At 69.3% G+C, this 55,435-nt stretch carries 56 protein-coding genes (1 of these 56 running past the window's edge); 37 read left to right on the top strand and 19 right to left on the bottom strand.

Annotated elements, in window-relative coordinates; all coding sequences use genetic code 11:
• The first annotated feature begins 299 nt into the window (after window positions 1–299).
• From BLT25_RS11220 to BLT25_RS11265, 10 genes are read left to right on the top strand one after another with little or no spacing between them, the layout of a single operon-like run.
• Window positions 300–1,049: an MlaE family ABC transporter permease gene (locus BLT25_RS11220; RefSeq protein WP_091046262.1), complete on the top strand. Its 750-nt coding sequence runs from the start codon at window positions 300–302 to the stop codon at window positions 1,047–1,049.
• Between the two features lies 1 nt (window position 1,050).
• Window positions 1,051–1,893, top strand: coding sequence for an MlaE family ABC transporter permease (locus tag BLT25_RS11225; RefSeq protein ID WP_091045581.1), 843 nt, complete (start codon window positions 1,051–1,053; stop codon window positions 1,891–1,893).
• Window positions 1,890–3,182 carry an MCE family protein gene (locus BLT25_RS11230; protein ID WP_091045584.1) on the top strand — a complete coding sequence of 431 codons (1,293 nt, stop codon included), beginning with the start codon at window positions 1,890–1,892 and terminating at the stop codon, window positions 3,180–3,182. Before BLT25_RS11225 ends, BLT25_RS11230 begins: the two co-directional genes overlap by 4 nt.
• Window positions 3,179–4,210 carry an MCE family protein gene (locus BLT25_RS11235; protein WP_091045587.1) on the top strand — a complete coding sequence of 344 codons (1,032 nt, stop codon included), beginning with the start codon at window positions 3,179–3,181 and terminating at the stop codon, window positions 4,208–4,210. The genes BLT25_RS11230 and BLT25_RS11235 overlap by 4 nt, the downstream gene beginning before the upstream one ends.
• The gene (locus BLT25_RS11240) at window positions 4,210–5,223 is read left to right on the top strand and encodes an MCE family protein (protein WP_256328550.1); all 1,014 of its coding nucleotides are present in this window, start codon (window positions 4,210–4,212) and stop codon (window positions 5,221–5,223) included. Before BLT25_RS11235 ends, BLT25_RS11240 begins: the two co-directional genes overlap by 1 nt.
• Complete coding sequence (locus BLT25_RS11245; protein ID WP_091045592.1) at window positions 5,220–6,248, top strand: MCE family protein; 1,029 nt, start codon at window positions 5,220–5,222, stop codon at window positions 6,246–6,248. The genes BLT25_RS11240 and BLT25_RS11245 overlap by 4 nt, the downstream gene beginning before the upstream one ends.
• On the top strand, window positions 6,248–7,618 hold the full coding sequence (locus BLT25_RS11250) for an MCE family protein (protein WP_218131305.1): 1,371 nt from the start codon (window positions 6,248–6,250) through the stop codon (window positions 7,616–7,618). The genes BLT25_RS11245 and BLT25_RS11250 overlap by 1 nt, the downstream gene beginning before the upstream one ends.
• Window positions 7,618–8,763: an MlaD family protein gene (locus BLT25_RS11255; protein WP_091045597.1), complete on the top strand. Its 1,146-nt coding sequence runs from the start codon at window positions 7,618–7,620 to the stop codon at window positions 8,761–8,763. The genes BLT25_RS11250 and BLT25_RS11255 overlap by 1 nt, the downstream gene beginning before the upstream one ends.
• A complete protein-coding gene (locus BLT25_RS11260) occupies window positions 8,760–9,344 on the top strand; it encodes a hypothetical protein (protein WP_143033718.1) in 585 nt (194 codons plus the stop codon). The genes BLT25_RS11255 and BLT25_RS11260 overlap by 4 nt, the downstream gene beginning before the upstream one ends.
• Window positions 9,341–9,847, top strand: a complete 507-nt coding sequence (locus BLT25_RS11265; RefSeq protein ID WP_091045601.1) for a hypothetical protein — start codon at window positions 9,341–9,343, stop codon at window positions 9,845–9,847. Before BLT25_RS11260 ends, BLT25_RS11265 begins: the two co-directional genes overlap by 4 nt.
• A gap of 308 nt (window positions 9,848–10,155) precedes the next feature.
• Here the strand turns inward: BLT25_RS11265 and BLT25_RS11270 are convergent, their stop codons facing one another.
• A complete protein-coding gene (locus tag BLT25_RS11270) occupies window positions 10,156–10,590 on the bottom strand; it encodes an SCO6045 C-terminal-like domain-containing protein (RefSeq protein WP_091045603.1) in 435 nt (144 codons plus the stop codon).
• Window positions 10,591–10,745: 155 nt separating this feature from the next.
• Between BLT25_RS11270 and clpB the strand changes: the two genes are divergently transcribed.
• The 5 genes from clpB (at window position 10,746) to BLT25_RS11295 (ending at window position 16,561) form a co-directional block, all read left to right on the top strand.
• Window positions 10,746–13,331: an ATP-dependent chaperone ClpB gene (gene clpB / locus BLT25_RS11275; protein WP_091045606.1), complete on the top strand. Its 2,586-nt coding sequence runs from the start codon at window positions 10,746–10,748 to the stop codon at window positions 13,329–13,331.
• A 195-nt stretch (window positions 13,332–13,526) separates the two neighbouring features.
• Complete coding sequence (locus tag BLT25_RS11280) at window positions 13,527–14,114, top strand: hypothetical protein (RefSeq protein ID WP_143033719.1); 588 nt, start codon at window positions 13,527–13,529, stop codon at window positions 14,112–14,114.
• Between the two features lie 9 nt (window positions 14,115–14,123).
• A complete protein-coding gene (locus BLT25_RS11285) occupies window positions 14,124–14,669 on the top strand; it encodes a chloramphenicol phosphotransferase CPT family protein (protein WP_091045610.1) in 546 nt (181 codons plus the stop codon).
• Window positions 14,670–14,800: 131 nt separating this feature from the next.
• Window positions 14,801–15,850, top strand: a complete 1,050-nt coding sequence (locus BLT25_RS11290; RefSeq protein ID WP_091045613.1) for a hypothetical protein — start codon at window positions 14,801–14,803, stop codon at window positions 15,848–15,850.
• A gap of 42 nt (window positions 15,851–15,892) precedes the next feature.
• Window positions 15,893–16,561, top strand: a complete 669-nt coding sequence (locus BLT25_RS11295) for a hypothetical protein (RefSeq protein ID WP_091045615.1) — start codon at window positions 15,893–15,895, stop codon at window positions 16,559–16,561.
• Here BLT25_RS11295 and BLT25_RS11300 read toward each other — a convergent pair.
• Window positions 16,558–17,232, bottom strand: a complete 675-nt coding sequence (locus BLT25_RS11300) for a DedA family protein (protein ID WP_091045617.1) — start codon at window positions 17,230–17,232, stop codon at window positions 16,558–16,560. The genes BLT25_RS11295 and BLT25_RS11300 overlap by 4 nt on opposite strands.
• A gap of 64 nt (window positions 17,233–17,296) precedes the next feature.
• On the bottom strand, window positions 17,297–17,833 hold the full coding sequence (gene pyrE, locus BLT25_RS11305) for an orotate phosphoribosyltransferase (protein WP_091046265.1): 537 nt from the start codon (window positions 17,831–17,833) through the stop codon (window positions 17,297–17,299).
• Between the two features lie 19 nt (window positions 17,834–17,852).
• Here pyrE and BLT25_RS11310 point away from each other — a divergent pair, with 19 nt between their 5' ends.
• Window positions 17,853–19,019 (top strand): aminotransferase class I/II-fold pyridoxal phosphate-dependent enzyme, encoded by a 1,167-nt coding sequence (locus tag BLT25_RS11310; RefSeq protein WP_091045619.1) that lies wholly within the window; start codon window positions 17,853–17,855, stop codon window positions 19,017–19,019.
• Here the strand turns inward: BLT25_RS11310 and BLT25_RS11315 are convergent.
• The gene (locus BLT25_RS11315) at window positions 19,016–19,759 is read right to left on the bottom strand and encodes a DedA family protein (protein WP_256328551.1); all 744 of its coding nucleotides are present in this window, start codon (window positions 19,757–19,759) and stop codon (window positions 19,016–19,018) included. The genes BLT25_RS11310 and BLT25_RS11315 overlap by 4 nt on opposite strands.
• 104 nt (window positions 19,760–19,863) lie before the next feature.
• On the opposite strand from BLT25_RS11315, the gene BLT25_RS11320 reads away from it, so the two are divergent.
• Complete coding sequence (locus BLT25_RS11320) at window positions 19,864–20,553, top strand: TrmH family RNA methyltransferase (RefSeq protein WP_218131306.1); 690 nt, start codon at window positions 19,864–19,866, stop codon at window positions 20,551–20,553.
• A 74-nt stretch (window positions 20,554–20,627) separates the two neighbouring features.
• Here BLT25_RS11320 and BLT25_RS11325 read toward each other — a convergent pair whose 3' ends face one another.
• From BLT25_RS11325 to BLT25_RS11340, 4 genes are all read right to left on the bottom strand, one after another.
• Window positions 20,628–21,404, bottom strand: a complete 777-nt coding sequence (locus tag BLT25_RS11325; RefSeq protein WP_176883800.1) for a septum formation family protein — start codon at window positions 21,402–21,404, stop codon at window positions 20,628–20,630.
• Window positions 21,405–21,613: 209 nt separating this feature from the next.
• Window positions 21,614–22,177 (bottom strand): dihydrofolate reductase family protein, encoded by a 564-nt coding sequence (locus BLT25_RS11330; RefSeq protein ID WP_091045625.1) that lies wholly within the window; start codon window positions 22,175–22,177, stop codon window positions 21,614–21,616.
• Between the two features lie 58 nt (window positions 22,178–22,235).
• Window positions 22,236–22,727 carry a SigE family RNA polymerase sigma factor gene (locus tag BLT25_RS11335; RefSeq protein ID WP_091045628.1) on the bottom strand — a complete coding sequence of 164 codons (492 nt, stop codon included), beginning with the start codon at window positions 22,725–22,727 and terminating at the stop codon, window positions 22,236–22,238.
• Window positions 22,724–23,887, bottom strand: a complete 1,164-nt coding sequence (locus tag BLT25_RS11340; protein WP_091045631.1) for a hypothetical protein — start codon at window positions 23,885–23,887, stop codon at window positions 22,724–22,726. The genes BLT25_RS11335 and BLT25_RS11340 overlap by 4 nt, the downstream gene beginning before the upstream one ends.
• 173 nt (window positions 23,888–24,060) lie before the next feature.
• Here BLT25_RS11340 and fbaA point away from each other — a divergent pair, with 173 nt between their 5' ends.
• From fbaA to BLT25_RS11360, 4 genes are all read left to right on the top strand, one after another.
• Entirely contained in the window at window positions 24,061–25,083 is a 1,023-nt protein-coding gene (gene fbaA, locus BLT25_RS11345) for a class II fructose-bisphosphate aldolase (protein ID WP_091045632.1), read from the top strand.
• Between the two features lie 279 nt (window positions 25,084–25,362).
• Complete coding sequence (locus BLT25_RS11350; protein WP_091045635.1) at window positions 25,363–27,036, top strand: fibronectin type III domain-containing protein; 1,674 nt, start codon at window positions 25,363–25,365, stop codon at window positions 27,034–27,036.
• Between the two features lie 436 nt (window positions 27,037–27,472).
• Window positions 27,473–28,195 (top strand): FadR/GntR family transcriptional regulator, encoded by a 723-nt coding sequence (locus BLT25_RS11355; RefSeq protein ID WP_256328571.1) that lies wholly within the window; start codon window positions 27,473–27,475, stop codon window positions 28,193–28,195.
• Window positions 28,192–28,851, top strand: coding sequence for a cache domain-containing protein (locus tag BLT25_RS11360; RefSeq protein ID WP_091045637.1), 660 nt, complete (start codon window positions 28,192–28,194; stop codon window positions 28,849–28,851). Before BLT25_RS11355 ends, BLT25_RS11360 begins: the two co-directional genes overlap by 4 nt.
• On the opposite strand, the gene BLT25_RS11365 is transcribed toward BLT25_RS11360, so the two are convergent.
• The gene (locus tag BLT25_RS11365; protein WP_091045639.1) at window positions 28,848–30,317 is read right to left on the bottom strand and encodes a DHA2 family efflux MFS transporter permease subunit; all 1,470 of its coding nucleotides are present in this window, start codon (window positions 30,315–30,317) and stop codon (window positions 28,848–28,850) included. The genes BLT25_RS11360 and BLT25_RS11365 overlap by 4 nt on opposite strands.
• A gap of 61 nt (window positions 30,318–30,378) precedes the next feature.
• Here BLT25_RS11365 and BLT25_RS11370 point away from each other — a divergent pair, with 61 nt between their 5' ends.
• From BLT25_RS11370 to BLT25_RS11390, 5 genes are all read left to right on the top strand, one after another.
• Complete coding sequence (locus BLT25_RS11370; protein ID WP_091045641.1) at window positions 30,379–30,792, top strand: DUF3151 domain-containing protein; 414 nt, start codon at window positions 30,379–30,381, stop codon at window positions 30,790–30,792.
• Between the two features lie 45 nt (window positions 30,793–30,837).
• Window positions 30,838–32,340, top strand: a complete 1,503-nt coding sequence (gene lysS, locus BLT25_RS11375; protein ID WP_091045643.1) for a lysine--tRNA ligase — start codon at window positions 30,838–30,840, stop codon at window positions 32,338–32,340.
• A gap of 73 nt (window positions 32,341–32,413) precedes the next feature.
• Complete coding sequence (locus BLT25_RS11380) at window positions 32,414–33,394, top strand: helix-turn-helix transcriptional regulator (protein ID WP_091045645.1); 981 nt, start codon at window positions 32,414–32,416, stop codon at window positions 33,392–33,394.
• Between the two features lie 146 nt (window positions 33,395–33,540).
• A complete protein-coding gene (locus tag BLT25_RS11385; protein WP_091045647.1) occupies window positions 33,541–34,839 on the top strand; it encodes an adenylosuccinate synthase in 1,299 nt (432 codons plus the stop codon).
• Window positions 34,840–35,005: 166 nt separating this feature from the next.
• Entirely contained in the window at window positions 35,006–35,866 is an 861-nt protein-coding gene (locus BLT25_RS11390; RefSeq protein ID WP_091045649.1) for a PDDEXK family nuclease, read from the top strand.
• 3 nt (window positions 35,867–35,869) lie between these two features.
• On the opposite strand, the gene BLT25_RS11395 is transcribed toward BLT25_RS11390, so the two are convergent.
• The 3 genes from BLT25_RS11395 to BLT25_RS11405 are packed head-to-tail and all read right to left on the bottom strand — an operon-like array spanning window position 35,870 to window position 38,708.
• A complete protein-coding gene (locus BLT25_RS11395) occupies window positions 35,870–36,154 on the bottom strand; it encodes a hypothetical protein (RefSeq protein ID WP_091045651.1) in 285 nt (94 codons plus the stop codon).
• A gap of 22 nt (window positions 36,155–36,176) precedes the next feature.
• Window positions 36,177–37,463, bottom strand: a complete 1,287-nt coding sequence (purD, locus tag BLT25_RS11400) for a phosphoribosylamine--glycine ligase (protein ID WP_091045654.1) — start codon at window positions 37,461–37,463, stop codon at window positions 36,177–36,179.
• A gap of 30 nt (window positions 37,464–37,493) precedes the next feature.
• Window positions 37,494–38,708, bottom strand: coding sequence for a DUF4032 domain-containing protein (locus BLT25_RS11405; RefSeq protein ID WP_091045656.1), 1,215 nt, complete (start codon window positions 38,706–38,708; stop codon window positions 37,494–37,496).
• Window positions 38,709–38,747: 39 nt separating this feature from the next.
• On the opposite strand from BLT25_RS11405, the gene purB reads away from it, so the two are divergent.
• Both purB and BLT25_RS11415 read left to right on the top strand, forming a co-directional pair.
• Window positions 38,748–40,190, top strand: a complete 1,443-nt coding sequence (gene purB / locus BLT25_RS11410) for an adenylosuccinate lyase (RefSeq protein WP_218131324.1) — start codon at window positions 38,748–38,750, stop codon at window positions 40,188–40,190.
• A gap of 5 nt (window positions 40,191–40,195) precedes the next feature.
• A complete protein-coding gene (locus tag BLT25_RS11415; protein WP_218131307.1) occupies window positions 40,196–40,588 on the top strand; it encodes an NUDIX hydrolase in 393 nt (130 codons plus the stop codon).
• Window positions 40,589–40,621: 33 nt separating this feature from the next.
• Here BLT25_RS11415 and BLT25_RS11420 read toward each other — a convergent pair whose 3' ends face one another.
• Complete coding sequence (locus tag BLT25_RS11420; RefSeq protein WP_091045659.1) at window positions 40,622–40,939, bottom strand: antibiotic biosynthesis monooxygenase family protein; 318 nt, start codon at window positions 40,937–40,939, stop codon at window positions 40,622–40,624.
• A gap of 58 nt (window positions 40,940–40,997) precedes the next feature.
• On the opposite strand from BLT25_RS11420, the gene BLT25_RS30170 reads away from it, so the two are divergent.
• The gene (locus tag BLT25_RS30170) at window positions 40,998–41,384 is read left to right on the top strand and encodes an antibiotic biosynthesis monooxygenase (protein ID WP_218131308.1); all 387 of its coding nucleotides are present in this window, start codon (window positions 40,998–41,000) and stop codon (window positions 41,382–41,384) included.
• A complete protein-coding gene (locus BLT25_RS30175; RefSeq protein WP_218131309.1) occupies window positions 41,384–41,575 on the top strand; it encodes a putative antibiotic biosynthesis monooxygenase in 192 nt (63 codons plus the stop codon). Before BLT25_RS30170 ends, BLT25_RS30175 begins: the two co-directional genes overlap by 1 nt.
• Here the strand turns inward: BLT25_RS30175 and BLT25_RS11430 are convergent.
• Window positions 41,572–41,904: an ArsR/SmtB family transcription factor gene (locus BLT25_RS11430; RefSeq protein ID WP_091045661.1), complete on the bottom strand. Its 333-nt coding sequence runs from the start codon at window positions 41,902–41,904 to the stop codon at window positions 41,572–41,574. The two genes, BLT25_RS30175 and BLT25_RS11430, sit on opposite strands and share 4 nt — an antisense overlap.
• 84 nt (window positions 41,905–41,988) lie before the next feature.
• Here BLT25_RS11430 and BLT25_RS11435 point away from each other — a divergent pair, with 84 nt between their 5' ends.
• A complete protein-coding gene (locus tag BLT25_RS11435) occupies window positions 41,989–43,197 on the top strand; it encodes an MFS transporter (RefSeq protein WP_256328552.1) in 1,209 nt (402 codons plus the stop codon).
• A gap of 8 nt (window positions 43,198–43,205) precedes the next feature.
• Here BLT25_RS11435 and BLT25_RS11440 read toward each other — a convergent pair whose 3' ends face one another.
• Together BLT25_RS11440 and BLT25_RS11445 are read right to left on the bottom strand one after the other, a co-directional pair.
• Window positions 43,206–43,805 carry a nucleoside deaminase gene (locus BLT25_RS11440; protein WP_091045667.1) on the bottom strand — a complete coding sequence of 200 codons (600 nt, stop codon included), beginning with the start codon at window positions 43,803–43,805 and terminating at the stop codon, window positions 43,206–43,208.
• Window positions 43,805–44,401 carry a hypothetical protein gene (locus tag BLT25_RS11445; protein WP_091045670.1) on the bottom strand — a complete coding sequence of 199 codons (597 nt, stop codon included), beginning with the start codon at window positions 44,399–44,401 and terminating at the stop codon, window positions 43,805–43,807. Before BLT25_RS11445 ends, BLT25_RS11440 begins: the two co-directional genes overlap by 1 nt.
• 161 nt (window positions 44,402–44,562) lie before the next feature.
• Here BLT25_RS11445 and BLT25_RS11450 point away from each other — a divergent pair, with 161 nt between their 5' ends.
• Window positions 44,563–45,462 (top strand): hypothetical protein, encoded by a 900-nt coding sequence (locus BLT25_RS11450; protein WP_091045673.1) that lies wholly within the window; start codon window positions 44,563–44,565, stop codon window positions 45,460–45,462.
• Here the strand turns inward: BLT25_RS11450 and BLT25_RS11455 are convergent.
• On the bottom strand, window positions 45,446–46,432 hold the full coding sequence (locus BLT25_RS11455; RefSeq protein WP_091045675.1) for a sulfotransferase family protein: 987 nt from the start codon (window positions 46,430–46,432) through the stop codon (window positions 45,446–45,448). The two genes, BLT25_RS11450 and BLT25_RS11455, sit on opposite strands and share 17 nt — an antisense overlap.
• Window positions 46,433–46,516: 84 nt before the next feature.
• On the opposite strand from BLT25_RS11455, the gene BLT25_RS11460 reads away from it, so the two are divergent.
• Both BLT25_RS11460 and BLT25_RS11465 read left to right on the top strand, forming a co-directional pair.
• Complete coding sequence (locus tag BLT25_RS11460; RefSeq protein ID WP_091045677.1) at window positions 46,517–47,425, top strand: phosphoribosylaminoimidazolesuccinocarboxamide synthase; 909 nt, start codon at window positions 46,517–46,519, stop codon at window positions 47,423–47,425.
• A 94-nt stretch (window positions 47,426–47,519) separates the two neighbouring features.
• Window positions 47,520–49,082: a long-chain-fatty-acid--CoA ligase gene (locus BLT25_RS11465; protein WP_091045679.1), complete on the top strand. Its 1,563-nt coding sequence runs from the start codon at window positions 47,520–47,522 to the stop codon at window positions 49,080–49,082.
• A gap of 43 nt (window positions 49,083–49,125) precedes the next feature.
• Here the strand turns inward: BLT25_RS11465 and BLT25_RS11470 are convergent, their stop codons facing one another.
• Window positions 49,126–50,376 (bottom strand): MFS transporter, encoded by a 1,251-nt coding sequence (locus BLT25_RS11470; RefSeq protein WP_091045682.1) that lies wholly within the window; start codon window positions 50,374–50,376, stop codon window positions 49,126–49,128.
• 80 nt (window positions 50,377–50,456) lie between these two features.
• Here BLT25_RS11470 and purS point away from each other — a divergent pair, with 80 nt between their 5' ends.
• A complete protein-coding gene (purS, locus tag BLT25_RS11475; protein WP_091045685.1) occupies window positions 50,457–50,699 on the top strand; it encodes a phosphoribosylformylglycinamidine synthase subunit PurS in 243 nt (80 codons plus the stop codon).
• The gene (gene purQ, locus BLT25_RS11480) at window positions 50,696–51,367 is read left to right on the top strand and encodes a phosphoribosylformylglycinamidine synthase subunit PurQ (RefSeq protein WP_091045687.1); all 672 of its coding nucleotides are present in this window, start codon (window positions 50,696–50,698) and stop codon (window positions 51,365–51,367) included. The genes purS and purQ overlap by 4 nt, the downstream gene beginning before the upstream one ends.
• On the opposite strand, the gene BLT25_RS11485 is transcribed toward purQ, so the two are convergent.
• Entirely contained in the window at window positions 51,333–52,604 is a 1,272-nt protein-coding gene (locus BLT25_RS11485) for an ROK family protein (protein ID WP_091045690.1), read from the bottom strand. The two genes, purQ and BLT25_RS11485, sit on opposite strands and share 35 nt — an antisense overlap.
• A gap of 224 nt (window positions 52,605–52,828) precedes the next feature.
• On the opposite strand from BLT25_RS11485, the gene BLT25_RS11490 reads away from it, so the two are divergent.
• Window positions 52,829–55,435, top strand: the 5' portion of a protein-coding gene (locus BLT25_RS11490; RefSeq protein WP_176883803.1) for an alpha-N-acetylglucosaminidase TIM-barrel domain-containing protein. Its footprint extends 786 nt past the window's final position; only the first 2,607 of its 3,393 coding nucleotides appear in the window; it begins with the start codon at window positions 52,829–52,831; its stop codon lies beyond the right edge, outside the window.

Below are 55,435 nucleotides of genomic sequence, written 5' to 3' on the forward strand. Positions count from 1 at the left end.
TGAGCGGCGACCCGATCGGGCCGATCGGGATGAGCGAGGAGACCGACCACGGCGTCAACGACGACTACGTCGAGGGCGAGGCCTACTACCCGTCCGGGGGAGTCGCGACCGTACGCGCCGGGGCCCGCGCCATCGAGGTGCTGCCGCGCCAGCTCGCCCCCGCCAACGGCGCCCCGCGGGCCGCGGTCGAGCGGCACAGCGCCCGGGTCGCGAGCGGCGCCGCCACGCTCTACACCGCCGATGACGACGACGTTGACCGAGCACCGCGAGCGAAGGTCAAGGACCCGGTCAGCCGGGGTCTGGACCAGGTCGGGGCGCTCTTCGCGCTGGGCCTGGACACCTTCCGGGCGGCGTTCCGCAGGCCCTTCGCGGCCCGCGAGCTGCTCGACCAGTTCTGGTTCGTCACCTCGGTCTCCTGGATCCCGGCGATGCTGGTCGCGATCCCGTTCGGAGCGGTGATCGCGCTGCAGCTCGGCACCCTGACGGTGCAGATCGGGGCGCAGTCGTTCACCGGCGCCGCCTCGGTGCTCGCCGTCGTGCAGCAGGCGGCCCCGATCGTGACCTCGCTGGTGATCGCGGGAGCCGGCGGAGCGGCGATCTGCGCCGACCTGGGGTCCCGGACGATCCGCGACGAGATCGACGCCATGCGGGTGATCGCGGTCGATCCCATCCAGGCGCTCGTGGTGCCACGAGTGCTCGCCTGCGTGCTCGCGGCGGTGCTGCTCAACGGCCTGGTCTCGGTGGTCGGTGTGCTCGGCGGCTACTTCTTCAACGTGATCATCCAGGGCGGGACGCCGGGGGCGTACCTCTCCTCGTTCACCGCGCTCGCCCAGCTCTCCGACCTGTGGGTGGGCGAGCTCAAGGCGGTGCTCTTCGGGCTCATCGCCGGCCTCGTCGCCGCGTTCCGAGGGCTCAACACCAAGCCCGGGCCGAAGGGGGTGGGGGAGGCGGTCAACCAGTCGGTCGTCGTCACCTTCCTGCTCCTCTTCTTCGTCAACTTCGTGATCACGACGCTCTATCTCGAGCTCGTTCCCGGGAAGGGGGCCTGACATGGCGACCGTCGACGTGGTCAAGAAGCGGTCGCGGCTCGACCGCTCACTTGACGGCTTGGTGCAGACCGGGAAGGACATCCGGTTCTACGGGAAGGTGCTGGTAGGGATCCCGACCGCGATCCGGCACTACCCCCGCGAGATCCTCCGGATCCTCTCCGAGGTCTCCTTCGGCACCGGTGCGCTCGCGGTCATCGGCGGCACCATCGGCGTGATGACGGGGATGAGCATCTTCGTCGGCACGGTCGTCGGCATGCAGGGGTACGCAGCGCTCGACCAGATCGGCACCTCGACGCTCAACGGGTTCATCTCCGCCTACTTCAACACGCGCGAGATCGCGCCGCTGGTCGCCGCGCTGGCCATGAGCGCGACCGTCGGCGCCGGGTTCACCGCCCAGCTCGGCGCGATGCGGATCAACGAGGAGATCGACGCGGTCAAGGTGATGGGCCTGGGCACGATCCCCTACCTGGTCTCGACCCGCGTGGTCGCCGGCTTCGTGGCGATCATCCCGCTCTACGTCGTCGGGCTGCTGACCTCCTACGCGGGCTCGCGGATCGTGACGGTCTACTTCCACGGGCAGTCGGCCGGGACGTACGACCACTACTTCCAGCTCTTCCTGCCGCCCATCGACATCCTGCTGTCGTTCGGGAAGGTGCTGATCTTCTCGGTCCTGATCATCCTGATCCACTGCCGGCTGGGCTTCTACGCCAGCGGCGGGCCGTCCGGGGTCGGGATCGCGGTCGGGCGCTCGGTGCGGCGGACGATCGTCGTCGTCGCACTGCTCGACCTCGCCCTCTCGATGGCGATGTGGGGCGCCACCACGACGGTGAGGATCGCGGGATGACCCAGCCCATAGTGAGCCTGGCGAGGCTTCGCGATGCCTTCCTCGGCCTGTGCTACCTGGCCGTGGTCGCGGCGGTGGCGCTCGGCGCCTGGCTCGCCTACGACCAGACCTTCGTCGACCGCTCCGAGGTGACCCTGACCACCGGCACCCTGGGCAATGCCCTCCAGGAGGGCTCCGACGTCAAGCTGCGCGGGGTGCCGGTCGGCACCGTCCGCACCGTCTCGGCCCGCGAGGGTGGCGCCGAGCTGACCCTGGCGCTGGAGCCGGACGTACTCTCCGATCTCTCGGCCGACACCACCGCGAGGCTGCTGCCCAAGACCCTCTTCGGGGAGCGGTACGTGGCGCTGCAACCGGCCTCGGGGCCGGAGCTGTCGGCCGGCGACGTGATCGAGCAGGACCGCTCGGACGAGGCGGTCGAGCTGGAGCAGGTCCTCGACGAGCTGCTCCCGGTGCTCAAGGCGATCCAGCCCCACAAGCTCAACGCGACGCTGAGCGAGCTCGCCACGATGCTGCGTGACAACGGCGACGACATCGGCGAGGTCTTCTCGGCATGGGCGGACTACCTGAGGAAGCTCAACCCGCTGGTGCCGCAGATGGCCGACGACCTGGCCTCGCTCGGCCGGGTCGCGGGCCACTACGAGGAGGCCGCGCCGGACCTGCTGGACGCGCTGGACACCATGACGGTGACCGCGTCGACCCTGGTCGATCAACAGCAGCAGCTCGCCGACACGTTCCGGTCGGTGACCACGACGGCCGCCGACACCGACCGCTGGCTCGAGCGCAACCGGGAGACGATCGTGGTGCTCTCCGACACCTCGCGCGACGCGCTCCGCGCGGTCAGCCCGTACGCCTCCTCCTTCCCCTGCCTCTTCAGCGCCCTGCGCGACTACGCGCCGGTGATGGCCAAGAACCTCGGCAAGGGCACCGACGAGCCGGGGATCCACGCGCTGGTCAGCGTCTCCGACATCCGGCAGCCCTACCCCTCCGGCTACGTCCCGAAGCTGCGTACCGGCGGCCCCCGATGCCCGTACGTCACCGGCCAGACCGGCAGCCGGCCCGCCGTCACCGGGACGGCCGGCACCGCCGAGCAGATCGAGGCGCCGCCGACGGACCGGGTGCGCACGTTCGGTGCGACCAGAGGTCTGGGCGAGCAGAACTCCCAGGGCGAGAACCAGCTGATCGCCGAGGTGATGGCACCAGCGGAAGGCATGGCACCTGATGAGTATCCGACCTGGTCGAGCCTGCTGCTCGGCCCGACCCTGCGAGGCACGGAGGTGATCGTGCGATGAGGACGGGCAACGGCGGCTCGGTCGCGGTGACGCTCACCAAGTCGGTGGTCTTCGCGCTGGTCACGGTCCTGGCGATGGCGGCGCTGGCGACGACGATCTCCAACGGATCGACCTCGTCGGGGCATACGTTCACTGCGCTCTTCACCGACGTGACCAGCCTCAACAAGGGCGACGACGTGCGGATGGCGGGGGTGAAGATCGGTACCGTCCAGTCCATCGGGCTGCATCAGAACGACACCGCCGAGGTCGTCTTCACCGCGGCCGAGTCGGCGCCGATGGTCGAGGGGACCCGGGCGGAGCTGCGGTTCCGCAACCTGATCGGGCAGCGCTACATCGCCTTGGAGCCGGGGGCGCCCGGAGGGGACCCGCTGAAGCCCGGCTACACGTTCTCGCTCGACGAGACCCAGCCGGCGCTGGACCTGACGATGCTGTTCAACGGCTTCCAGCCGCTGTTCAAGTTCCTCGACCCCGAGGACGTCAACAACCTCAGTGCCCAGATCATCGCGGTCTTCCAGGGCGAAGGCGCGACGGTGGAGTCGCTGCTCTCCTCGACGGCCTCCTTGACCTCGACCCTCGCCGATCGCGACCAGGTGATCGGCGACCTGATCACCAACCTCAACTCGGTCCTCGAGGTGGTCAGCCAGCGCACCGGGATGCTCGACACGACCCTGGTGACCCTGCAGCGGCTGGTCTCCGGGCTGGCCGCCGACCGCAAGACGCTCGGCTCGACCATCGAGGGGATGGGCGAGCTCTCCCAGAGCGTCACCGGACTGCTGCAGGAGGGCCGCGAGCCGCTGCGTGACTCGATCGACTCGCTCGGGGACGTCTCGGAGAACCTCGCCGAGAACGACGAGGCGCTGACGAAGTTCCTGACCACCATGCCGCAGAAGACCGACCAGATCGGCCGGATGGCCACCTATGGAGGGTGGCTCAACTTCTACATCTGCTCCATCGACGGGCGGATCCCGAAACCCGAGGGCTACTACGGCGACCTCGGCGTGGACTCGCCGGCAGGAAGGTGCCAATGATGGCCCGCTATCCGAAGTCGTTCGCCGAACGCAACAAGATCGTCATCGCCGTGGTCGGGATCCTGGCCATGACCGGCGTCTTCTTCGCCACCTTCTACGCCGAGGACCTCCCGGTCATCGGCGGTGGCGACACCTACGAGGCCTACTTCGCCGAGGCCGCCGGGATACGTCCAGGTGACGAGGCGAGGGTCGCCGGGGTGAAGGTCGGCGAGGTCTCCGAGCTCGAGCTCGACGGTGACAAGGTGCTGATCAGGTTCCGGGCCAAGGACGTCTCGCTCGGCTCGCAGACCACCGCGTCGATCAAGGTGAAGACGCTGCTCGGGCGCAAGTTCCTCGCCCTGGACCCGGGCGGCTCGGGCCGACTCCGCGAGCCGATCCCGGTCTCGCGGACCACCACCCCCTATGACGTCAACGCCGCCTTCTCCGACCTCTCCACCACCGTCGGGGAGATCGACATGGCCCAGGTCGAGGAGTCGATGGACGCCCTCTCGGTGGTCTTCGAGGACACCCCCGAGGACGTACGCGGCATGGTCTCCGGCCTCACCCGGATCTCCCGCACGATCTCCTCGCGGGACCAGGAGCTGGCCGAGCTGATGAGGACGACGACCCAGGTCACCGGCACCCTCGCCGAGCGCAACGAGGAGATCGGGCTGCTGATCGATGACGGCGACAAGCTGCTCGAGGAGCTCGCCGCCCGTCGGCAGGCGATCCACCAGATACTCACCTACACCGACGACCTCGCCGAGCAGGTCACCGGCCTGGTCGAGGACAACCAGAAGCGCCTCCAGCCGGCGTTGCAGAAGCTCGACCAGGTCTCCGAGATCCTGCAGCGCAACCAGGACCACCTCGACAAGGCGCTCTCCCAGATCGGCGCCTACTACCGGGTGATCGGCGCCTCGATGAGCAACGGGCCCTGGATCGACGTCTACGGCTGCGGCCTCTTCGACGAGAACAACGCGCCGGTGCTCGACAACGACGTCCAGCGCGACTGCAACCCGGGAGGGAAGAGATGAGACGGATCCTCGCCGGGTGCCTCGTGGTCGCCGCCGTGGGCGCGGTCGGATGGGGTGCTGCGTACGGGATCGAGGAGGGGCGGAAAGGCACGACGTTCTCCGCGCTCTTCGAGGCCTCCGTGGGTCTCTACCCCGGCTCCGACGTGCAGGTTCTCGGCGTTCCGGTCGGCGAGGTGACCTCGGTGACCCCGGCCGGCGAGCACGTGAAGGTCTCGATGACGCTCGACCCCGGCCAGAGCGCCGCGGCCGACACCTCGGCGGTGATCGTGGCGCCGACGCTGGTCTCGGACCGCTTCGTCCAGCTCACCGAGCCGTACGTCGACGGGCCCGAGCTCCGCGACGGCACCGTCATCGAGGAGACCGCGGTGCCCGTCGAGATCGACGACCTCTACGCCTCGCTGACCGAGGCCGGCGATCAGCTCGGTCCCAACGGCGCCAACAAGAACGGCGCGCTCTCCCGGTTCCTCGAGGTGCTCGCGGCCAACCTCGACGGGCAGGGCGCGGACATCAACCAGGTGATCCGGGAAGGCGCCGACGCGTCGGCGACCCTGGCCGACGTCGACCAGGACTTCTTCGCCACCGTCGAGAACCTCGACACCTTCAACAAGACCCTGCTCGAGCACGATGACGGGGTCGAGGCCGCCAACCGCCGGTTCGCCCAGGTCACCGACTATCTCGCCGAGGACCGCGACGACCTGGCCGCCGCGGTCGGCAACCTCGGCGAGGCGCTCGCGCTGCTGGAGTCCTTCATCAAGGACAACCGCGGCGAGATGCGCACCAGCGTCGAGAACCTGCAGGGTCCGACCCAGGTCCTCGTCGACCAGAACGAGTCGCTCGAGGAGGCGGTCGCCACGATCCCGCTGGTGCTGCAGAAGTACGTCAACGCCTACGACCCGGCGACCAACAGCCTCGTCGGCCGCACGAATCTGAACGAGCTGAGCGTCTGGTCCGGCGACGGTCTCACCGGCGAGACCTCCGAGGACGCGCCACCGGTCCTGCTTCCCGGTGTCGGAGAGGAGCAGTGATGTCGAGACCTCTGTCGAGGCCGCTCATGGCCCTACTGGCCACGGCAGCCCTGGCCCTCTCCGGCTGCGGCCTCGGTGCCGTCAGCGGCGGGGTCTACGAGGCCCCGCTGCCCGGCGGCGCCGACGTGGGGGAGGACCCGATCACGCTCAGCGCCGAGTTCAGCGACGTACTCGACCTGGTTCCCCAGTCCAGCGTCAAGATCGACAACGTCGCGGTGGGCCGGGTCTCCAAGATCCGGCTGACCGAGGACGGCCGCAGTGCGCGGGTGTCGCTGGTGGTCAGGGACGACGTCGCGCTCCCCGCCGGCACCACGGCGCGACTGCAGCAGACCTCCCTGCTCGGCGAGAAGTACGTCGCACTGATCCGCCCCGCCAGACCGGTCGCGGGCGATCCCCTGGGTGACGGGTCTGTCGTCGGCCGTGGCGACACCGAGGCGGCCGCGCAGGTCGAGGAGGTGCTCGGGGCCCTGTCGATGGTGCTCAACAGCGGCGGGATCGCGCAGTTCCAGGAGATCTCCCGTGAGATGCAGAAGATCTCCGACGGGCGGCCGGAGGAGATCAAGGCCTTCCTGACCGAGATGGACCGGTTCGTAACGGTCCTCGACTCGCGCTCGGCCTCGATCACCTCCGCGATCGAGTCTCTCAACGAGCTCGCGGTCACGCTGGAGAAGGACAAGACCAAGATCTCCAATGCTCTGGAGGGGCTCTCGCCGGGCATGCAGGTGCTCGTCGACCAGCGTCCGCAGCTGGTCGCGATGCTGGAGGCGCTCGACAAGCTCTCCAAGGTCACCATCAGCACGCTGGACGAGGCCCAGGACGACATCGTGGCCGACCTCAAGCTGCTCGACCCGATCCTCGACCAGCTCGCCAAGGCCGGCTCCGACCTGCCCTACGCGCTCGAGATCCTCTTCACCTACCCGTTCCCCGACGAGGTGCTCAACGCGATCCGCGGCGACTACATGAACCTGTTCATGATCACGAACTTCCGTACTCCTGCCGGCTGCCAGTCCAAGGGCTGCGAGTGGCTGCAACCGGCGGTCGAAGGCGGGTCCGGCGGCTCGGTCAGCTCCCAGTCCGGGTCGTCGGGCACACCGCCCGGACTGCTGCCGTCGACCAGCTCGCCGGTGCCGGGATCGTCCTCGCCGTCGATCCCGGGGGAGTCGATCCTGCCCTCCGATCCCGGCTCTTCCTCGTCCTCCTCGGATCCGTCGGAGTCCGGGTCGTCCTCACCCTCGTCCTCTCCGTCCGACCCCTCCGAGTCGCCCGCGGAGTCACCGACCGAGCCGTCGTCCGGGGCAGGGTCGGCGACCTCCGAGACCTCGCCGGAAGGCGCGGCGAGCGACGCCGGCTCCGTCGAAGGGAGCGACTGATGCAACGGCTGACCGGAGGCGTACGCGTCAAGCTCGGGCTCTTCGTCGCCCTCGCGCTCGTGGGCACGAGCTACGTCGGGGCCCGCTACGTCGGCCTGGACCTGCTCGACGAGCCCTACCGTGTCGACGTCTCGCTGCCCGAGGGCGGCGGGCTCTTCGTCAACTCGGAGGTGACCTACCGCGGGGTGCCCGTGGGAGAGGTGACCTCCCTGGAGGCAGGCTCCGACGGCGTACGTGCCGTGCTGGAGATCGAGGGCGACGCGCCCGCCATCCCCGAGGACGTGACCGTGAAGGTCGCCAACCGCTCGGCCATCGGTGAGCAGTATCTGGACCTCCGCGGTGGCGCGGTGGGCTCCACCCGGCTCTCCGACGGAGACCGGTTGAGTGCGGGGGAGGAGGCATTGCCGTACGACGCCTCCCAGGTCATCGAGACCGGCCGCGACTTCGTCGCCTCGGTGCCCGAGGAGGCGCTGGTGACGACGATCGACGAGTCCTACCTGCTGTCCCAGGGAGCCGGATCGGACCTGCGGAAGCTGGTCGACACCTCGCTCTCGTTCCAGAAGGAGGCCGACCGCAACTTCCTCGTCTCGGCGAGCCTGATCCGCAACTCCGACCAGGTGCTCGCGACCCAGGAGGAGTCGGCGACCAGCATCAAGGCGTGGAGCAACGACCTCGCGCTCTTCTCCTCGACCCTTGCCGACTCCGACAAGGACCTGCGCGACCTGATCGGGGCCGCGCCCGGCTCGGCCACCGAGATCTCGCTGCTGGTCAAGGAGGTCGGCCAGCCGCTCGGGATCCTGATGAGCAACCTGGTCACGCCCGCGACGCTCTTCGGGACGAACGCGTCCGCGCTCGAGTCGACCTTCGTGACCGTGCCCGAGGCGGTCAGCATCGGCTGGGCGATCAACACCTCCAACGGTCCCCGGCTGAGCCTGATGCCGTCGTTCTTCAACCCGCCGCCGTGCGTCGCGGGTTATCAGGGCACCGACCTGCGGGCCGGCACCGATCTGAGCAAGGGCAAGCCGTTCAACACCGCGGCCGGCTGCGATGCCGTGCCCCAACCGAAAACCACGAAGACCGAGACAGCCGAGCCGGGGACGGTTAGCGTCCCCACCACGCTCGCCGGACTGATGGGGGAGCGATGAGCACGACAACGGAGAGACCGACGGAGGCTGCGGTGGTCGAGGTGGAAGCCCCTGACCCACCGTCGAGGCGCGACCGGGTGCTCACCTGGGCCCTCCCGCTGGTGGCGCTGTGCGTACTGGTCGCGGGCGCGCTGACCTGGTGGCGCGCGAGCGGTCACGACCAGGAGATGGTCGACGAGGCCGCCGTACGCGACCGGGTGCTGATCGTCGCGACCAGCCACATCGAGACCCTCAACTCGCTCGACTACCGCAAGGTGGACGAGGGGTTGAAGGGGTGGGCCGCGGTCACGACCGGCACCCTGCACGACCAGCTGACCAGCGTCTCGGAGGAGGACCGCAAGGTCCTCGCGGAGCAGAAGAAGATCTCGACCGGATCGGTGATGGACGCCGCCGTGACCGAGCTCGACGACGACAGCGCGACCGTGATCGCGGCGGTCGAGATCACGGTCCGCGACGGGTCGACCTCCGGCGAGGACGCCGAGCCGACGGTCAAGCGCAACAGGTTCGCGGCCGATCTGGTCAAGGTCGGCGACGACTGGCTCCTGGAGAGCCTCGAGCAGGTAGCGGTGAACATGTCATGAGCACTTCTCTCGTACGCCGCTGGGCGCCCTTCCTCGCCGCGCTCGCCCTGATCCTGGGGCTCGGAGCGTTCTGGCAGGCCGACCGCGAGCGCAACACCGACCACGTCGGCAACCGCGCCGTCGTCGATGCCGAGGCCACCACCGAGGTGCAGTCGGCCGTCTCCACCGGCCTGCTCCAGGTCTTCTCCTACGACTTCTCCGACCCTTCGCCGACCGCCGCTGCGGCCGATGAGTTCCTGGCCGGCGACGCCCGCAAGGAGTACGACCTCCTCTTCAAGCAGCTCCAGGAGAAGGCCCCCGGTCAGAAGCTCGTGCTCAGCGCCGAGGTCCAGGTAGCCGCCGTCAAGTCCCTCGACGCCGACTCCGCTTCGCTCCTGGTCTTCCTCGACCAGGCGTCCCAGCGCTCCACCGACAAGGAGTCGTCCATCTCCGCCGCCCAGATCTCCGTCGAGGCCGCCAAGGTCGACGGCCAGTGGAAGGTCACCGCCCTGGACCTCTTCTGATGCCGAGTCGGCTCGTTATGACGAGCCGACTCGGCACGGATCTCGGTCAGGACGAGCCGACTCGGTGGGGAAGGGTCAGTCGCCGCCGCCTCCGCCGCCGCAGCTCGACCCGCACGAGGAGCTGTTGCACGACGAGCTGTTGCAGGAATTGTCATGGTGGTGGCCGCCGTTGTAGGTGGAGCCGCACGAGCTCGAGCTACAGCTGCTGCCGTTGCGCCTGCGGCGACCTCGTCGGCGATTGCCTCGGCTGCCCGTGATGGCGGCTTGGACGCATCCGAGGATGATCAGGCCGAGGATGACGATGACGATCAGGTTTTCCACGTGGGGCTCCGTTTCCAGGTGCGGCGTCTGAGGTGCCAGATCTGTGAGCCGAGCCCGACGGTGAGCACCCGGCGCCCGGCGATGCCGGTGATCGCCACACGGCGCCGGCCCTCGTAGACCTCGTGCAGGCGGAGCCAGTCGGCTCCGATGGTGGTCAGGAAGTCGCGTACGTCATCGTGGGCGCAGCCCTGCTGCGGGTGCTGCGCGGCCCAGGCATGGAAGCGGGCGCGCCAGTCCGGGAGCAGGTCGAGCTCGGGGGCGGCGTGGTGTGCGGCCGAGGAGCGCTTGTGGTGCAGCACCCGGGTCGTCGCGGTCGTCTGGGCGGCGTCGAACCCCGGCGGCGTACGTCCTGCCAGCAGGTCGTCGAGGACCTCGCGCTGCCGCGCGGCGAGCTGCTCGCGTACCGAGCCTCGGGAGTCCACGGGAGGAGTGTGCCCGATCGGCTTGGGCGGCCGCTGCAATATATAGATGTCAAAGTTGAGTGGAACAGACTCAACTTTGGTTGTGTTGAGATAGATGCGGGTGAGAGGCACTCGCGGCAGACTCAGGTGCGTCCCCAGGAGGAGAGCAGAGACAGATGAGCCAGTTTTCGGCAGACAAGTTCACCACCAAGGCCCGCGAGGCGATCGAGGCCGCGCAGCTGTCCGCCACGACGGCGGGCAACACCTCGACCGAGCCGATCCACCTGCTCATCGCGCTGCTGCAGCAGGACGAGGGCACCGCGACGTCGATGGTCACCAAGTCCGGTGTGGACGCCGAGGAGCTGTCGCGAGCGGCGGCCGCCGACCTCGCCGGGCTCCCGCGCGCCAGCGGGTCCACGGTGCAGCAGCCCGCTGCCTCGGGTGGGCTGACCCGTGTCCTGGCCGGCGCGATCACGCTGGCCACGTCCCTGAAGGACGACTACGCCGCCACCGAGCATCTGCTGATCTCGCTGGCCACGGTCGAGTCGTCGGCGCAGAAGGTGCTCAAGGGCGCCGGGCTCACCGAGAAGGGGCTGCGCGAGACGCTGAAGGCGGTCCGCGGCAACCGCCGGGTGACCTCGCAAGACGCCGAGGACTCCTACGAGGCGCTCGAGAAGTACTCCCAGGACCTCACCGAGGCCGCCGAGCGCGGCAAGCTCGACCCGGTCATCGGCCGTGACTCCGAGATCCGCCGCGTCATCCAGGTGCTCTCGCGGCGTACGAAGAACAACCCGGTGCTCATCGGCGAGCCCGGCGTCGGCAAGACGGCCGTCGTCGAAGGGCTCGCCCAGCGGATCATCGCCGGTGACGTACCCGACTCGCTGAAGGGTCGCCGCGTCCTCTCGCTCGACCTGGCGGCGATGGTCGCCGGGGCGCAGTACCGCGGCCAGTTCGAGGAGCGGCTCAAGGCCGTCCTGGAGGAGATCAAGGCCGCCGAGGGCCAGGTCATCACCTTCATCGACGAGCTGCACACCGTCGTCGGCGCGGGCGCCGGCGGCGACTCGGCGATGGACGCCAGCAACATGCTCAAGCCGATGCTCGCGCGCGGTGAGCTGCACATGATCGGTGCGACCACCCTCGACGAATACCGCGAGCGCATCGAGAAGGACCCGGCCCTGGAGCGTCGCTTCCAGCAGGTCTTCGTCGGCGAGCCGTCGGTCGAGGACACCGTGCAGATCCTGCGCGGCATCCAGGAGAAGTACGAGGCCCACCACGGTGTCCGCATCACCGATGCCGCTCTGGTGGCCGCCGCGACCCTGTCCGACCGCTACATCACCGGGCGGCAGCTGCCCGACAAGGCGATCGACCTCATCGACGAGGCGGCCTCCCGGCTGCGGATGGAGATCGAGTCGTCCCCCGAGGAGATCGACCAGCTCCGGCGCGCCGTCGACCGGCTGAAGATGGAGGAGTTCGCGCTCTCCAAGGAGTCCGACGACGCCTCGCTCGAGCGCCACGCGGCGCTGCGCAAGGAGCTCGCCGACAAGGAGGAGGAGCTGCGCGGGCTGGAGGCACGCTGGGAGCAGGAGAAGGCCTCTCTCGAGGGCGAAGGTGCCCTGCGCAAGCAGCTCGACGCGCTGCGCAGCGAGGCCGAACGGCTCCAGCGCGAGGGTTCGCTGGGGGAGGCCTCGGAGATCCTCTACGGTCGCATCCCCGAGCTCGAGCGGCAGATCGCCGAGGCCGCCGAGGCCGAGGACGAGGTCACCGACCGGCTGGTCGGTGAGGAGGTCGCTGCCCAGCAGATCGCCGAGGTCGTCGAGGCCTGGACAGGCATCCCGACCGGCAAGATGCTCCAGGGCGAGCAGGCCAAGCTGCTCGAGATGGAGACCGAGATCGGTCGACGGCTGATCGGGCAGAAGTCCGCCGTCACCGCGGTCGCCGACGCGGTGCGCCGCTCGCGCGCCGGGATCGCCGACCCCAACCGCCCCACCGGCACGTTCCTCTTCCTGGGCCCGACCGGCACCGGTAAGACCGAGCTCGCGAAGTCGCTGGCCGACTTCCTCTTCGACGACGAGCGCGCGATCGTACGCATCGACATGTCCGAATACTCCGAGAAGCACTCGGTCGCCCGGCTGGTCGGTGCTCCTCCGGGCTACGTCGGCTACGACGAGGGTGGTCAGCTGACCGAGGCGGTGCGCCGCCGCCCCTACTCGGTGGTGCTGCTCGACGAGGTCGAGAAGGCTCACCCCGAGGTCTTCGACATCCTGCTGCAGGTGCTCGACGACGGGCGGCTGACCGACGGTCAGGGTCGCACGGTCGATTTCCGCAACACCCTCCTCATCCTCACCTCCAACCTCGGTTCGGCCTTCCTGGTCGACCCGGTCATGGACGAGCACGAGAAGCACGAGTCGGTCATGGCCGTGGTCCGGGCGTCGTTCAAGCCCGAGTTCCTCAACCGCCTCGACGAGGTCGTCATGTTTGACGCCCTCACGCTGGCCGACCTCACCAAGATCGTCGACATCCAGCTCGGCCTGCTCGAGAAGCGCCTCGCCGCCCGCCGCATCTCGATCTCCGTCACCCCTGAGGCTCGGGAGTGGCTGGCCGAGACCGGCTACGACCCGGCGTACGGCGCCCGGCCCCTCCGCCGCCTCATCCAGTCCGCCATCGGCGACCCTCTCGCCCGGAAGCTCATCGGCGGCGAGGTCTCCGACGGCGGCCAGGTCACCGTCGACCGCGACGGCGACGGCCTCACCCTGAAGTCGTAGCCGAGGCGTCACCCCGGTCGGCCGAGGCGTCACTCCGGTCGGTCGAGTGGGCACGCGGATGCCCACTCGACCGACGTACGTGACGCCTCGGCAATTCAGTTCCGCCGGCGATGCCGCGCTGGGATGATCGGGGCCAGGTACGAGCCGAGGAGTGCCATGTCAGGCGAGATCGAGCGGCGGTCGTCGGACAAGACGATGTGGGTGGTGCTCGCGTCGATGCCAGTCATCGCGGGCGCAATCATCGTCATCGGATCGCTGATGAACGGGGCCACCCTGGATGTCGAAGAAATCAGGTACAGCTTCTACGGACTCGGCATCGCGGCCGCGATCGCGGCACCGATCTACTCCTGGATCGTGTGGCGGACTCGGCGCTTCGCGCGGAAGATCGAAGCAATGTCGCCCGGCGCCGCGATCATCGTCGGAGAGGCCGCCGAGGTGACCAGCGACGATCTGTCCGGGAACCTCGTGCGTCTGGAGTCAGGGTGGCTGCAGACGTCGGCGGTGGTTGTGCTGCCGAACCGTCTGGAGGTGTGGGGCAAGGACGCCGATGAGGCCGACCTGGTCCTCGACCGGAGCCGGCTGCAGGTCAGGACTGTGGACATCTGGGTGAGCGCGTTCAACCGGGGCCACAACTACGTCGGTGTTTGGGCCACCGACGGCGACTACACGATCGTCGTCGTCCCCACCAGTAGGAATGCACGGAGTACGGATCGTGCACTGTCACAAGCACTTGCCGATCTGGGGGAGGACGTCAGCGATCCCCCGCACGGCGCTCGCCAGTAGGTTTGGCACGTGCGCAACGGTCGGATCATCCTGCTCAACGGAGCGTCGAGCTCGGGCAAGAGCAGCATCGGGCGGGAGCTGCTGCCGCTGCTCGAGGATCCGTGGTTCCTGGTGCCGGTCGACGGGATCAGCGGGATGCGGTCGACGGTCCACACCCGCGAGCTCGACGAGGACGGGATCGCGGAGATGCTGCGGCGTACTCGGCTCGGCTATCACCGCACGGTCGCGGCCCTGGCCTCGGTCGGCAACGACGTGATCATGGACTACCCGCTCAGCGAGACCTGGCGGCTCGAGGATCTGCTCGAGGTGCTCGACGGCTACGACGTCACGCTCGTCGAGGTCTGGTGCTCGCCCGAGGAGCTCGAACGCCGAGAGGCCGCCCGAGGTGACCGCCCCGCCGGCCTCGCCCGTTCGCAGACCCTGGTCTACTCGCAGCCGTACGACCTCCGCGTCGACTCCACCACCGCGACCCCGGCGGCGTGCGCGAAGGAGATCGCCGAGGCCCTTCCCGCCCTCACTGGTCCGAAGACGTTCGACCGCCTCCGCAACGGCTGAGGCCGAGGCGTCACGTACGTCGGCCGAGGTGTCACGGGCGTGCCCACTCGGCCAACGGGAGCGACTTCTCGGCCGACGGGAGCGACCTCTCGGCGGGTGGGGTTGGCAGGGATGAGAAAATGATTCCCGACATGTCTGAAACGAAGCTTCCCCGCCCCGGTCAGGCCACCCTCGCCGGGTGGCTCATCGTGCTCGGCTCACTGCTCACCGTGGTGACGGCCTGGGACCAGATCTCCGGGCTGCGCAGCCTGGACACCCGGGAGCGGGTGGAGGAGCTGCTGGCCGAGCCGCCACTGGCCGGCTCGGGGATCGGCCTCGACAACATCCTCGACCTCATGCACGTGATGGCGCTGGTCACCGGCGCCATGGCGGCAGCCGCGGTGATCCTCGGCTGGCATGTGCTGCAGCGCAACAAGCAGGCCCGGCTCGCGCTCACGGTCATCGCGGCGCCGCTCTTCTTCGCCGGGATGTTCGGCGGAGGGTTCTGGTCCACGCTGGCCGCCGTGGCCGTCGTACTCCTGTGGATGTCTCCCACCCGCGACTGGTTCGACGGCGTCTCGCCGACCAAGCGCGAGGCGCTCGACAACGGCGACCCCGACCAGGAGTCGTACGTCGCGCCGGCTCCGCCGGAGACCCCGACCACCGCGACCGGCTCGACCTCCGGACCGGCTCGGCTCTCCCAGCAGCAGCCGCCGCCGTGGACCGGCTCGGTCACCCAGACGACCAAGGCGGCGCCCAAGCGACGCCCGGGCGCCGTGATGGCGGCGGCGGTGCTCACCTGGATCGGCTCCGGGCTGACCGCGCTGATGATGCTCGCCTCGGCGGTGACGGCGACCGCCAACCCTGACCTGATCCTCGAGCAGGTGCGCAAGCAGGCGGAGAGCGACCCGAGGATGCGGGAGGCGGCGGAGCTCTACACCACCGACATCATCGTGGCCTCGGTGTGGACCATGGCCGTGCTGGTGGCCCTCGTGTGCGTCGCCGCCGCCGTGTTCGCCGTCTTCGCGATCCGCCGCAGCTCCTGGGCCCGGGTCGCGCTGATGATCGCAGCCGGCATCTCGGCGCTCTCGCTGCTCCTCTTCGCCCTCGCCTTCCCACCGGCGGTGGTCATCTTCGGTGCCGCGGTCGCGACCTTCTCGTTCCTGCTGCGACCCGAGGTCGCCGCGTGGTTCCGCGGGTAATGACGGAGCGGCTGGCCACCCGGGCCGGATAGGCTCCGCGGCATGTCAGATCAGTTCGGCTCCTTCGACAACCCCTACGGCGGCAAGCCGCCGTTCGAGGGGCAGGAGCCGCCGCCCCCGACGCCGTACGCGACACCCCAGCAGTACGCCGCGCCGCAGCCGACACAGCCGCAGCAGCCCCAGGGATGGGGCCATGCGCCCCCGGCCTACGGTCAGTACGCGATGGGGCAGCAGCCCCCTGCGTACCTCCGCCCTCACTATCCGCAGCCCGATCCCGACACCCGTCCCGGGACGGTGGTCGCGGCGTCGGTGATGACGATCGTCGGGTCGGTGATCGCCCTGCTGATCGCGGTGTTCATGGTGCCGACGGGGATCGCCGACTACAACGACCCGACGTCCTCGGACAAGGGCGTGACGCTGTGGATGGTGATCTGGTTCGCCGTCTGCGGCGTGCTCAGCCTGGTCGCGATCCCGCTCGGGATCATGGTGCTGTTCCGCTCCAAGGTGGCCCGGATCCTGCTCACCGTGGTCGGCTCGGTCGCCGCGCTGCTCTCGCTCCTCACGGTGCTCTACCCCGCGCTGATCATCGCCGCGCTGGTGATGCTGTACGCAGGCAGGGCAGGAAACTGGTTCGCCCGGAGGAAGCCCGTCGACCCGTTGCAGCCGCCGGCGGTGCCGGGCATGACACCGCCGACCCACCAGCAGTTCTAGGAGACGAGCGAGTCGTCCTTGGCGCCGTTGTCGGATCCGCGGACGATCTTGTAGATGCGAAGGCCGACCCAGGCCACCACGGCGACGGCCACGACCACGATGACGATGTTCTGGAAGCGGCCGACGATCGGCTCGACCTTCTCCCAGTTGTCGCCGAGCTGGTAGCCGGCGACGACGAAGATGGTGTTCCAGATCGCGGAGCCGACGGTGGTCAGGAGCAGGAACTTCCAGATCGGCATCCGGGTGACCCCGGCGGGCACTGAGATCAGCGACCGGAAGATCGGGATGAAGCGGCCGAAGAAGACCGTCCAGGCGCCGTACTTCTCGAAGAACGCCTCGGTCTTCTCCAGGTCGGAGGTCTTGACCAGCGGCAGCTTCTCGCCGATCCAGTAGACCCGCTCCCGGCCGATCAGCGCACCGATGAGGTAGAGCGCGAGCGCGCCGACGATCGAGCCGAGGGTGGTCCAGATCAGCGCCTCGGCGATCGTGAACCGGCCCTGGGCGGCGGTGAAGCCGGCCAGCGGCAGGATGATCTCGGAGGGCAGCGGCGGGAAGAGGTTCTCCAGCGCGATGCCGAGCCCCGCACCCACCGGTCCGAGCTTGTCCATCAGGTCGACCGCCCAGCCGGCGACGCCGGTGAGCTCCTCGGGCTGCGTGGCGGTGAGGATCATGAGGCTCTCTTCGAAATCGGTTGGGAAGGGCGGCGGAAGCCTAGCGACCCAGGATGTGAATCCCCTAGGAGGCCGCGCTGACCGCGTCGAGCTCGGCCCGGGTCAGCACGGATCGGATCTCCAGCGAGACATCGCGCAGGGACTCACCGGGTGCGGGCGACCGGTCGATCGCACACACCACAGTGTCCACGATCGCACCAAGCGGGCGGAGCGCGTTGACAGCGTCGCGTACGGCACCACCGGAGGTGATCACGTCCTCGATCAGCGTCACCCGCTTGCCGTCGAAGGAGGGACCCTCGGCGAGCTTGGCGGTGCCGTACTCCTTCGCCTTCTTCCGGATGAAGATCGCCGGGATGCCGGTCTTGGCCGACACCATGGTCACGATCGGGATGCCACCGAGCTCGAGGCCGCCGAGCAGCTCGGTGCCCTCGGGCAGCAGCTCGACCATCCGCGCCGCGACCCGGTCCAGGAGCGCGGGGTCGGCCTCGAAGAGGTACTTGTCGAAGTAGGTGTCGCTGACCTGCCCCGAGCGGAGCGTGAACTCCCCGTGCAGGCGGCAGGTGGCGTCGATGTCGGCGGCGAGGGCAGCGTCAGTTGTCACGATCAATAGCCTAAGTCTTATGACTGCGCGACGACTCCACGGCATCCCGCCGACGATCTTCTCCGAGATGTCGGCACTGGCCGTCGCCACCGGCGCGGTCAACCTCGGTCAGGGCTTCCCCGACGTCGACGGCCCCGACGAGATCATCCGGCAGGCCGTCAAGGCGCTGGAGAGCGGACGGAACCAGTACGCCCCGGGCCCCGGCATCCCGGCGCTGCGCGAGGCCGTCGCCGCCCACCAGCAACGCCACTACGGCCTCACCTTCGACCCCGCGCGCGAGGTCGCGGTGACCACCGGCGCGACCGAGGGGATCGCGGCCGCGATCCTCGCGCTGGTCGACCCGGGGGACGAGGTGATCCTCGTCGAGCCCTATTACGACAGCTACCCGGCCATGGTGCAGTTCGCCGGCGGCGTACGTCGCCCGGTGACGCTCAGCCTGGACCCGGAAGCACCCGGCGGGAGACTGCCGCGCGCGGCCCTCGAGGCGGCCGCCTCGGCGAAGACCAAGGTGCTCGTCCTCAACTCCCCGCACAACCCGACCGGCACCGTGCTCACCCGCGAGGAGCTCGAGACGGTCGCCGCCTTCGCCCGGGACCATGACCTGACCGTGGTCTCGGACGAGGTCTATGAGCACCTCACCTTCGACGAGACCCCGCACATCCCCATCGCCACCCTCGAAGGGATGCGCGAGCGCACCCTGACCCTGTCGAGCATCGGCAAGTCGTACTCCTTCACCGGCTGGAAGGTCGGCTGGGCGACCGGTCCCGAGCACCTGGTCCAGGCGCTGCTCGGTGCCAAGCAGTGGCTGACGTTCACCTCCGGTGCCCCGCTGCAGCCCGCCGCCGCGTACGCGCTCGAGCATCTCGACCACTGGCCCAAGGAGCTCGCCCTCGATCTGCAGGGGCGACGCGACCTGCTCTGTGACGGGCTGAAGGAGATCGGGCTGGACGTGACGATCCCGGAGGGCACCTACTTCGCCGTCTCCGACATCACCGACCTCGGCTGGGCCGACGGGCTCGAGTTCTGCCGGTCGCTGCCCGAGCGGGCCGGGGTCGTGGCCATCCCGCTCCAGGGGTTCTACGACACCGACGCCGGCAGACACCTGGTCAGGTGGACCTTCACGAAGCAGCGCGAGGTGATCGAGGAGGCCCTGGAGCGACTCGGTGAAGGGCGTCTGAGGCGCTAGTGGTCGGCCCGGCGGTCCGCCCGGCGGTCGGACTCGTCGTCCGCGGGGGTGCGCGGTCGGACCGCCAGACCCATGATGTCGCGGTCCGGGTGGCCGTCCTGGTCGAGATCGCGGGCCAGCCTCGACGCGGTGCGTCGCCGACGCCACCACTCCACCATTGCGGGTGCGAACGCGAGCGCGAAGAGCAGCAGGATCAGGTAGTCGATGTTGTCGGCCAGCCAGGGCCAGCGGGATCCGACGAAGAAGCCGAACAGCGTCACCGCGAGCACCCACAGCACGCCGCCGACGAGGCTCCAGAAGTAGAACCGCCGCCGGTCCATGTGGGTGACGCCGGCGACGACGGTGACATAGGTGCGTACGAAGGCGATGAACCGGCCGATCACCAGCGCCTTGTTGCCGTGCTTGTCGAAGAACTCCCGGGTCTGGTCGAAATGCCGCTTTTTGATGAACCGGCCGTCGCGTTCATAGAGCCGCGGACCGATCTTGCGGCCGATCTCATAGCCGGTCACGTTGCCGGCGAATGCCGCCACGACGAAGAAGAGCATCGCGATCACGATCTCGACGCCGGGTGGCCCGGGAAAGATGTCGATCTTGCCGGTCGCGATGAAGATTCCGAGCGCGATCAGCAGGCTGTCACCGGGAAGGAACGGGAAGAAGAGACCGCACTCGATGAAGATGATGATCAGGCTGATCCAGAAGAGCGGCTCGCCGAACGTGGCCAGTAGAAAATCCGGACTCATCCATTCCAAACCGGCCACCATCGGCGCAAAAGTTCCCGCCCCTGTCACGGTCCCTACGGTACCCATAGGTAACAACTCTTGTTGTCGAATATTCTTATCGGCCGATGAACGAGACACGACCGTCCGAGGACGATTCCCGCGCGCCGTACGACCCGATGCCCCATGGGCAGCCGGAGGTCGGCCTGGGTCCGTGGCAAGGTGAATGGCCCGAGGGAGAGCACTGGGACCCTGAGCTGTTGGCCAACGGCGACCGCCGCAACGTGGTCGACCGTTACCGATATTGGTCCCTGGAAGCGATCGTCAAAGACCTCGACCAGCGCCGCCACGGCTTCCACGTCGCGATCGAGAACTGGCAGCACGACTTCAACATCGGCACCATCGTCCGCACCGCCAACGCCTTCCTCGCCGCCGAGGTGCACATCGTCGGCAACCGCCGCTGGAACCGCCGTGGTGCGATGGTCACCGACCGCTACCAGCACGTCCACCATCACCCGGACGTGCCCGCGCTCGCCGCCTACCTGCACGAACGGGACGTACGCCTCCTCGGCATCGACAACCTGCCCGGCTCGCTCCACCTGGAGACGATGTCGCTTCCCCGGAAGGTCTGTTTCCTGTTCGGCCAGGAGGGCCCAGGCCTGTCCGAGCAGGCTCGCGAGAGCGTCGACGGCACCTTCTCGATCGCCCAGTTCGGCTCGACGCGGTCGATCAACGCCTCCGCGGCCGCAGCGATCGCGATGCACTCCTGGGTCGTCCAGCACGCCGACCTGTCCTCCGAGGACGCCTGGCGCGGCTGACCGGAGCAGCTGAAACGCGTCGATCCCCCGGGGTTGCACCCCCGGGGGATCGACGTATCAGACCGGTCAGCGGTTCAGCTGGTGGTCCGTGCGTAGCAGACGACCCAGCGGTCGCCGGTCTGCCACTCGTACCTGGTCGGCGTGCTGTAGGCCCTGGTCCGGCTCGGGCAGTTGGCGCCGACGGCCCGCTCGAACGCGGCCTGGGTCGGGTAGGTCGTCCCCGCCTTCTTGAAGGCCGAGATCGACTTGTAGGTGTGCGAGCTCAGGCACGAGTACGGCCCCGCGAACTTCGCGCTCAGGCAGCCACGGGTCCGCTGGGTGAGCGATACGCCCTCGAGGAATCGAGCTCGGTTGGTCGGCAGGTTCTTGAGGGTGTCCTTGCCCGGGAGCACGACGTCACAACGGAACCAGCGCTGGCCGGCCTTGAACTGCTCGACAGTCGGCACGAAGAACGCGAAGGCGTACGCCGACTGGTTCCGCTTCGAGTAGGTGCTGCCCAGCTTGCCCCGGAGTGCACGGATGCAGGTCTTGGAGATGTGAGAGAAGCTGGCCTCGCGGGTGATGGACGCCTCGGTGCGCGTCGTACCGGCGACGAGGGTGCCCAGTGCGATGGTCTTCGCGGTGTGCGCGCTGCTGCACGAGACCTTCTTGCCGGTCTGGGACCAACCAGCGTAGGCGGTCCAGCCGTAGTTGTAGCAGGTGCCGACCGTGGGCTTGGGCGGCACTGCCGCGTCGGCCTTGGTGGCGGTGAGTCCGATGAGGGAGAAGACGCCGATGACGAGCCCGAGGATCAGGGCAGCCGTCATGGGCTTCTGCGCAGGCGCGAGCGCGCCGGCACGAAGACGAGACATGATCGTGCTTTCGAATGAGTGGGATGTGGCGGGCTGAATCATCGCAGCGCGATGCCGGGCGGGGCATAGTCAATTCGGGTGGTTGTAAAGCGGTTACGCCCCGGTGTCCTCCGCGAAAACACGATCCGCTAAAGTTAACCCCGGGTCGCCCGGATGTGCCCCTTTTCAGGGTGCGTGGCCTCGGGGCCGGGCGGCAGCGGGGGCTCTTTTCAGGGCCTCGCGATCCGATAGCGGATCTGCACCTGCTCGCCGGTCTGCAAGACGTCGATGACGCTCATCCTCTTGCTGGTGATCCGGCGGGGCAGCAGTGGCGCTCCGGCGCCGAGGGTGACCGGGCAGATCCCGGCGACGACCTCGTCGAGCAGTCCGGCATCGTCGAACTGGCCGACCAGGTCGCCACCGCCAACGAGCCAGATCCCGCCGTCGACGGTGGTCGCGATCTCGTCGTAGACGGGCTTCACGTCGCCCTGGACGAAGCGGACCTGCGTGCCCTGGACCTCCGGCAGGTCGGTCGCGTGCGTGAAGACCCAGACCGGCCGCTCGTCGTAGTACTCCCGCCACTTCTCCGGCCCGGTCAGCATCTCCGGATCGTGGTCGATCATCCAGCGGTACGTCGTGCCGCCCATCACCAGCGCCGCCGACTCCGCCATCAGCCGCCCCCAGGAGCTCTCGTCGTCGCCGTGCGGCGTCTCGAAGAGCCACTCCAGCGAGCCGTTCTCATCGGCGATGTAGCCGTCGAGCGAGGTTGCGGTGAAGTACGTGACCTTGGGCATGCCCCCGACGCTAGGTGCGTCAGGGGCATGCCCGCCCGACCGTTCTTGCTCTCTCCGGCTAGGCCCGGGAGGCGTCCCCCGACTCCAGGCAGGCACGCAACGCCGTCAGGCCGCGGGAGGAGTGACTCTTCACGGTCCCTTCACTGATCCGCAGCTCTCGCGCGGTCTCGGCGACCGACAGCTGCAGCCAGTGACGCAGGACGACCACCTTGCGCTGCATCTCCGGCAGCGCCTGGAGCGCGTCGAAGAGCTCGGAGCGCTCCTCGACCTGCACCGCGGGGCCCGGCCGCTCGGGCAGATCGCCCGACCGCTCCCGCTTCCACCACGGCCGCCGGGTCTGGTCGATGTGGGCGCGGACCAGGATCGTCCGGACGTACGCCTCCTCCGACCCGGGCTCCACCCGGCGCCAGGCGGCGTAGAGCTTCAGCAGGGACGTCTGCACCAGGTCGTCCGCCCGGTGCCAGTCGCCGCACAAGGCAAAGGCGGTACGCAGCAGGTGCGGGCGTCGTGCGGCGACGAACCCGGAGAATGCCTCATCGTGCGCGCTCACGGGAACAACGACCTTCCGCCGCCGGACTCGTCTGTCTCGGTGGCCCTGACGATGGCCACCACCTCCTCGAGGGAGCGTGCGCCGCGGTCCTCGGATCGAGGTTCGTCCGCCACCTCGATGGTGTAGACGAGGGTGAGGCCATCCTTCTCGCGAGCGATGGCGACCTGTTCCTTCCCCTTGACGGTGATCCGAGCGGCCGCGGACCGCGTGGCGCCCTCGGCGAACCTCTCACCGAGATCAGGGTCGGCGACCTGCTCGAGGATCTCCACGCCGTCCTCGGCCGGGACCAGCTCCGATCCGTCTCCGAACTCGACCGCCTCGGACATGCTCGCGCTGTAGCCGCCCGTCGACGCGGCCATCTCCCGGTCGTACCGCTCCTTCTCGTGAGCGAGGTATCCGTCGATGGTCTGCCCCGGAGCGGCGTACGCCACCCCGTAGCCCTCACCGCCGCCGCCGCTCTTCGGCCGGTCGCCGTTGAAGAGGATCCACACCTCCATGCCCTCGCGCTCGGCTACGGCTGCGTCCGAGTCCCAGGGCAGGTCATAGTCGAGCGGGTTGTCGATCTCGCGCGTGACCGTCCAGCCGTCGCCGACCTTGATCGACCCACCAACGGACCATCTGGGCTCCACGTGGTGCGCGGCCACGTCCTCGGCCCATTCGCTGAGGTTCTTCCCGTTGGTTTGAGCCGCGTCGGCGTAGGCGATCTCGGTCGGGTTCATGAAGTTCGCGTAGATCGTCTTCTCCCCGTTGGTCGCGGCGAGGAACAGCTGCGAATAGTCGTGTCCAAGGAGTCGGCGGATCTCCTTCCGCTCGATCCGGCCGGTCTCCTCCCAGCCGTCCTGGAGCGTGACCTCGTTCGTGTCGAAGTCGTACCGGAGAGGGGAGGCATCGCTCAACGGCGGCTGTGTCGGATAGACGTCGGGTGCCTCGCCGCCCTCCGACTGGGTCGCGATCGGTGGGGTGGGTGCCGCCCGGTCGCGCCACGGCGCATACGCAGACCCCAGGCCGATCACAGCTGCGACGATGAGGGCCGCCCCGCCGGCGGCGAGAGCCTGCCTACGGCGTACGGCCTTCTTGCCCTCGGCCACCAGCGCAGCAGGATCGGTGGACCCGGGTGGGGGGTGCGGGATCGCCCGCTCGAGCGTGTCGTGCCAGTCCATGACGCCTCCAAGATCAGTCTTACCCGTGGATACGGATCCCCGGTGCGATCGGTTGTCATCGCAGATCGATGGCCTTGATCGATCCAACACCGAGCGTTGGTAACGGGCAGTCGGGGGCGCATTACGCTGGCCACCAGCGCCCGGTCGACAACGGATCTCAAGGAGACCCCCAGATGCCCATCGCCACCCCCGAGAAGTACGCCGAGATGCTCGCGACCGCGAAGGAGAAGGGGTTCGCCTTCCCCGCGATCAACGTCTCCTCGTCGCAGACGCTCAACGCGGCACTGGCCGGCTTCGCGGAGGCCGGGTCGGACGGCATCATCCAGATCTCCACGGGCGGCGCGGAATACCTCTCCGGCCCCACGGTCAAGAACATGGTGACCGGCTCGGTGGCCTTCGCCGCGTACGCGACCGAGGTCGCGAGGTCCTACGACGTCAACATCGCGCTGCACACCGACCACTGCCCCAAGGACAAGCTCGACGGCTTCGTACGTCCTCTGCTCGAGCTCTCCGCCGAGCGCGTCCAGCGCGGTGAGGCGCCGCTGTTCCAGTCGCACATGTGGGACGGCTCGGCGGTGCCGCTGGCCGAGAACCTGGAGATCGCCGAGGAGCTGCTGGCGGTGGCCAAGGCCGCCCACATCGTCCTCGAGATCGAGGTCGGCGTGGTCGGTGGCGAGGAGGACGGCATCGTCGGAGCGATCGACGACAAGCTGTACTCGACCCCCGAGGACGCCATCGCGACCGCCGACGCGCTGGGCGTCGAGGGCTACCTGACCGCGCTCACCTTCGGCAACGTGCACGGCGTCTACAAGCCGGGCAACGTCAAGCTCCGTCCCTCGATCCTGCGTGACGCCCAGGACGCGGTCGTCGCCAAGCTCGGCCTCGCGGCCGGCGCCAAGCCGTTCGACCTCGTCTTCCATGGTGGTTCCGGCTCGAGCGCCGAGGAGATCGCCGAGGCGGTCTCCTACGGGGTGGTCAAGATGAACATCGACACCGACACCCAGTACGCCTTCACCCGCCCGGTCGCCGGCCACATGCTCGCCAACTACGACGGCGTTCTGAAGGTCGACGGAGAGGTCGGAGACAAGAAGCAGTACGATCCTCGCGCGTGGGGCAAGCTCGCTGAGGCCGGTATGGCCACTCGGGTCGTCGAGGGTGCCCAGCATCTCGGTTCTGCGGGCAATTCCATCGGCTGAACGACACGCCGGGGATAGGCCAATGGTCCCGGTTCGGAAAACGTTGTGGCACACGGCATAGCAAACTCGGGCTTATGTCGTTGTGCCGGTCATTGGTAAAGCGATTCAATGCCCTAGCTGGACGGCGACCCACGGGTAACAAGGTCGGACCGTCCTTTCGGCGTTGATCTTGGGAGGGACATCCTCGGTATGGAAACCACTGCGCGAAACCGCACAATCGGCGGGATCGTCATAGGCGCGATCATTCTGATCCTGCTTCTCGTCTTGTTCTCTTGCACCGTGAACAGCGACCCGGAGAGCTCGCCGACGAAGGATCCGACAACGGGGGAGTCCTCGCTCCCCAGCGATCCTGACACTCTCGAGCCCGACGACAAGCCGTCGGAGAAGGACTCCGACGAGCCGGAGGTCGTCGACGATGACATCGTCCCGGCCGCCAACACCGGTGTGACCTTCATCCCCGCGGGCAACGTCCCCTCGGGGAACACGCCGACCTGTGAGCTCGACCCGAGCGCCTGCGAGGACACTCGTCCGCCGGGTGCCGGTGTGGACATCTGCGAGATCCGCCCGGACCTGACCCAGTGCCAGGAGCCGACTCCGCCGACCACCCCGCCGACGACTCCGCCGACGACGCCGCCCACGGAGGAGCCCACCGAGTGTGAGCTGTTCCCCTGGCTGCCGCAGTGTGACGACGGTGGCGAGGAGCCGGGTGAGGACGAGAACGCACCCGACCCGGTCACGATCGCCGGCTGCAACGTTCTGAGCAACACCTCCGTGAAGATCGACTGGTCTGAGGCGCAGGACAAGAGCGGGATCTCCCACTACACGGTGACCTCGCGTCCCAACGCCGGTGACCCCGGCGACACCGACAGGACCTCGGCGACCTTCGACAACCTCGACGCGGGCCGTACCTACCGGTTCACGGTCACCGCGACCGACAAGGCCGGCAACGAGTCCGACGACAGCAACGAGGTCGAGTGCGTCATGGACGTGACGGCGCCTGAGGTGCCTGAGGACCTGACCGTTGAAGCGGGCGACCCCAGCGACAGCACGCTCAACGTGAGCTGGTCCGACTCCGAGGACAACGAGAACGGCGTCGACGACGTCACCTACAACCTCTACCGCGATGGCGAGCTCATTGCGGCCGGCAATAACACCTCCTTTGAGGACACCGGGCTGAAGGCCGGCACGGAGTACACCTACTCCGTGCAGGCCGTGGACGGTGCCGGCAACGAGTCCGCGCGCTCCGCCGGGGTCTCGGGCACGACCACGAAGATCGCGCCGACGGTCCCGACCGGTCTCGACGCGAGCAACGAGGGCCCGTTCGGCTTCGACCTCGCATGGAACCCGTCGACGGACGAGGACGGTGTCACGCCGGCCGCGGAGATCGACTACCGGGTCAGCGTCACCGGTGGGGTGTGCGTCGGTGGCACGACCACTGGCGAGACCACGCTCCGGGTGACCTGCATCCTCCTGTGGGACACGGTGAGGGTCACGGTGACCGCGATCGACGGTGACGGCAACGAGTCGGCCCCGAGCCGCGTGCTGACGGTGAACTCCGACGGCAGCGAGGCCAGGGAGCTCAAGGGCAACACCGCGCTCCGCCCGAACGCCCCGGGTGAGGACGAGTCCGACGCTCCGGCCGACAAGCCGGGCTCGCCGGAGGCCCCGGCCGAGGACGCTCCTGCCGAGGAGCAGCCGACCGAGGAGAACTCGCCGCTGCTGCCGGGTCTGGACGACATCCTTCCGGGTGGCGAGGACACCGCTGAGGCTCCTGCGGAGGAGCCGGCGGAGCCCGAGGCGACCCCGAGCGAGTCGGAGAGCCCGGCCGCGCGGCCGACGACCGAGGAGCCTGCGGACGAGGCGACCGAGGACGCTCCGGCCGAGGAGGACGAGGGCGGTCTGCTGGAGAACATCGGTGACGCGCTGACCAGCGCCGTGGCCGCAGTGTTCTAGTCGATCACACGCCGAGAAACAGGGCGGGGAGAGCCGAGAGGCTCTCCCCGCCCTGTCGCATCCCGGGAAGGTCGCGAGCCCGCCGAATGCTCACCGAGGTAGCTCGGCGAACTCGCACTGACTTCGTGGAGTTCGCCGAAAGAAGCGACCCTTCACCGAGGTACCTCGGTGAGCATCCGGGTCCGCCCGGGCGCAAACGCCCCAAAACCAAGGAGTCGGATGCCCAGCGCCCCCCACAAGCCCTGGACATCCGACGATCTTGGGTGACCGACACTAGTGTGCGTCAACCGTGGGCACAGGTTAGGCACAGAAACGCCCGTAGATCCAGATAGTTAAGACGAAATTCATGAACTTCCTGTGCGGATTCGAACAGATTCGAACAGTTCCGGCCGCCGAATCATCTGGATCCATACATTAGGATTTCGGTGTGCGTGTGATGACCTCCCGAGCTCGCGCGGCCATCTTCGCCCCGATCGGCGACGAGGGCCGGGCCGCGCGCGTCGAGAATCGGCTCGCGGAGGCGATCCGCTCGGGCGTTCTCGCGCACGGCGAGCGGCTCCCCAGCGAACCCGAGCTCGCCCAGATGCTCGGCGTCGCGACGGTCACCGCCCGGGAGGCGTTGGTCGCGCTGCGCGCCAAGGGCCTGGTCGTGACGACCCGGGGGCGGGGCGGTGGCTCGTTCGTACGTGCCCCCGAGAGCGGCGACCTCGTCGAGGACCGGCTCGCCGCGATGTCGCGGGTCGAGCTGCGAGACCGGGCGACGGTCTACCTGGTGGTGCTCACCGGCTGTGCGGAGATCGCGGCGGAGCGTACGGACCCCGACGAGGTCGAGGACCTCCGTGACCTGCTGATCCCGCTCAACGTCAGCGACGTGGCCCGCTGGCGCAGCGCCGACAGCGAGCTCTACCTGTCGGTGGCCGCGTTGACCCAGTCGGCCCGGATGACGCGAGAGGTGGTGCGCCAGGAGGCCGACTTCGGCGCGCTGCTCCGGATCCCGCTCAACGAGCCGGGCTTCCGGGAGGCCACGGCGACCCGCCACCAGGAGCTTGTCGAAGCCCTCGCAGCAGGAGATGCTGTCAGGGCACGGGAGAGCGTACGCGAGCACGTCGCCCACTCCCTTGAACGCTTGGCCGAGATCCATGAGGCGGTGCGACGATGACGAAGACCATGACTCCCATCGACTGTGTGACGCAGGTCGAGCAGCATTTCGGGCCGATCGTGACCGAGCTCGAGCGCGTACGCAGCGAGGTGGCCGCCCTCTTCGAGGCCGGCCCGGTCACCACCGCATCCCTGCGAGAGCGGCTCGAGCCCGGCTCGCTGGAGTTCCTGCGCAACCCCAACCTCATCGGTGGCGGCTTCGTCGTGGCGCCGGGTGTGCTCACCGACCGCCGGCTCTACCTCGTCTGGTGGCAGGGCGAGGAGCGTGACTTCCTCGGCGACGCCGATGCGCCGGGCACCGGCGAGGCGATCGACTACACCCGCCAGCCCTGGTACCGCACCCCGGAGCGCACGGGTGAGCTGACCCTCGTCGGGCCGTACGTCGACTTCGTCTGCACCGACGAGTACGTCATGACCACGACGATGCCGGTCTATGTCGGCGGCCGCATGGTCGGCGTCGCCGGGGCCGACACCCTGGTCGAGACGCTCGAGACGATGCTGCTGCCGGGGCTGCGCGAGGCCGGCGCGACGCTGGTCAACGGCCACGGCAAGGCGATCGTCTCGGCCGACCCGCAGCTGGCCACTGGTTCCCCGCTCACCACGGCCCGCGACATGATCCCGTGCCGGGGCCTGCCGCTCTCGGTCGCCCTCTCCTAGGCGGGCGGCTTCGCCAGGTGGCGCGGGGTGGTGAAGAAGAGCACCGCCACGAAGCCGACCACCAGCGCGATCGCCGGAAGCAGGGTCGCCTGGGCCATCGCCCGGGAGAACTGCTCGGCGACCTCCGCGGGCATCTGGGCGCCGGCGCCGCCGGTCTCCGCGCTCGCGTCCAGCCCGTTGGCCGCGATGCGCGCGTCCATGAGTACCGCGATGGCTGCGGAGCCGACCACCGAGCCGACGGTCCTGGTGGCGTTGTAGACGCCCGCCCCGGCTCCGGCCTGGCGGGGCGGCAGGTTGCGGGTGGCGGCCGCCGCGAGCGGCGCCCACACGAACGCCATCCCGAGCCCGAGCACACCCATCGGCACGAGGATCTCCCAGACCTCCGAGTCCGGGGTCATCGGCCGGGTGGCCCAGAAGATCGCCACGGCGCAGCAGAAGAAGCCGAAGCTGGTGAGCCAGCGGGGGTGGACCTTGTCGTTGATCCTGCCGACGACCGGAGCGAGCACCAGCGAGACCACGGCCATCGGCACCATCAGCAGCGAGGCCTCGAGCGCGTCGTAGCCGCGGACGATCTGCGCGTACAACATCAGGGGGAAGCCCATCGTCGTGGCCGCCATCCCCATGCAGGTGATCGCGATGTTGGCGACCGAGAAGTTGCGGTCACTGAAGAGGCTCAGGGGCAGCAGCGGCTCCCGCTTGTTGCGCGCCTCCCAGAGCACGAACAGGCCCAGCATGACGACTCCGCCGCCCACCAGCGCCCAGATCAGCGCGTCCCAGCCCCGCTGCTCGCCGTCCTGCAGGCCGAAGACGAGGCAGAACATGCCGATCCCGCTCAGCGCGACACCCAGCCAGTCGAACACGTGCGAGTGGGTCGGCAGCAGCGGCACCAGCCGCCAGTTGAGGACGAACGCCACGACGCCCACCGGGACGTTGATGAAGAAGATCCACTCCCAGCCGCCGAGATCGACGAGGATGCCGCCGAGGATCGGACCGACGAGGGTCGCGACGCCGGCCGTGGCGCCCCACAGCGCCATCGCCGCGCCGCGGCGATCCGCCGGGAAGATCCGGGTGATCACCGCCATCGTCTGCGGCGTCATCATGGACGCGCCCACGCCCTGCACGGCGCGGGCGGCGATCAGCATCGTGATGCTGCCCGAGAGGCCGCACCACAGCGAGGCGAGCGTGAAGATCGCCAGGCCGCCCAGGTAGAGCCACTTCGGCCCGAACCGGTCACCGAGACGGCCCATGATCAGCACCGGGACCGCATAGGTCAGCAGGTAGGCGCTGGTCACCCACAGCACCTCGTTGGTGCTCGCATCCAGGTCCCTCATGATGTCCGGCGTCGCGACGGTCACGATCGTCATGTCGACGAGGATCATGAAGAAGCCGATGCACAGCGCGGCCAGGCTGCGCCAGGGGTGTTCCACGGTGCTGCCGGCAGTCTGCGACGCCGTCGTCTCGGTCATGGACACAGTCAACACCCGACCACCGACTTTCGTGTCGGTGGTCGCGGGCACAATGGTGGGTATGACCCACCAGGACCTGATGGCCGGACCGCCGCCGACCCACCTCCCCGCCGACCCCGCGAACGACGAGCTGACCGCCGGCACCGAGCCCGCCGAGGTCGTACGCCGCCACCCGGCCTCGCCCGCCGCCTGGGCCGCGCTCGCCCTGGCCGCCAAGGAGGCCGGCGCCGAGGACGTGACCATCTACGCCTACGCCCGCGTCGGCTACCACCGCTCGCTCGACATGCTGCGCCGCAACGGCTGGAAGGGCCACGGTCCGGTGCCGTGGGAGCACGAGCCCAACCGCGGCTTCCTGACCAGCCTCGCCCTCCTCGCCGAGCAGGCCAAGGCGATCGGCGAGACCGACGAGTGGGAGCGCTGCAGCGGGTTCCTGCGCGACAGCAGCCCGACGGCGTACGACACGCTGCTGGGCTGATTACCGAATCGCGTCGGACCAGCGATTTCGCCTAGCCTTGCCCCTGTGACTGAGCAGACCACCAACGCGCCCGAACCGGACCTCAACGAGCAGATGATCGTCCGGCGCGAGAAGCGCGAGCGGCTGCTGGCCGAGGGCAAGAAGGCGTACGCCATCGAGGTCGGCCGCACGCACACGCTCGCCGAGGTGCGCGAGGCCTACGAGGACAAGCTCGAGGCCGGCGAGGAGACCCAGGACGTGGTCACCGTCGCCGGTCGGGTCATGTTCGTCCGCAACACCGGCAAGCTCGCCTTCGCGACGCTGCAGGAGGGCGTCGGCACCCGGCTCCAGGTGATGCTCTCGCTCGCCGAGGTGGGGGAGGAGTCGCTCGCGGAGTGGAAGAGCCTGGTCGACCTCGGTGACCACGTCGCCGTCACCGGCCGGGTGATCTCCTCGCGGCGCGGTGAGCTCTCCATCATGGCCTCGAGCTGGGAGATGGCGTCCAAGGCGCTGCGGCCGCTGCCGGTGCTCCACAAGGACCTGTCCGAGGAGGCCCGGGTCCGGCAGCGCTACGCCGACCTGATCGTGCGCCAGGAGGCGCGCGACATGGTGCGTACGCGCGCGAAGATCACCCAGGCGATCCGCCGCCGCCTGGAGGACGACGGCTACCTCGAGGTCGAGACGCCGGTTCTGCAGCTCATCCACGGTGGCGCGCACGCGCGGCCGTTCAACACCCACATGAACGCGTTCGACCAGCCGATGACGCTGCGCATCGCGCTCGAGCTCAACCTCAAGAAGGCGGTCGTCGGCGGCGTCGACAAGGTCTATGAGATCGGCCGGATCTTCCGCAACGAGGGCGTCGACTCCACGCACAGCCCCGAGTTCACGATGATCGAGGCCTACCAGGCCTACGGCGACCAGTTCACCATCGCCGAGGAGATGCGGCAGATGTATCTCGCCGCCGCCGACGCGGTCGGCTCCCGCCAGGTGGAGACGGACGCCGGCGTCATCGACCTCGACGGCGAGTGGAAGTGGCTGCCGGTCTACGAGGGTGTCTCCGAGGCCGTCGGCGTCGAGGTCACCCCCGAGACCGACGTCGACACGCTCAGGGCGCTGGCCGACAAGCACGACGTCGAGCTCGACCCGGCCTGGGACGCGGCCAAGGTCGTCATGGAGCTGTGCGGCGAGCTGGTGGAGCCCAACCTGATCCAGCCGACGTTCCTCTGCGACTTCCCGGCGATCGCCCAGCCGCTGGCGCGGATCAACGACGAGGAGCCGGGCAAGGTGCTCGCCTGGGACCTGATCATCGGCGGTGTCGAGCGTGGCACCGGCTTCACGGAGCTGATCGACCCGGTCGTGCAGCGCGACGTGCTCACCGCTCAGTCCCTCCTCGCCGCCGGCGGCGACCCCGAGGCGATGCAGCTCGACGAGGACTTCCTGCGGGCGCTGGAGTACGGCGCCCCGCCGATGGGTGGCCTCGGCCTCGGCCTGGACCGGGCGATCATGCTGTTCACCGGTGCCGGAATCCGCGAAACCATCCTCTTCCCGCTGCTCAAGCCCGAAGCCTGATCGGCCCCCCGCTGGTCGACACCCGCTCGCTGGCGCTCGCGGGGCTCGACCAGCGGGGCCTAAAGTGCCAGGTATGGAGAACGGCCGGTCGCAGACGCTGATGACCGCGCTCGGGTTCGACCCGGACGCGGCGCAGCTCTACAGCCGCCTGCTCCCTCTCAACGGGTGGCCGTTCGTGGTCGTCGCGGCGACGCTGTCGACCTCCGAGGACGAGCTGCTGGAGGAGGCCGCGCCGCTGGTCGAGAGCGGTGTCGTCTCCATCGGGGAGACCTTGACCGTGCTGAGCCCGCCGGCAGTGGTCGCCCACATGCTGGAGCGGGCCGCGACCAGGGCCCAGGACGCCCACGACCATCTGCTCAAGATCTCCCAGTCGGTTCCGTACGTCGCAGGCACCGCCGCCCGGCTCCCGGCCCCGATCGGCGAGGAGCACCCGATCGAGGGTGAGGTGATCGCGACCGAGTTCACGCCGGAGACCTTCGAGCGGCTGGTCTCGGCAACATCGGGCGACATGATGTGGCTGCGCCCGGCGGTGACCGTGCATCCCTCGGAGATGCGGTTCATCTCGGTCATCGAGTCGACGATCAAGTCGGGTCGCCGGTGCCGTGGCATCTACCCGGTGGCGGCTCTGAAGCACTCACCCGAGGTGCTGCGGATGCGGGTCGAGATCGGTGAGGAGATCCGGATCCTGCCGCGCGTCGGCACCCACCTGATGGTGGTCGGCAGCACCCACGCGATGTTCCCGGACCCGCTCGGCCCGGTGGAGCAGCCGATCATCAACGTACGCCAGCGAGGCATCGTGGAGGTCGTCACCAGCTACTTCGAGGAGCTGTGGCGCCGTGCCCTTCCGGCGGCCGAGCTGGAGGACCTGCCGAACGCCGAGCGCCGCCTGTTGCTCGCCGAGCTGGCCAGCGGAGCCCAGGACGAGCAGATCGCGCGGAGGCTCGGGGTCTCGCTGCGTACGGTCCGGCGACGGGTCGCCGAACTGCTCGAGGAGCTCGGTGCGACCTCACGGTTCGAGGCCGGTGTGGAGGCCGCACGGCGAGCCTGGCTGTGACGTACGCGCTCGAATTTGCTAGCGTGTGGTCGCAAGAGCCCTGGTCTTGCCAGGGTTTCTTTGCTTTTCACACACCCTAGATAATGGTGCGTTGAGCAGCCGGGCACGCCCGGAGGGACTCCGTCCGGAGCGAAGGAGCGACACACATGCCCGCGATCACGATCATCGGTGCCCAATGGGGCGACGAAGGCAAGGGCAAGGCGACCGACCTGCTCGGTGAGCAGGTCGACTACGTCGTCAAGTTCAACGGTGGCAACAACGCCGGCCACACGGTGGTGATCCGCCAGGAGGACGGGACCAGCGAGAAGTACGCCCTCCACCTGCTGCCCAGCGGCATCCTGACCTCCGGTGTGACGCCGGTGATCGGCAACGGCGTCGTCGTCGACCTCGCGGTCCTCTTCGAGGAGCTGACCGGTCTGGAGCAGCGCGGCGTCGACATCTCCAAGCTGAAGCTGTCCGCCAGCGCCCACGTCATCGCCGACTACAACCGCCAGCTCGACAAGGTCACCGAGCGCTTCCTCGGCTCGCGCAAGATCGGCACCACCGGCCGCGGCATCGGGCCGACCTACGCCGACAAGGTCAACCGCATCGGCATCCGCGTCCAGGACCTCTTCGACGAGTCGATCCTGCGCGGCAAGGTCGAAGGCGCGCTCGAGCTGAAGAACCAGCTCCTCGGGAAGGTCTACAACCGGCGCGGCTTCACGGTCGAGGCGATCGTCGACGACCTGCTGTCCTACGCGGACCGGATCGCCCCGATGGTCTGCGACACCGGCCTGCTGCTCAACCAGGCGCTCGACCGGGGCGAGACGGTGCTGCTCGAGGGCGGCCAGGCGACCCTGCTCGACGTCGACCACGGCACCTACCCGTTCGTGACCTCCTCCAACGCCACCTCGGGCGGCGCCTGCACCGGCTCCGGTATCCCGCCGACGCGGATCGACCGAGTGATCGGGATCGTGAAGGCGTACACCACGCGCGTGGGCGAGGGTCCGTTCCCGACCGAGCTCTTCGACGAGTCCGGTGCCTACCTGGCCGAGAACGGCCACGAGTTCGGCACGACCACGGGGCGTCCGCGTCGCTGCGGCTGGTACGACGCGGTCATCGCCCGCTACGCCGCCCGCGTCAACGGCGTCACCGACTTCGTCCTCACCAAGCTCGACGTGCTCGGTGGCCTCGAGGAGATCCCGGTGTGCGTCGCGTACGACGTCGACGGTGTCCGCCACGACGAGATGCCCGTCAACCAGTCCGACTTCCACCACGCCAAGCCGATCTTCGAGACGCTGCCGGGCTGGAAGGAAGACATCTCGGGGGCGCGGTCGTTCGCCGACCTCCCGGCCAACGCGCAGGCGTACGTGAAGTTCGTCGAGGAGATCTCCGGCGCCCCGATGTCGGTCATCGGCGTCGGCCCGGCCCGCGACGAGACGGTCATCATCAACTCGCTGACGTGAGGTTGTGAAGCTGAGAGTGACCTATAGGTCACTCTCAGCTTCACAACTCCTGGTTATCCACAACCTCCACCATTTGCCGTTGCCTTGCGGGGCCGTCTGAGTTGCCATGGCAGGCATGGGGACCGGAGTTGGACGCTGGAGAAGCGTCGCTGACGAGCAGGGTGGCTTGGTCACTCGCGCGCAGCTGACCGCGGCGGGTATGACCCGGTGGAGCGTCGCGCACCGAGTTGAGTCGGGGCGGTGGCAGCTGCTGTCGCCGACCGTGATCGCGACGACGACCGGTGATCTCAACGACGAGCAGCGGATCTGGCACGCGGTGCTGCATGCCGGCGACGGTGCGATGGCCGGCGGACTGACCGCGGCCTCGCTCGCCGGCCTCCGGAACTGGCACAGGGACCAGATCAACGTTCTCGTGCCGTACTCGCGCGGACGGCCCAGCCCGCTCACAGACGTTCGCTTCACCCGCATCCGCCGGTCGCTGCGTGCCGCCGGCTCACCGCCCCGGTGTCGCATCGAGCCGGCGGTGCTTCTCTTCGCGGCCGCTGACCGGTCGGAGCGGACCGCTCAGGGCGTGCTCGCGGCCGTGGTCCAGCAGCAGCTGACCAGTCCGGGGAGTCTGCTCGAGTGGCTGGACCGCCTGGCGCCGCTGAGGCGCGCGTCGACCTTGCGCCGGGCGATCGAGGACATCGACGGAGGTGCTCAGTCGCTCGCCGAGATGGACGTCAGGCGCATGTGCGGCAGCTTCGGGCTGGCGAAACCCACCCGTCAGGTGAAGCGCCGGGATGCGGATGGGCGGGTTCGCTACACCGACTGCGAGTGGCAGTTGCCGGACGGGCGCACTCTGGTGCTCGAGGTTGACGGGGGCTTCCACATGGAGGCCGAGCACTGGGAGGACGACCTGGCCCGACAGCGTGCCCTGGCGGCGACGAACCGCATCATCGTCCGATGCACGGCTCGCGAGCTTCGTGACGAGCCGGAACGGGTGGCCCGGGACCTGTTGGCGCTGGGAGTTCCGGTCGCAGCGTGAGGGTCAGGTCGCCGGGCGGCGGATGGTGACCCGTCCGGCCTTCAGATCCACCCCATGGGCGGGGTCGTCGCCGTCGGGCGAGGGAATGACGTGCCCGATGTTGTCCTGGTCCTTGAGGTCACGCGCGGCGCGGGCGTTGCCGGGGTCGAAGACGTCGATGAAGTTGCCGAGACCGTCGCCGATCCCGGCGGAGACGCCGCGCCGCGAGGAGCGCAGGGCCCTGTTGCAGGCCGCGATGATCAGGCCGAGCACGAGAACAACGGCGACGCCGAACACGACCCAGGTCATGTTCGGCAGGCTACGCCCGGGCTCAAAGCAGCGAGGCGCCCTCGACGACCCCGAGCGGCTCGGCCGCGATGTCGGAGCGGCGCTGGAGACCGTCGAAGGTGATCAGGTCGGCGGCCGCGTACGCCCGCGAGCGCGCGTCGTCGATGTCGTAGCCCTTCGCGCGGACCGCCAGCACCCGACCTCCCGCGGTGACCAGGTGGCGGTGGTCGGGCTCCTCGGGGGTGGAGGCGTCGACGATCGCGGTGCCGGCGTGGATCACGTCGACGTCGTTGATCGAGTTGGCGTTGCCGGCGCCGGTGATGACGTCGCCCTTCGAGGAGGACTCCGGGTAGCCGGCCGAGGCCAGCACGACGGTCACCGAGGCACCGTCGGAGAAGGTCGGCGCCGCGACGGTGTCCAGCGCGCCCGTGGCGGCCGCGAGGAGCAGGTCGGCGAGGGAGGACTCCAGAAGAGCGAGGACGGGCTGGATGTCGGGATCACCGAACCGGCAGTTGAACTCGATCACCTTCGGACCCTTGGCGGTCAGTGAGAGCCCGACGTAGAGGCACCCGACGAACGGGGCTCCGCGCTTCTCCATCTCGGCGAGGGTCGGCTCGACGACGGAGGCCAGCACCACCTCGGCCAGGTCAGGCTGGGCCCACGGCAGCGGTGAGTAGGAACCCATCCCGCCGGTGTTGCCGCCCTTGCCGCCGTCGAAGATCCGCTTGAAGTCCTGCGCCGGCTGCAGTGCGTAGGCCCGGGTGCCGTCGCAGATGGCGAACAGCGAGACCTCCGGGCCGTCGAGGAACTCCTCGATGACGACCCGCTCGCAGGCGGCCGCGTGGGCCAGCGCCTCGTCGCGGTCCTTCGTCACGACGACGCCCTTGCCCGCGGCCAGAGCGTCGTCCTTGACGACATACGGAGCGCCGAACTCGTCCAGGGCGGCGGCCGCCTCCTCGGGCGTGGTCGCCACGCGCGAGCCCGCGGTCGGTACGCCGGCCGCCGACATCACGTCCTTCGAGAACGCCTTCGACCCCTCGAGCTGCGCGGCAGCCTCCGACGGCCCGAAGACCGCGATCCCCGCTTCGCGAACCGCGTCGGCGACCCCGGCCACCAGCGGTGCCTCGGGACCGACGACGACCAGGTCGACGCCGAGCTCGCCCGCCAGGGCGGCGATCGCCGGACCGGACATGATGTCCACGTCCCGAAGCGTCGCGAAGGCGGCGATCCCCGGATTCCCGGGTGCGGCGTACACCTCGTTCCCTTCCTGGGAGAGCTTCAGCGCGAGCGCGTGCTCACGACCACCGGTGCCGACGACGAGGATCTTCACGGGGCCACCTTATGCCGCGATGGCCGTGGTTCATTCCTCGGCGGGCGGGGTGACGGCCTCGTCGGGGCGGTGCTGGATGACGTCCTCGTAGTAGGACTCGGCGGCGTTGATGAGCTTGACCCACTCGCCGGCGAACTGGGAGAGCACCCAGCGGTGCTCGAGGATCTCGTGGAACGTCTGCGCCGGGGTGAGCTTGGCGGCGGCGCCGGCCGGTCGCATCGCGACGATGGGCTCGTAGACCTCGCGCAGCCAGCGGCTCGCGGCGACCTCGATCGGCCGGTCCCCGAGCTCGCGGGTGGCGCGGAAGGCGGAGATGTCGTTCAGGATCCGCCGTGCCTGGGCGTCCTGGACGTCGAGTCCGGTGAGCGTACGCAGCTCACGGCGGTGGTGGCCGAGCTCGACGACCCGCGGGCGGAGGGCCACGGTGTCGCCGTCCTCGCTGGTGGTGATGTCGAGCTCCTCGACGTCGAAGCCGAGGTCGTGGAGGCGCTCGATGCGCTGCTCGATGTGCCACATCTCCTCCGCGGAGAAGACCTGCTCCTCGGTGAGCTCGCGCCACAGCGCGTCGTAGCGGTCCTGGAGCCGCTCGACGATCGCGTCGATCGGGAAGGCCTCCGGCAGCGACTCGCTCGCCTGCAGGTCGAGCAGCTCGCCGTAGATGTTCTGGTAGGCGACGTCGAGGTCGTACTCCCGCAGCCGGTCGGAGAGCTCGGGCTTCAGCTCACCGGTCTCGGCATCGACCAGGTAGGCGGCGAAGCCGGCCGCGTCGCGCACGAACAGGACGTTCGACAAGGACACGTCGCCCCAGTAGAAGCCGGCCAGGTGGAGGCGTACGAGCAGGACGACGAGGGCGTCGATCAGGCTGGGGAGCCGGTCGGCGGCCAGGCCCCGCTCGAAGAGCGCCCGGTAGGGGAGCGAGTAGGTGAGGTGCTCGGTCATCAGCGCGGCGCCGAGGTCGTTGCCGTCGTGGTCCTTGCGACCGGTGACGACGCTCTTGGCGACCACGGTCGGCAGGCCGAGGCGCTGGAGCTCGCGCAGCATGTCGTACTCGCGGCGGGCGATGTCGGCCTGGGTCTCCTTGACCGCGTAGATGTTGTTGCGCACCCGCACGATGCGTACGACATGGCGGCTGAGGCCGCGGGTCAGGGGCACCACGACGTCGTCCGGCCAGTCCTCCAGGGGGAGTGACCAGGGAAGGGTGTAGATCGCCGGATCGGGCCGGCTGGCGAGGATCCGCAGGGCCATACCGCCACGTTAGTGGGGGTGGGCATGGAGCATGGGAGAATATCCGCCGTGACTGTGGTGCCCAACGTTCTCGCCAACCGCTATGCCGCGGCCGACCTCGCCGGGATCTGGAGTCCCGAGCACAAGATCGTCCTGGAGCGTCAGCTCTGGGTCGCGGTGCTCAAGGCCCAGAAGGATCTCGGCATCGACGTCCCCGACGGGGTGGTGGAGGCGTACGAGAAGGTCGTCGCCCAAGGTGAGTCCGGTGTCGACCTCGACTCGATCGCGGCCCGTGAGCGGATCACCCGCCACGACGTGAAGGCGCGGATCGAGGAGTTCGCCGCGCTGGCCGGTCACGAGCACATCCACAAGGGCATGACCAGCCGCGACCTGACCGAGAACGTCGAGCAGCTCCAGGTCCTCTCGAGCCTGAAGCTGATCCGCGACCGCGCCGTCGCGACGCTGGCCCGCCTGGCCCGGCTCGCGACCGAGCACGAGACGACCGTCATGGCCGGCCGCAGCCACAACGTTGCGGCCCAGGCGACCACTCTCGGCAAGCGGTTCGCGACCGTCGCCGACGAGATGCTGGTCGGGCTCCAGCGGGTCGAGGAGCTCATCGCCCGCTACCCGCTGCGCGGGATCAAGGGCCCGATGGGCACCGCGCAGGACATGCTCGACCTGCTCGACGGTGACGCGGACAAGCTCGCGCAGCTCGAGGAGCGGGTCGCGGACCACCTCGGCTTCGAGAACGTCTTCACCAGCGTCGGCCAGGTCTACCCGCGCTCCCTCGACTTCGACGCGGTCTCGGCACTGGTCCAGCTGATCTCCGGTCCGTCCAACCTGTCGACCACGATCCGGCTGATGGCCGGCAACGAGCTGGTCACCGAGGGCTTCAAGGAGGGCCAGGTCGGCTCGAGCGCGATGCCGCACAAGATGAACTCGCGCTCCACCGAGCGGGTCAACGGCCTCTCGGTCGTGCTCCGCGGCTACCTCTCGATGATCTCCGAGCTGGCCGGCGACCAGTGGAACGAGGGCGACGTCTCCGACTCGGTCGTGCGCCGCGTCGCGCTCCCGGACGCCTTCTTCGCCGCCGACGGCCTCTTCCAGACCTTCCTGACCGTGCTCGACGAGTTCGGCGCCTTCCCGGCCGTGATCCAGCGCGAGCTCGACCGCTACCTGCCGTTCCTGGCGACCACCAAGGTGCTGATGGCCGCCGTCCGCAACGGCGTCGGCCGCGAGGAGGCCCACGAGGCGATCAAGGAGGCCGCCGTCGGCACCGCGCTGTCGATGCGCAAGGGCCAGGTGGAGAACGACGTCTTCGCCAAGCTCGGCGCCGACTCCCGTCTCGGCCTGACCGAGGACCAGATCCAGTCCCTGGTCGCCGAGCCGATCGAGTTCACCGGTGCCGCCGTCGCGCAGGTCCAGGAGGTCGTACGCCGCGTGGAGGCCGTCACCGCCCGCCACCCCGAGGCTGCCGCCTACGCGCCCGGAGAGATCCTCTGAGTCCCGTGATCACCGTCGCGGCGGTCGTCTTCCGCGACGGTGAGGGGCGGATGCTGACCGTCCGCAAGAACGGCACCGCGAGCTTCATGCTCCCCGGCGGAAAGCTGGAGCCGGGGGAGTCGGCTGCCCAGGCGGCCGTCCGCGAGGTGGCGGAGGAGCTCGGCGTACGCCTCCGGGTCGAGGACCTCACCCTGCTCGGCGAGTTCGAGGCGGCCGCCGCCAACGAGCCCGGGCATCTGGTGCGCTCGACGGTCTTCACCTGGACCGGCGAGGTGACCCCGGACGCCGCAGCCGAGATCGCGGAGCTGCGCTGGGCGACGCTCGCCGAGATCACCGAGGGTGCCGACTTCGCACCGCTGACCAGGGAGTACGTCGTCCCTGCGCTCCAGCCGGCCTGAACCCCCGCGCCCGGCGGCGTTCGCGCTACGACGTCACGCCGGCTTGACGTCCAGCACGACCTCGAACTCCAGCAGGTCGGCCCCGGCGGAGACCGGCTTGCGCGGCGCCTCACCCGGCGGGGTCGCGTGCGCGGCGCGGGCATCCCCGTCGCGCCAGGCCGCGAAGGACTCCTCCGAGTCCCAGTGGGTGACGACGAAGTAGCGGTCGTCGCCGGCGACCGGGCGCAGCAGCTGGAAGCCGAGGAAGCCCGGCGACTTGTCGACGGTCCCGGCCCGCGCGGCGAACCGCTTCTCGAGCTCGGCGCCCGCACCGGCCGGAACCTGGATTGCATTGATCTTCACCACAGACATGCCGCAAACCTATGCGAGGGCTGGGGAGACGGCGTACGCGCCTGCGACGATGGACGGCATGTCCGACCCGGTAACCGTGACCATCGCCCGTCGAGTCTCCGTGGAGCGCCGCGACGAGATGGTCGCCTGGATGCAGGCGGGGATCCGGCTGGCCAGCGAGTTCCCAGGCTTCCTGGGAGCGGGCTGGGTGCGGCCGTCGCCGGACTCCGACCAGTGGCACCTGCTCTACCGTTTCGACTCCCACGAGACCCTGGGCCGCTGGGACAACAGCCGACAGCGCGGCTGGTGGCTCGGTGCGGGCGAGCCGTTCGTCGAGGAGACCAGGATCGAGCGGCGTACCGGCATCGAGGGTTGGTTCGCCCCCCCAACACCTACGACGTCGAGCAGGTCTCCGGGGTCGCGACGGCCCCGCCGCGGTGGAAGCAGACGATCACGATCTTCCTGATGTTCTATCCGGTCAGTCTGCTCGCCAACTGGCTGATCGGACCGTTCGTCGGGGAGTGGGTGCTGCCGTTGAAGGTGCTCGGGGTGATGGTCGTGACGCTGCCGTTCATGACCTACTTCGGGCTGCCGTGGATCACTCGCAACATGGAGTGGTTCCTGCACGGCCGCCCGGCCCCCTGGCGCCGCGGCTAGGAGTTCGCGCTGTCCTTCTCGGCCGAGAGCACGGCGTCGAGGAGCCCCGGGAACCGCGCGTCGAGGTCCTCGCGCCGCAGCGAGAGCCGCCGGGCGCGGCCGTTGGCCTCGTTGCGGACCACGCCCGCCGTCCGCAGCACCTTCATCAGGTGCGACTTGGTCGACTTCGGCACATCCGGGTTGCTCAGGTGGCACTCCGCCATGTCGAGAGGTCCGTCGACCAGCTGGCGGGCGATCGCCAGGCGCTCGGGGTCGCTGAGCGCGAAGAGCACGGTCGTCAGTGAGATCTCCGACCGCTCGGGATGCGGAAGGTCCGGGGAAGAACTCATGGTTCGATAATAGTTGCACAGTCAGCGGAATGCACGTACTCTCCTAAAAGGTTCGAAATAATTCGAACGATGGATGGAGTGGTGATGTCGGCAGAGGTAGTGAGCGGTACGACGACGGGCGCCGTCGTCGGTCGGCGACTCGGCGCGGGAGTGGCCCTCGGGGCGGTCGTGCTGATGATGGCCGGGGCCAGCGCGCCCTCGCCCTTCTATCCCGACCTCCAGGTGGACCTCGGGCTGCAGCCCTGGGTGATGACGGCCGTCTTCGCCGTCTACGCCGTGGCTCTGCTGGCCACCCTGCTCGTGTTCGGGTCGGTCTCCGACCACGTCGGCCGGCGTCCGGTGGTGAGCGTCGGGTTCCTCCTGCTGGCGGCCAGCTTCGCGCTCTTCCAGGGTGCCGACACCGCCGCCGTCCTCTTCGAGGCGCGGATCCTGCAGGGGGTCGCGAGCGGCCTGCTGCTCTCGACCCTCTCGGCCGCGGTGGCCGACTTCGAGCGGCCCTCGCGGCCCGGGTCGGCGGCGGTGGTCAACGCCGTCGCGCCGATGGCCGGCCTGGCGGTCGGTGCCGTCGTCGCCGGCGTGGCCCTTCAGGTGAGCGGCGACGCGCGGCTCATCGTGTTCGATGGGCTCGTCGTGCTCTCGCTCCTGCTCGCGGCGGGAGTGTGGCTCGCCCCGGAGACCGCGCCGCGTCACGAGGGACTGGTCGCCTCGCTGCGCCCGCGGATCGCGGTGCCGCCGGCGATCCGGGGCCTGCTCGCCCGCAGCGCCCCGGCGATCTTCGCCGGCTGGGCCACCGGTGGGCTGTTCCTCTCGCTCGGCGCGGCGATCGTACGCACCGAGCTGGGCGCCTCCAGCCACATCCTCCAGGGGCTGGCGATCGGGGCCCTGGCCGGTGCCGGGGCGGTGGCTGCGTACGCCTTCCGGAACCGCTCGGCGCGGGCCACGACGCTCTACGGCACGGCCGCGCTGGCCGTCGGCACGGTGCTCAGCCTGCTCGCCCTCGCGTCCGGTTCGGCGACCGCCTACCTCGTCGCCGTGGTCGTCGCGGGCACCGGCTTCGGCACGGCCTTCTTCGGCATCCTGCGCACGATCATGCCGCTCCTCCCGGCCCATGAGCGGGCCGAGGTCTTCGCGGTGATCTTCATCGTGTCCTACCTGGCCTTCGGCGTCCCCGCCGTCATCGCCGGGGTGCTGACGCCGCAGATCGGCCTCGCGACCACGACCTACGTCTACGGGACCGTGGTCGTGGCGCTCTCCGCGGCGGCCGGGCTGCTCCGCTGGCGCAGCGGCGACTGAGTCGTAGGTCAGGGGTGGGCGATCGCGCCGCCGCCCTTCCTCGCCTGGTACGCCGCCGAGAGCTCGTCGTAGATCACGGCGATCCGGACGAGCTGGTCGGGGTCGGCGAGCGGGGCGAGCCCGGTGCTGACGAAGTAGGCGTTGGTGCGGTTGTAGAGGTCGCGTCCCGGGGCCACCTCGTCACGGTCGGGGTCCGGCACGGCGTAGACGCCCTTCAGGATCGCCAGGTCGTAGGGGATCGCGAAGGAGTCGGCCGAGTCCTGGTGGCTGAAGAGGTAGGCGAACTCGGGGAACCCTGACCAGGCGATCCCCGACAGGCACAGCGAGCACGGCTCGTGGGTCGCCAGCAGCAGGCAGTCGGCGGGCGCCGGCCGGTCCTCGGCCGGGAGCTCGAAGAAGCGCTTGATGGCATGGATCTCCCCGTGCCACAGCGGGTTCTCGGTCTCGTTGTTGGTCTCGGCGACCACCGTCGAGAGGTCCGCGCGGTGCACGATCGCGGCGCCGAAGATCTTGTTGCCCGCGGCCACGCCGGCACGGGTCAGCGGGACGATCTCTTGCTCGATCACGTCCAGCAGGCGGCGTACGTCCGCCTCGTCGCTCAGGTCCATCAGACCAGGGCCTCGCCGCCGTGGGTGGCGAGCTTGCGGGCGACCTCGGCGAGGTCGGCGCGCCAGACCTCCTCGGGGCCGGGCGGGAGGATGTCGTCCCAGTCGGGCGAGAAGCTGCCGCGTACGGAGAGCAGGTCCTTGGGGCGGGCCAGGAACCACATGTGCAGGTGCTCGGCGCCGTCGCCGATCCGCATCGCGTGGCAACGGGCGATGTTGGGAAGGCTCTCCACGATCCTGGCTAGCCGCACCGTGAGGACCCCGAACTCGGCCGCCTGGTGCTCGTCGAGATCCGGCAGGTCGTAGTGCTCGAGCGGCTCGAGGATCAGCACCAGCGGCAGGCCGGACTGCTTCAGGTGCTTCACCCGCCAGCTCTCGTCCTGCCAGATCACGCCCGGCAGGTCGGTGCCGCACAGGGTGCAGTCCACTCCGTCCTCGCCGCTTCGCGGCTCCTCGGGCGCCGGGGGAGCGAGCGGTTTGGGGGCGATCTCGCCGTCGCGTACGACCCACGGGAAGACGTCCCACTCGGTCACGCTCGGAGCGGGCAGGTCGCCGCCGGCCTGGACGCGGGCATAGATCTGATCTGCTGTCTCGGCCATGGCTCGAACGATGCCACAGCGGGCGGGGATGTAACACGCTGTTTGTCGGACTATCCGGTCGTTCCGATAGGGCGAGTAGTCCTACGAACGACGTGTTACATGCCCGCGTGACCACGGCGCGGCTGATTAGTCGAGTGAGTGGATTGACTATCATCGGGTCCATGAGCATCGCCACGCTGTCGTCCCTGCCGTCCTACGACGGCGCCGAGCTCGTCATCCCGGCGCCGGGCGAGGGGCCGGGCAACTGGGCCGGCGCGGCGAGCGCGGTCTTGGTCGACGGGGTCTTCTGGCTGACCTGGCGCAACCGGCGGCCGCTCTCGGACGGGCGCGGGGTGACGGTGAGCGTCGCCCGGTCGACCGACGGGGTGAGGTTCGAGACCGTGACCGAGGTCCATCGCGACCAGTTCGGTTGCGAGTCGCTGGAGCGACCCGTACTGGTGCAGCTTCCTGACAACGGAGGCTGGCGGCTCTATCTCTCCTGTGCCACCTGGGACTCCAAGCACTGGTGGGTCGACAGCCTCACCGCCGACACCGTCGAGGGGCTGCCCGAGGGTCGCCGCCAGGTCGTCCATCCCGGCAGTGACACCGTCGCGGTCAAGGACCCGGTGATCGCGATCGACCCGGTGACCCAGACCTGGCAGATGTGGTTGTGCTGCCATCCGCTCACCGAGCCCGGCCACGAGGACCGGATGACGACCCGCTACCTCACCTCCACCGACGGCCTGGAGTGGCACGACGACGGTGAGGTCCTCGCCGGACGCCCCGGTCGCTGGGACGCCCGCGGGGCCCGGGTCACCACGGTCGTCTCACATGATCCGCTCGTCGTCCTCTACGACGGCCGCGCCGACGCCGAGTCCAACTGGTACGAGACCACCGGCATCGCCCGCTGGGACGGCACCCGACTGGTCGCCGACCCGGTGGCCGGCCCGGTCACCAGCCCGCACTCCGACGGCGCCTTCCGCTACGCCAGCGCGGTGGCGCTGCCCGAGGGCCGGATCCGCTACTACGTGGAGGCCGCCCGTGAGGACGGCGCCCACGACCTGATCACGCTGGTTCGCTGAGGTTCTCCGCGAGTCTCGCGCGCTCCTGGAACGATCCCCGGCTCGCGGTCGAGAGCCAGTCGGAGAAGTCCTGGCCGCTCACCTTGGTGAGCAGCTCGATGTCCTCGGCGAAGGCGGGCAGGAGCTGCTCGCGCTGCTCCGGCCTCAGCCGGGGCCGGTGGTGGCTGCCCGGCCCGGAGAGCTGGCGCAGCAGCGGCGGGTAGCTCCGACGCCACACCTCCGGTGGGGCGAACTGGCCGAGCCAGGCCCCACCCCTGATCACCGGACCGAGCACCTTCGGGCGCCAGCCGGGTTCGACGTACGTCCTGTGGTTGTCCTTCGGGATGTGATCGACGTGGCCCTGCTCGATGCCGAGGAAGCGGCAGGCGCGGTCGACGGTCGCGGCGGGCTCGTCGACGATGTCGCGGTAGCGCACCACCAGCACACGGTCCTCGCCGACCAGCCCGTAGAGGTGGTCGAGCTGCCGGCCGTAGAGCCCGAGCTCGCGATAGCGCCAGAACGGCGCCCAGCCGTCGTCGGCGCGCCGGTCCTGGAGTCGGAACGCCGTGGGGAAGTCGGCGACGGGCTCCAGTCCGTCGCACCACAGGTGCATCCAGTTGGAGTAGGCGCGATCGATCGGGTCGCGCACGACGGCGATCAGCTTCACCTCCGGAAGCTCCTGGGCGATCCGCCGCTGGGCGCTGGTGGACCAGAGGTAGAAGGGCGTGCTCTCGCCCCGGACGGCGTGCTCGGGGGCGGCGGCGAAGAGCCGGTCGTAGTCCTGCCGTCGCCAGACCCACTCCTGCTGGGAGTGCTTGTCGCCGGGGCCGCGCCAGTGCGGCGGCGGAGCGTCGTCGCAGAGCCAGTACTTCGGCTCCTTCGGTGTCGTGGCGAACACCTGCGGGTGCCTCGCCAGCGCCGAGTGCAGGGCCGTGGTCCCGGCCTTCGGCGCCCCGATGATCAAGAAGTCTGGCTGTGGTCGTCGTTCCATGGGCGGCCCTCTCACTTAAATCGCTCGAAACAGTCTACTTAAGCGAGAAACGGCTCAGGAGGCCTATCTCTTAGGCTGATCCCCGTGGCTGAACTCAACATCCCGCCGGCGCCGGCGATCCCGGGCGCGAAGCACCTCCACTCCGGCAAGGTGCGCGACCTCTACGAGCTGGAGGAGGGTCCGTACGCCGGCCAGCTCCTGATGGTCGCCAGCGACCGCATCTCGGCCTTCGACCACGTCTTCGACACGGTCATCCCGGACAAGGGTGAGATCCTCACCCGGCTGTCGATGTGGTGGTTCGAGCAGTTCGAGGACCTGGTCCCGACCCATGTGCTCTCGACCGACGTCCCCGCGGCCGTCGAGGGCCGCGCGGTGGTCGCCCAGAAGCTCCACATGCTGCCCGTCGAGTGTGTCGCGCGCGGCTACCTGACCGGGTCGGGCCTGCGTGAGTACGAGACCACCGGCGAGGTGTGCGGCATCCGCCTCCCGGATGGTCTGGTCGACGGCTCCCGCCTCACCCCGCCGATCTTCACCCCGGCCACCAAGGCCGAGCTCGGCGACCACGACGAGAACGTCACCTATGAATACATCTCCAAGCTGATCGGCGAGGACGACGCGGCCGCGGTCCGCCGGCTCACCCTGGCCGTCTACCAGCGCGCCGACGAGATCGCCCGCGGCTGCGGCCTCATCCTGGCCGACACGAAGTTTGAGTTCGGCGTACGCCAGGACGATCTCGGCATCCGCACGATCGTGCTCGCCGACGAGGTGCTCACCCCGGACTCCTCCCGCTACTGGGACGCGAGCCAGTGGCACCCCGGAACCGCGATCCCCAGCTTCGACAAGGACGTGATCCGCCGCTGGCTGCTCTCGCCCGAGTCCGGCTGGGACCGCGCCGCCGGTGGTCCGCCGCCGGAGCTGCCCGAGGAGATCGTCGCGCGCACGCGGGCGAAGTACGTCGAGGCGTACGAGAAGCTGACCGGGCACCGATTCTGAGACACGTGTCGCACTAAAAACCGCGGACCGTGTTTCTCGGGTGGCTACCTGCGGGTAAGTTGTGACGCGTAACACGCACACCACTGGAGGCCATGTGTCCACGTACAACCTCGCTTCGCTGCTCGAAGACTCCGCGGCGAACTATCCCGAGCGCACCGCGATCGTCCTGGGCGACATCCGCCTGAACTACGCCCAGATCAACGGTGCCGCCAACCAGGTCGCGAACCTGCTGGCGAGCAAGGGCATCGGTGCGGGTGACCGGGTCGCCCTGATGAGCCCGAACCTGCCCTACTTCACGATGGTCTACTTCGGCATCCTCAAGGCCGGAGCCACCGTCGTCCCGCTCAACGTGCTGCTCAAGGGACGCGAGGTGGCCTACCACCTCAAGGACTCCGACGCGAAGGCCCTCTTCGCCTTCGAGGGCACCCCGGAGCTCGCCATCGGCGCCGAGGCTCACGCCGGTGCGCAGGAGGCCGGGGTCGAGAACCTCTTCCTGATCACCGCCGACCCGACCGCCGCGTCGCCGATCGAGGGCGTGACCACGCTCGGCCAGGGTATCGGGACCCAGCCGCCGACCTTCGACACCGTGGCCACCGACGAGGACGACACCGCGGTCATCCTCTACACCTCCGGCACCACCGGGCAGCCGAAGGGCGCCGAGCTGCGTCACCGCAACATGCGCGACAACGCGCTGGCCGGTGCCGAGCTCTTCGGTGCCTCGGCCGACCGGCCCGACACCTATCTCGCCGTGCTGCCCCTCTTCCACGCCTTCGGTCAGACAGTGGTGCAGAACGGCGCGATCGCCTTCGGTGGCACCGTCGTGCTGCTGCCCCGCTTCGACGCCGCGGCCGCGCTGGCGACGATGCTCAAGGAGAGCGTCACCTTCTTCGCCGGTGTGCCGACGATGTACTGGGGCCTGCTCGGTGCCCTCTCCGAGGACATCGACGTGGCCACCCTCGCCAAGAACCTGCGTGTCGCCGCCGCCGGCGGCTCGGCCCTCCCGGTCGAGATCCACAAGGAGTTCGAGAAGCGCTTCGGCGTGACCATCCTCGAGGGCTACGGCCTCTCCGAGACCTCGCCGGTGGCGTCGTTCTCGCTCTACGGCCAGCCGGTGCGCCCGGGCTCGATCGGTGTCCCGATCCCCGGTGTCGAGATGCGCCTGATCGACCCGGCGTCGTGGGACGACATCGAGTGGACCGCCGATGCGATCGGCGAGATCGCGATCAAGGGCCACAACATCTTCAAGGGCTACTACAACCGTCCCGAGGCGACCGCCGAGGTGCTCACCGAGGACGGCTGGTTCCGCTCCGGCGACCTCGGCAAGCGCGACGAGGACGGGTGGTACTACATCGTCGACCGCGCCAAGGAGCTCATCATCCGCGGCGGCTTCAACGTCTACCCGCGTGAGATCGAAGAGGTCCTGCTGACCCACCCGGCGGTCTCGCTGGCCGCCGTGATCGGCGTCCCGCACGACTCCCACGGCGAGGAGATCAAGGCGGTCCTCGTGCTCAAGCCCGGCGCCTCGGCGACCTCCGAGGAGATCGTCGCGTGGAGCAAGGAGCAGATGGCGGCCTACAAGTACCCGCGCATCGTCGAGATCGTCGACGCTCTGCCGATGACCGCCACCGGCAAGATCCTCAAGCGCGAGCTCAAGTAACCGATTCCGTACGCCGGCAGCAGCCGTAGCTCGAAGATCGCAGTCACCTGGTGGCTGCGATCTTCGAGTCTGTGGCTCCTGTTCGGAAGGAGAGCAGCGGCCGAGAGGTCGCGCCGACCGCGGCGAGGGCGAGCAGGCAGGTGATGCCCCCGCTGACCAGCGCGAACGAGCCGGAGGTCAGCTGGGCGACGGCACCGCCGCGGAGGTTGCCGATCTCCGGCCCGCCGGCGCCGACGATCATCTCGATCGCGGCGGTCCGGCCGCGCAGATCGTCGGGTACGGCGAGCTGGATCAGGGTGCCGCGGGTGACCACGCTGACCGAGTCGGCGGCCCCGGCGACGGCGAGCAGGGCCAGGCACAGCCACGGCGAGGTGACCAGCCCGACGGCACCGAGGCTGGCGCCCCACACGGCGGCGGCGCCGATCGTGATCAGTCCTGGCCGGCTGCGTCTGGTGAACGAACCCGAGAAGAGAGAGGCCCCCACGCCGCCGACGGCGATCGCGGTCAGGAGCAGCCCGAGGGTGCGTGGGTCCCCGCCGAACCGGGTCTCGTTGACCAGCGGGAACAGGCTCACCGGCATGGCGAGGACGGTGGCCGCCAGGTCGACGAGGAGCACGCCGCGTACGACCGGCTGGGTGGCCGCGAAGCGCAGGCCTTCGAGGACTCCGCCACCGCTCGTCCTCGTCGCGGGGGCGAGAGCGGGGAGGCCGAGGACCCCGAGGAACCCGGCGACGAAGGAGGCCGCGTCGACGGCGTACGCGATCTCGAGACCGGCGTAGCCGATGATCAGCCCGCCCAGTGCCGGGCCGAGGAGCATCGATCCCTGAAAGCTCAGCCGGTTGAGGGCGAGGCCGGCGGCGACCTGGTTGGTGGCGAGGAGCCGCGGGATCACGCCCATGCCCGCTGGGGCGGCGACCGAGCGGGCGGCGGCCATCAGCGCGACCAGCACGAGGACGAGCCCGAGCGAGGACGGCGAGGTGCCCAGCCAGAGGGCCTGTGCCATCAGCAGCAGTGCCAGGACGAGCTGGGTGAGGTTGGTGACCAGCAGGATCGAGCGCCGGTCCGCGCGGTCGGCCACCGCGCCGCCCCAGAGCCCGATCGTGAGCATCGGGACGAGCTGCGCGAGCGCGACGCTGCCGGACCAGAACGGGCTGTGGGTCGCCTCCCAGACCTGGTACATCACCGCGACCACCGAGATCTGCCCACCGAGCCCCGACACCGCCCGCCCGATGAAGAACCGGCGGAAAGCGGGAGACGTACGCAGCGGGGTGATGTCGATCAGCAGATGGCGCACGAGGAGCGATCGTAAAGACCGGATCAGGAGGGGTGCCAACGGTTTAGGTGAGCGGCGTATGGCCCACCTAGACTGCAGCCATGCCTCGCGTTGTCGTCGACGTCATGCCCAAGCCCGAGATTCTCGACCCGCAGGGGAAAGCCGTACTCGGCGCCCTGCCGCGGCTCGGGTTCACCGGGGTCACCGAGGTCCGTCAGGGCAAGCGGTTCGAGCTGGAGATCCCCGAGGTCACCGACGACGCGCTCGCCCAGATCGAGAAGCTGGCCGAGACCTTCCTGGCCAACACGGTGATCGAGAACTTCGTCGTTCGGGTCGAGCAGTGAAGATCGGCGTCATCACCTTCCCGGGCACGCTCGACGACGTCGACGCGCAGCGCGCCGTCCGTGTCGGCGGCAACGAGGCCGTTGCGCTGTGGCACGGCGACCACGACCTGCAGGGTGTCGACGCGGTGATCCTGCCGGGCGGCTTCTCCTACGGCGACTACCTGCGCTGCGGTGCCATCTCCCGCTTCGCGCCGATCATGACCGAGGTCATCGAGGGCGCCCAGAAGGGCCTTCCGGTGCTCGGCATCTGCAACGGCTTCCAGATGCTCGTCGAGTCCCACCTGCTTCCCGGCGGCCTGCTGCGCAACGACCACCTCAAGTTCATCTGCCGCGACCAGAAGCTGCGCATCGAGAACGTCTCGACCGCCTGGACCTCCGCCTTCACCCAGGGCCAGGAGATCGTGGTCCCGCTGAAGAACGGCGAGGGGCAGTACGTCGCCGACGCCGACACCATCGAGCGGCTCGAGGGCGAGGGCCGCGTCGTCGCGCGCTACCTCGACGTGAACCCCAACGGGTCGGTCAACGACATCGCCGGCATCACCAACGAGGCCGGCAACGTCGTCGGCCTGATGCCCCACCCCGAGCACGCGGTGGAGACCCTCACCGGCTCCGGCACCGACGGGCTCGGCTTCTTCACCTCGCTGGCCGAGAAGGTCCTGGCTCGCTGACCGACCAGGGGTGACCTGGCTGCACCGAAGCGATCAGCTCGTCCCAGGCCCTGCTCGCCGCCAGGGTGAGCGCGCCGGCGAGCACGGCACGGTCGGCGGGGACCAGCAGGGCAAGCTCCGGTGGGACCAGTGTGAACCGGGGCAGAAGCCGGCGAAGCTGGTCCACCAGGAACTCGCCGGCATTGGCGACGCCTCCGGTGAGGACCACGACATGTGGATCGATCGTCAGGAAGACCGGAGCCAGCCGCTCCACCATCTTCGTGGCTACCGCTGACACGGCCGCGACGGCCGCCCGATCGCCCTCCGCGGCTGCGGTGAAGACCTGCTGGGCCGTCAGGGGTCGGTCGACGGGCAGTGCCCCGCCGGGGTGCCGAGACGCCTCCGCCCTGGCCAGCTCGGCAATTCCCGCAGCGCCGAGGGCATGCTCGAGCGGCCCGCGGCCGTGCTCGTCGAACTGAACGCCGTCGGACGAGACCGGGATCAGGCCGACCTCGCCGGCGGCTCGGTGTGCCCCACGGTGGAGGGCGCCATCGATCACCACCCCGGCCCCGAGTCGTTCACCCCAGTGGATCACGACCAGCGTCCGGCCGGGGTGCTCGACGCTGGCAGCGATGGCAGCCAGGTTCGCGTCGTTCTCCACCAGCAGCCGCGCCGGGAATCGCTCGGCGAGGTCGGCGAACAGGCCGGCATCGGTGTTGCCGGGCGCGGACGGCGCTATGGTCACGCGGCTCAGCTCGGGGCCGACGACGCCGGGTGACCCGGCAACCACCGCTCCGATCCGATCTGCCGGCAGCCGTGCGGCCAGAAGTACGCCGTCGACCAGTGTGCTGACCTGACGTCGGACGGCGGCCGGGTCGGCGCCCGGCGGCACTTCGATCGTCTCGTGTGCCAGCGATTCGCCCTGGATGTCGACGATGGAAGCCGCAACCCGGTGGGGTCCGATGTCCAGCCCGAGCACGGGCAGCAGGCCCCTGCGCAGCACGTACCGGGTGGCGGGCCTGCCGGCTCCGGACGGTTCCGACGGGGCCAGTGGCTCGACGACGGCAGCGGAGGCCAGCTCGTCGATCGCCTGTGAGACGGTCGGCCGGGTCAGCCGGTTGTCGGCAGCCAGCTCGGTGATGCGCGCTCCGGCCGCTCCAGCGGCTCGGACGCCTTCGAGGACCGCGGTGGTGTTGAGCCGTCGCAGTACGCCGTTCCCGCTCGACTCTCCCCTCATCGCGCCCCGATCTTCAGCCATGACCCACAAGTTACCGGCTCCCTCTGCTCGGCTGATATCCCCAGATCTCTTGACCGCCACGCGGCGCGGGAGGAGTATGTGGCCCACATTACGAAAATGTTCTTCATAATCCTGGAGGCACGATGCCGCTACGCCATCGACGCAGTCAACAGGCTCATCCGACGAGCGACCGTCGGCCGAGACCGCTGCGGACCAGAGGAACCACCGTCGGCATCATCGTGGCGATGCTGCTCGGCCTGATCGCCGCCACCGGATCGGTCACCGCCACGGCGGCCGGCCCGACGAAGCAGACGCCCGGGTTCGCGGCCTCGTCGCACCCCGCCGACACCCGTCCCGCTCGTGAGGCCCTGGTCAGGCTCCTCGGCAGCCGGCACGCGGCCAGGTTCCAGCTGTCGCTGCGCCCGGACAGCACGGACCGATACCGGGTCAGCTCCCGCGGGAGCCGGATCATGGTCGACGGGACGAGCACCCCGGCACTCCTGATGGGAGTCAATGCCTACCTGAAGAAGATTGCCAAGTCGGATGTCTCCTGGACCGGGACCCAGGTGCCGATCCGCGGCTCCCTGCCTCTGCCCCAGCACCCCATCGAAGGCACGTCCGTCGTGTCGCACCGGTTCTCCGGCAACGACACCGAGGACGGCTACTCGGGGCCGTTCCGCACCTTCGAGGACTGGCGAGAGCTCGTCGACATCAACGCCATGCACGGCGTCAACGAGATGTTCCTCCCGGTCGGGTCCGAGATGGTCTACTACCGGTTGCTGCAGGAGTACGGCTACTCCGAGGCCGAGGCGCGGGCCTGGATCCCGTCGCCGGCCTATCAGCAGTGGTGGCTGATGCAGAACATGTGGAACTTCACCGACCCGGTCACTCCCGCTCTGCTGGAAGAGCGCGCCGACCTCGGCCGACGTATCGCCGACTACATGCGCTCGATGGGGATCACGCCGGTGCTCCCGGGCTATTTCGGCACCGTGCCGACCGACTTCGCGACCCGGAACCCGGGCGCCGTGACCGTCCCGCAGGGCACCTGGTCCGGTCTGCGGCGGCCGGACTGGTTGGCCCCCACGCAGGAGCTCTTCGGTCAGGTGGCCGAACGCTTCTATCAGATCCAGAATGACGTCGTCGGAGCGTCGACGATGTACAAGATGGACCTGCTGCACGAGGGCGGGTCGGCGGGTTCCGTCCCGGTCGGCCAGGCGTCGGTGGCGGTCCAGGACGCCTTGGACGCCGCCCATCCCGGTGCCATCTGGGTGGCCCTCGGCTGGCAGAGCAACCCGCGCCAGGAGACCCTCGAGGCGGTGGACCGCAGCCGGATGCTGATCGTGGACGGGCTCTCCGACCGGAACCTCGATCCGCAGCGAGACACCCAGTGGAAAGGCACGCCGTACGCCTTCGGGTCGATCTGGAACTTCGGCGGCAACTCGACGGTCGGTGCTCCGATCAAGGCCTGGAACGAGCGGTTCTTCGAGTTCCGAGACCGCCCGAACAGCGCGCTGAACGGCATCGCGATCCTTCCGGAGGCCAGCTACAACAACGCGGTCGCGATGGAGTTCCTCGCCGAGCTGCCCTGGCAGACAGGGCCGGTCGACCTGGACGCCTGGTTCGCCGAGTACGCGGATGCGCGCTACGGCGCGACCGACCCGGCAGCACGCGCCGCGTGGAAGACCCTGCAGGACACCGCCTACTCGATCGCGCCGAACAACAACCGCTCGGCCGGAACCAGCGGCCTGTTCGCCGCGGTACCTGCGCTGACGGCCACCCGGCCCAGCAACTACACGGCTCCCGGGAACCGCTACGACCCGACGGACTTCGCGGCGGCCCTGCCGTCGCTGTTGCAGGTGAAGTCGTCGCTGCGCGCGAGCGAGACCTATCGGCACGACCTCGCCGAGATCGCGCGGCAGGTGGTCGCCGAGTACTCCCACCCGCTGCTGACCCAGATCCGGCAGGCGTACGCCGAGCGTGACGCTGCGGAGTTCGACCGGCTCACAGACGCATGGATCGAGGCCATCGACACCGCCGACCGGGTCAGCGCCACCCGTGCCGATCAGATGGTCGGCCCCTGGCTGGCGCAGGCTCGTGCCTTCGCCTCGTCGCCCGACGAAGCCACCGCCCTCGAGCACGACGCCCGCCGCATCCTCACCTCGTGGACGCTGACCCTGTCGCTGACCGACTACGCCTACCGCGACTGGTCCGGTCTGCTCAACGGCTACTACGCACCTCGGTGGGAACGCTACTTCGCCACGCTGCGCGAGTCTCTGCGCACCGGTGAGGCGCCGACGGCGATCAACTGGCAGGCGGTCGCCGACGAGTGGTCGCGGGCAACCGATCGCTACCCGAGCAAACCGCACGGTGACACCTACGCCGAAGCCACCCGTGCCTTCCAGCAGATGTCTGCGGCGGACTTCGGTGCGGCTGTGTCGGTCCGCCCGACCGGGACGATCGGGAAGGACCCGGGCACGATCGCGTTGACGGTGGTCAACAACAACCCCTTCGCCGCCCTGGAGAACATGGCGGCCCGGGTCACCGCTCCGGACGGCATCGCGGCCACCGCAACCGGCGAGCTGCCGTCGCGACTCGAACCGGGCGGCACCGCGACGGTGAGCTGGAACGTCGCGGCCGGCACCGAGCTGCCGTCGGAGACCACCGAGGCCGAGGTCGACGTCGAGGTGACGTACGACCAGCAGGCCGGGACGAAGCAGAAGACGGCCAGTGCGGTGCTGCCGGTCGACGGACCTGGCCGGATCCAGCTCAGCGACGTGCCGTTCTCCTCATCGCGCAACCACGACGGGGAACATCCGGTCGCCCGCGACACCGTGACCCCGGCGACGCCGTCG

The organism is Nocardioides sp. YR527 (genome assembly GCF_900101045.1).
In the GTDB taxonomy this organism is placed as follows: domain Bacteria; phylum Actinomycetota; class Actinomycetes; order Propionibacteriales; family Nocardioidaceae; genus Nocardioides.

Excerpts from the sequence above, each read along its gene's own strand:
- BLT25_RS11225 (WP_091045581.1), top strand. The coding sequence starts at position 1,051 with ATGGCGACCGTCGACGTGGTCAAGAAGCGGTCGCGGCTCGACCGCTCA.
- BLT25_RS11230 (WP_091045584.1), top strand. The coding sequence starts at position 1,890 with ATGACCCAGCCCATAGTGAGCCTGGCGAGGCTTCGCGATGCCTTCCTC.
- BLT25_RS11235 (WP_091045587.1), top strand. The coding sequence starts at position 3,179 with ATGAGGACGGGCAACGGCGGCTCGGTCGCGGTGACGCTCACCAAGTCG.
- BLT25_RS11240 (WP_256328550.1), top strand. The coding sequence starts at position 4,210 with ATGGCCCGCTATCCGAAGTCGTTCGCCGAACGCAACAAGATCGTCATC.
- BLT25_RS11245 (WP_091045592.1), top strand. The coding sequence starts at position 5,220 with ATGAGACGGATCCTCGCCGGGTGCCTCGTGGTCGCCGCCGTGGGCGCG.
- BLT25_RS11250 (WP_218131305.1), top strand. The coding sequence starts at position 6,248 with ATGTCGAGACCTCTGTCGAGGCCGCTCATGGCCCTACTGGCCACGGCA.
- BLT25_RS11255 (WP_091045597.1), top strand. The coding sequence starts at position 7,618 with ATGCAACGGCTGACCGGAGGCGTACGCGTCAAGCTCGGGCTCTTCGTC.
- BLT25_RS11260 (WP_143033718.1), top strand. The coding sequence starts at position 8,760 with ATGAGCACGACAACGGAGAGACCGACGGAGGCTGCGGTGGTCGAGGTG.
- BLT25_RS11265 (WP_091045601.1), top strand. The coding sequence starts at position 9,341 with ATGAGCACTTCTCTCGTACGCCGCTGGGCGCCCTTCCTCGCCGCGCTC.
- clpB (WP_091045606.1), top strand. The coding sequence starts at position 10,746 with ATGAGCCAGTTTTCGGCAGACAAGTTCACCACCAAGGCCCGCGAGGCG.
- BLT25_RS11280 (WP_143033719.1), top strand. The coding sequence starts at position 13,527 with ATGTGGGTGGTGCTCGCGTCGATGCCAGTCATCGCGGGCGCAATCATC.
- BLT25_RS11290 (WP_091045613.1), top strand. The coding sequence starts at position 14,801 with ATGTCTGAAACGAAGCTTCCCCGCCCCGGTCAGGCCACCCTCGCCGGG.
- BLT25_RS11295 (WP_091045615.1), top strand. The coding sequence starts at position 15,893 with ATGTCAGATCAGTTCGGCTCCTTCGACAACCCCTACGGCGGCAAGCCG.
- BLT25_RS11300 (WP_091045617.1), bottom strand. The coding sequence starts at position 17,232 with ATGATCCTCACCGCCACGCAGCCCGAGGAGCTCACCGGCGTCGCCGGC.
- BLT25_RS11310 (WP_091045619.1), top strand. The coding sequence starts at position 17,853 with ATGACTGCGCGACGACTCCACGGCATCCCGCCGACGATCTTCTCCGAG.
- BLT25_RS11315 (WP_256328551.1), bottom strand. The coding sequence starts at position 19,759 with ATGAGTCCGGATTTTCTACTGGCCACGTTCGGCGAGCCGCTCTTCTGG.
- BLT25_RS11320 (WP_218131306.1), top strand. The coding sequence starts at position 19,864 with ATGAACGAGACACGACCGTCCGAGGACGATTCCCGCGCGCCGTACGAC.
- BLT25_RS11325 (WP_176883800.1), bottom strand. The coding sequence starts at position 21,404 with ATGTCTCGTCTTCGTGCCGGCGCGCTCGCGCCTGCGCAGAAGCCCATG.
- BLT25_RS11330 (WP_091045625.1), bottom strand. The coding sequence starts at position 22,177 with ATGCCCAAGGTCACGTACTTCACCGCAACCTCGCTCGACGGCTACATC.
- BLT25_RS11340 (WP_091045631.1), bottom strand. The coding sequence starts at position 23,887 with ATGGACTGGCACGACACGCTCGAGCGGGCGATCCCGCACCCCCCACCC.
- fbaA (WP_091045632.1), top strand. The coding sequence starts at position 24,061 with ATGCCCATCGCCACCCCCGAGAAGTACGCCGAGATGCTCGCGACCGCG.
- BLT25_RS11355 (WP_256328571.1), top strand. The coding sequence starts at position 27,473 with ATGACCTCCCGAGCTCGCGCGGCCATCTTCGCCCCGATCGGCGACGAG.
- BLT25_RS11360 (WP_091045637.1), top strand. The coding sequence starts at position 28,192 with ATGACGAAGACCATGACTCCCATCGACTGTGTGACGCAGGTCGAGCAG.
- BLT25_RS11365 (WP_091045639.1), bottom strand. The coding sequence starts at position 30,317 with ATGACCGAGACGACGGCGTCGCAGACTGCCGGCAGCACCGTGGAACAC.
- BLT25_RS11370 (WP_091045641.1), top strand. The coding sequence starts at position 30,379 with ATGACCCACCAGGACCTGATGGCCGGACCGCCGCCGACCCACCTCCCC.
- BLT25_RS11380 (WP_091045645.1), top strand. The coding sequence starts at position 32,414 with ATGGAGAACGGCCGGTCGCAGACGCTGATGACCGCGCTCGGGTTCGAC.
- BLT25_RS11385 (WP_091045647.1), top strand. The coding sequence starts at position 33,541 with ATGCCCGCGATCACGATCATCGGTGCCCAATGGGGCGACGAAGGCAAG.
- BLT25_RS11395 (WP_091045651.1), bottom strand. The coding sequence starts at position 36,154 with ATGACCTGGGTCGTGTTCGGCGTCGCCGTTGTTCTCGTGCTCGGCCTG.
- BLT25_RS11405 (WP_091045656.1), bottom strand. The coding sequence starts at position 38,708 with ATGGCCCTGCGGATCCTCGCCAGCCGGCCCGATCCGGCGATCTACACC.
- BLT25_RS11420 (WP_091045659.1), bottom strand. The coding sequence starts at position 40,939 with ATGTCTGTGGTGAAGATCAATGCAATCCAGGTTCCGGCCGGTGCGGGC.
- BLT25_RS30170 (WP_218131308.1), top strand. The coding sequence starts at position 40,998 with ATGTCCGACCCGGTAACCGTGACCATCGCCCGTCGAGTCTCCGTGGAG.
- BLT25_RS30175 (WP_218131309.1), top strand. The coding sequence starts at position 41,384 with ATGTTCTATCCGGTCAGTCTGCTCGCCAACTGGCTGATCGGACCGTTC.
- BLT25_RS11430 (WP_091045661.1), bottom strand. The coding sequence starts at position 41,904 with ATGAGTTCTTCCCCGGACCTTCCGCATCCCGAGCGGTCGGAGATCTCA.
- BLT25_RS11435 (WP_256328552.1), top strand. The coding sequence starts at position 41,989 with ATGTCGGCAGAGGTAGTGAGCGGTACGACGACGGGCGCCGTCGTCGGT.
- BLT25_RS11440 (WP_091045667.1), bottom strand. The coding sequence starts at position 43,805 with ATGGACCTGAGCGACGAGGCGGACGTACGCCGCCTGCTGGACGTGATC.
- BLT25_RS11445 (WP_091045670.1), bottom strand. The coding sequence starts at position 44,401 with ATGGCCGAGACAGCAGATCAGATCTATGCCCGCGTCCAGGCCGGCGGC.
- BLT25_RS11450 (WP_091045673.1), top strand. The coding sequence starts at position 44,563 with ATGAGCATCGCCACGCTGTCGTCCCTGCCGTCCTACGACGGCGCCGAG.
- BLT25_RS11455 (WP_091045675.1), bottom strand. The coding sequence starts at position 46,432 with ATGGAACGACGACCACAGCCAGACTTCTTGATCATCGGGGCGCCGAAG.
- purS (WP_091045685.1), top strand. The coding sequence starts at position 50,457 with ATGCCTCGCGTTGTCGTCGACGTCATGCCCAAGCCCGAGATTCTCGAC.
- BLT25_RS11485 (WP_091045690.1), bottom strand. The coding sequence starts at position 52,604 with ATGGCTGAAGATCGGGGCGCGATGAGGGGAGAGTCGAGCGGGAACGGC.